At 28.4% G+C, this 57671-nt stretch carries 57 protein-coding genes and 2 tRNA genes (1 of these 59 only partly in view); 31 read left to right on the forward strand and 28 right to left on the reverse strand.

What is annotated here, in order from left to right; genetic code table 11:
* Positions 1 to 89: 89 nt before the first annotated feature.
* The 6 genes from ACMX2D_RS03730 to ACMX2D_RS03755 all read right to left on the reverse strand — a co-directional run bounded on the left by ACMX2D_RS03730 (position 90) and on the right by ACMX2D_RS03755 (position 3484).
* A complete protein-coding gene (locus ACMX2D_RS03730) occupies positions 90 to 1160 on the reverse strand; it encodes a PIN/TRAM domain-containing protein (RefSeq protein ID WP_009448028.1) in 1071 nt (356 codons plus the stop codon).
* 9 nt (positions 1161 to 1169) lie between these two features.
* On the reverse strand, positions 1170 to 1649 hold the full coding sequence (locus ACMX2D_RS03735) for a CarD family transcriptional regulator (protein WP_414972750.1): 480 nt from the start codon (positions 1647 to 1649) through the stop codon (positions 1170 to 1172).
* A 100-nt stretch (positions 1650 to 1749) separates the two neighbouring features.
* On the reverse strand, positions 1750 to 2652 hold the full coding sequence (locus ACMX2D_RS03740; protein WP_414972751.1) for a ribonuclease H-like domain-containing protein: 903 nt from the start codon (positions 2650 to 2652) through the stop codon (positions 1750 to 1752).
* 81 nt (positions 2653 to 2733) lie between these two features.
* A tRNA-Leu gene (locus tag ACMX2D_RS03745) sits at positions 2734 to 2817 on the reverse strand.
* Positions 2818 to 2822: 5 nt separating this feature from the next.
* Positions 2823 to 2899 (reverse strand) — tRNA-His (locus ACMX2D_RS03750).
* An 84-nt stretch (positions 2900 to 2983) separates the two neighbouring features.
* A complete protein-coding gene (locus ACMX2D_RS03755; protein WP_414971401.1) occupies positions 2984 to 3484 on the reverse strand; it encodes a Fur family transcriptional regulator in 501 nt (166 codons plus the stop codon).
* Positions 3485 to 3747: 263 nt separating this feature from the next.
* Between ACMX2D_RS03755 and ACMX2D_RS03760 the strand changes: the two genes are divergently transcribed.
* From ACMX2D_RS03760 to ACMX2D_RS03795, 8 genes are all read left to right on the forward strand, one after another.
* On the forward strand, positions 3748 to 4419 hold the full coding sequence (locus ACMX2D_RS03760) for a metal ABC transporter ATP-binding protein (RefSeq protein WP_414972752.1): 672 nt from the start codon (positions 3748 to 3750) through the stop codon (positions 4417 to 4419).
* Positions 4419 to 5222 carry a metal ABC transporter permease gene (locus ACMX2D_RS03765; RefSeq protein ID WP_414972753.1) on the forward strand — a complete coding sequence of 268 codons (804 nt, stop codon included), beginning with the start codon at positions 4419 to 4421 and terminating at the stop codon, positions 5220 to 5222. The genes ACMX2D_RS03760 and ACMX2D_RS03765 overlap by 1 nt, the downstream gene beginning before the upstream one ends.
* 97 nt (positions 5223 to 5319) lie before the next feature.
* Positions 5320 to 6306 carry a lipoate--protein ligase gene (gene lplA, locus ACMX2D_RS03770; protein ID WP_414972754.1) on the forward strand — a complete coding sequence of 329 codons (987 nt, stop codon included), beginning with the start codon at positions 5320 to 5322 and terminating at the stop codon, positions 6304 to 6306.
* Between the two features lie 10 nt (positions 6307 to 6316).
* Positions 6317 to 7171, forward strand: coding sequence for a lipoyl synthase (gene lipA, locus ACMX2D_RS03775; RefSeq protein WP_414972755.1), 855 nt, complete (start codon positions 6317 to 6319; stop codon positions 7169 to 7171).
* A 193-nt stretch (positions 7172 to 7364) separates the two neighbouring features.
* Positions 7365 to 8294: an alpha/beta hydrolase gene (locus ACMX2D_RS03780; protein ID WP_414972756.1), complete on the forward strand. Its 930-nt coding sequence runs from the start codon at positions 7365 to 7367 to the stop codon at positions 8292 to 8294.
* A 73-nt stretch (positions 8295 to 8367) separates the two neighbouring features.
* Entirely contained in the window at positions 8368 to 8982 is a 615-nt protein-coding gene (locus tag ACMX2D_RS03785; protein WP_414972757.1) for an SAP domain-containing protein, read from the forward strand.
* Positions 8983 to 9325: 343 nt separating this feature from the next.
* A complete protein-coding gene (locus tag ACMX2D_RS03790; RefSeq protein ID WP_414972758.1) occupies positions 9326 to 10636 on the forward strand; it encodes an NCS2 family permease in 1311 nt (436 codons plus the stop codon).
* A 127-nt stretch (positions 10637 to 10763) separates the two neighbouring features.
* Entirely contained in the window at positions 10764 to 12356 is a 1593-nt protein-coding gene (locus tag ACMX2D_RS03795; RefSeq protein ID WP_414972759.1) for an ABC-F family ATP-binding cassette domain-containing protein, read from the forward strand.
* Positions 12357 to 12437: 81 nt separating this feature from the next.
* Here the strand turns inward: ACMX2D_RS03795 and ACMX2D_RS03800 are convergent, their stop codons facing one another.
* The gene (locus tag ACMX2D_RS03800; RefSeq protein ID WP_009448201.1) at positions 12438 to 13811 is read right to left on the reverse strand and encodes an alanine/glycine:cation symporter family protein; all 1374 of its coding nucleotides are present in this window, start codon (positions 13809 to 13811) and stop codon (positions 12438 to 12440) included.
* Between the two features lie 353 nt (positions 13812 to 14164).
* On the opposite strand from ACMX2D_RS03800, the gene ACMX2D_RS03805 reads away from it, so the two are divergent.
* Positions 14165 to 14596 (forward strand): hypothetical protein, encoded by a 432-nt coding sequence (locus ACMX2D_RS03805; protein ID WP_414972761.1) that lies wholly within the window; start codon positions 14165 to 14167, stop codon positions 14594 to 14596.
* A gap of 18 nt (positions 14597 to 14614) precedes the next feature.
* Positions 14615 to 15313, forward strand: a complete 699-nt coding sequence (locus tag ACMX2D_RS03810) for a hypothetical protein (protein WP_414972762.1) — start codon at positions 14615 to 14617, stop codon at positions 15311 to 15313.
* Between the two features lie 64 nt (positions 15314 to 15377).
* On the opposite strand, the gene ACMX2D_RS03815 is transcribed toward ACMX2D_RS03810, so the two are convergent.
* The 4 genes from ACMX2D_RS03815 to gcvT form a co-directional block, all read right to left on the reverse strand.
* The gene (locus ACMX2D_RS03815) at positions 15378 to 16397 is read right to left on the reverse strand and encodes an oxidoreductase (RefSeq protein WP_414972763.1); all 1020 of its coding nucleotides are present in this window, start codon (positions 16395 to 16397) and stop codon (positions 15378 to 15380) included.
* A 141-nt stretch (positions 16398 to 16538) separates the two neighbouring features.
* A complete protein-coding gene (gcvPB, locus tag ACMX2D_RS03820; protein WP_414972764.1) occupies positions 16539 to 17987 on the reverse strand; it encodes an aminomethyl-transferring glycine dehydrogenase subunit GcvPB in 1449 nt (482 codons plus the stop codon).
* A 1-nt stretch (position 17988) separates the two neighbouring features.
* A complete protein-coding gene (gene gcvPA / locus ACMX2D_RS03825; RefSeq protein WP_414972765.1) occupies positions 17989 to 19332 on the reverse strand; it encodes an aminomethyl-transferring glycine dehydrogenase subunit GcvPA in 1344 nt (447 codons plus the stop codon).
* Positions 19333 to 19358: 26 nt separating this feature from the next.
* Positions 19359 to 20462 (reverse strand): glycine cleavage system aminomethyltransferase GcvT, encoded by a 1104-nt coding sequence (gene gcvT / locus ACMX2D_RS03830; RefSeq protein WP_414972766.1) that lies wholly within the window; start codon positions 20460 to 20462, stop codon positions 19359 to 19361.
* A 659-nt stretch (positions 20463 to 21121) separates the two neighbouring features.
* Here gcvT and ACMX2D_RS03835 point away from each other — a divergent pair.
* The 8 genes from ACMX2D_RS03835 (at position 21122) to ACMX2D_RS03870 (ending at position 27306) form a co-directional block, all read left to right on the forward strand.
* The gene (locus ACMX2D_RS03835; RefSeq protein WP_414972767.1) at positions 21122 to 22237 is read left to right on the forward strand and encodes an ATP-NAD kinase family protein; all 1116 of its coding nucleotides are present in this window, start codon (positions 21122 to 21124) and stop codon (positions 22235 to 22237) included.
* Between the two features lie 359 nt (positions 22238 to 22596).
* Positions 22597 to 22965 carry a YtxH domain-containing protein gene (locus tag ACMX2D_RS03840; protein WP_009448345.1) on the forward strand — a complete coding sequence of 123 codons (369 nt, stop codon included), beginning with the start codon at positions 22597 to 22599 and terminating at the stop codon, positions 22963 to 22965.
* Between the two features lie 10 nt (positions 22966 to 22975).
* Positions 22976 to 23446, forward strand: coding sequence for a hypothetical protein (locus tag ACMX2D_RS03845; protein ID WP_414972768.1), 471 nt, complete (start codon positions 22976 to 22978; stop codon positions 23444 to 23446).
* A gap of 57 nt (positions 23447 to 23503) precedes the next feature.
* Positions 23504 to 24256 carry a formate/nitrite transporter family protein gene (locus ACMX2D_RS03850; protein ID WP_414972769.1) on the forward strand — a complete coding sequence of 251 codons (753 nt, stop codon included), beginning with the start codon at positions 23504 to 23506 and terminating at the stop codon, positions 24254 to 24256.
* Between the two features lie 11 nt (positions 24257 to 24267).
* On the forward strand, positions 24268 to 24630 hold the full coding sequence (locus ACMX2D_RS03855) for a winged helix-turn-helix domain-containing protein (protein ID WP_414972770.1): 363 nt from the start codon (positions 24268 to 24270) through the stop codon (positions 24628 to 24630).
* A 317-nt stretch (positions 24631 to 24947) separates the two neighbouring features.
* Positions 24948 to 26096: an AAA family ATPase gene (locus ACMX2D_RS03860; RefSeq protein WP_414972771.1), complete on the forward strand. Its 1149-nt coding sequence runs from the start codon at positions 24948 to 24950 to the stop codon at positions 26094 to 26096.
* 12 nt (positions 26097 to 26108) lie between these two features.
* The gene (locus ACMX2D_RS03865) at positions 26109 to 26639 is read left to right on the forward strand and encodes a hypothetical protein (protein WP_414972772.1); all 531 of its coding nucleotides are present in this window, start codon (positions 26109 to 26111) and stop codon (positions 26637 to 26639) included.
* A 331-nt stretch (positions 26640 to 26970) separates the two neighbouring features.
* Complete coding sequence (locus ACMX2D_RS03870; protein ID WP_414971419.1) at positions 26971 to 27306, forward strand: carboxymuconolactone decarboxylase family protein; 336 nt, start codon at positions 26971 to 26973, stop codon at positions 27304 to 27306.
* A 179-nt stretch (positions 27307 to 27485) separates the two neighbouring features.
* Here ACMX2D_RS03870 and hydF read toward each other — a convergent pair whose 3' ends face one another.
* The 5 genes from hydF to ACMX2D_RS03895 all read right to left on the reverse strand — a co-directional run bounded on the left by hydF (position 27486) and on the right by ACMX2D_RS03895 (position 31424).
* Entirely contained in the window at positions 27486 to 28667 is a 1182-nt protein-coding gene (hydF, locus tag ACMX2D_RS03875) for a [FeFe] hydrogenase H-cluster maturation GTPase HydF (RefSeq protein WP_414972773.1), read from the reverse strand.
* Between the two features lie 17 nt (positions 28668 to 28684).
* Positions 28685 to 29053 carry a hypothetical protein gene (locus ACMX2D_RS03880; protein WP_414972774.1) on the reverse strand — a complete coding sequence of 123 codons (369 nt, stop codon included), beginning with the start codon at positions 29051 to 29053 and terminating at the stop codon, positions 28685 to 28687.
* Between the two features lie 75 nt (positions 29054 to 29128).
* Entirely contained in the window at positions 29129 to 30124 is a 996-nt protein-coding gene (gene hydE / locus ACMX2D_RS03885) for a [FeFe] hydrogenase H-cluster radical SAM maturase HydE (protein WP_414972775.1), read from the reverse strand.
* A 4-nt stretch (positions 30125 to 30128) separates the two neighbouring features.
* On the reverse strand, positions 30129 to 30383 hold the full coding sequence (locus ACMX2D_RS03890; protein ID WP_414972776.1) for a TM1266 family iron-only hydrogenase system putative regulator: 255 nt from the start codon (positions 30381 to 30383) through the stop codon (positions 30129 to 30131).
* Positions 30384 to 30731: 348 nt separating this feature from the next.
* A complete protein-coding gene (locus ACMX2D_RS03895) occupies positions 30732 to 31424 on the reverse strand; it encodes a hypothetical protein (RefSeq protein WP_414972777.1) in 693 nt (230 codons plus the stop codon).
* A 385-nt stretch (positions 31425 to 31809) separates the two neighbouring features.
* On the opposite strand from ACMX2D_RS03895, the gene ACMX2D_RS03900 reads away from it, so the two are divergent.
* The 4 genes from ACMX2D_RS03900 (at position 31810) to ACMX2D_RS03915 (ending at position 34454) form a co-directional block, all read left to right on the forward strand.
* On the forward strand, positions 31810 to 32307 hold the full coding sequence (locus ACMX2D_RS03900; RefSeq protein WP_269755305.1) for a QueT transporter family protein: 498 nt from the start codon (positions 31810 to 31812) through the stop codon (positions 32305 to 32307).
* A gap of 147 nt (positions 32308 to 32454) precedes the next feature.
* Entirely contained in the window at positions 32455 to 33276 is an 822-nt protein-coding gene (locus tag ACMX2D_RS03905; RefSeq protein WP_414972778.1) for an undecaprenyl-diphosphate phosphatase, read from the forward strand.
* Positions 33277 to 33385: 109 nt separating this feature from the next.
* A complete protein-coding gene (locus ACMX2D_RS03910) occupies positions 33386 to 33961 on the forward strand; it encodes a hypothetical protein (protein ID WP_414972779.1) in 576 nt (191 codons plus the stop codon).
* A 55-nt stretch (positions 33962 to 34016) separates the two neighbouring features.
* The gene (locus tag ACMX2D_RS03915) at positions 34017 to 34454 is read left to right on the forward strand and encodes a hypothetical protein (protein WP_414972780.1); all 438 of its coding nucleotides are present in this window, start codon (positions 34017 to 34019) and stop codon (positions 34452 to 34454) included.
* Between the two features lie 604 nt (positions 34455 to 35058).
* On the opposite strand, the gene hpf is transcribed toward ACMX2D_RS03915, so the two are convergent.
* Positions 35059 to 35583: a ribosome hibernation-promoting factor, HPF/YfiA family gene (gene hpf, locus ACMX2D_RS03920; RefSeq protein WP_004832713.1), complete on the reverse strand. Its 525-nt coding sequence runs from the start codon at positions 35581 to 35583 to the stop codon at positions 35059 to 35061.
* A 166-nt stretch (positions 35584 to 35749) separates the two neighbouring features.
* Here hpf and ymfI point away from each other — a divergent pair, with 166 nt between their 5' ends.
* The 3 genes from ymfI (at position 35750) to ACMX2D_RS03935 (ending at position 38205) form a co-directional block, all read left to right on the forward strand.
* Positions 35750 to 36487 (forward strand): elongation factor P 5-aminopentanone reductase, encoded by a 738-nt coding sequence (ymfI, locus tag ACMX2D_RS03925; protein WP_414972781.1) that lies wholly within the window; start codon positions 35750 to 35752, stop codon positions 36485 to 36487.
* Positions 36488 to 36598: 111 nt separating this feature from the next.
* Positions 36599 to 37198: a 30S ribosomal protein S4 gene (gene rpsD / locus ACMX2D_RS03930; RefSeq protein ID WP_150263297.1), complete on the forward strand. Its 600-nt coding sequence runs from the start codon at positions 36599 to 36601 to the stop codon at positions 37196 to 37198.
* Between the two features lie 143 nt (positions 37199 to 37341).
* Positions 37342 to 38205, forward strand: a complete 864-nt coding sequence (locus ACMX2D_RS03935; protein ID WP_414972782.1) for an MBL fold metallo-hydrolase — start codon at positions 37342 to 37344, stop codon at positions 38203 to 38205.
* 74 nt (positions 38206 to 38279) lie between these two features.
* On the opposite strand, the gene brnQ is transcribed toward ACMX2D_RS03935, so the two are convergent.
* Positions 38280 to 39560, reverse strand: coding sequence for a branched-chain amino acid transport system II carrier protein (gene brnQ / locus ACMX2D_RS03940; RefSeq protein WP_414972783.1), 1281 nt, complete (start codon positions 39558 to 39560; stop codon positions 38280 to 38282).
* A 285-nt stretch (positions 39561 to 39845) separates the two neighbouring features.
* On the opposite strand from brnQ, the gene ACMX2D_RS03945 reads away from it, so the two are divergent.
* From ACMX2D_RS03945 to ACMX2D_RS03955, 3 genes are all read left to right on the forward strand, one after another.
* Positions 39846 to 40502 carry a hypothetical protein gene (locus tag ACMX2D_RS03945; protein ID WP_414972784.1) on the forward strand — a complete coding sequence of 219 codons (657 nt, stop codon included), beginning with the start codon at positions 39846 to 39848 and terminating at the stop codon, positions 40500 to 40502.
* A 194-nt stretch (positions 40503 to 40696) separates the two neighbouring features.
* Positions 40697 to 42490: an oligoendopeptidase F gene (gene pepF, locus ACMX2D_RS03950; RefSeq protein ID WP_414972785.1), complete on the forward strand. Its 1794-nt coding sequence runs from the start codon at positions 40697 to 40699 to the stop codon at positions 42488 to 42490.
* A gap of 239 nt (positions 42491 to 42729) precedes the next feature.
* Positions 42730 to 44568: a retron Ec67 family RNA-directed DNA polymerase/endonuclease gene (locus tag ACMX2D_RS03955; RefSeq protein ID WP_414971428.1), complete on the forward strand. Its 1839-nt coding sequence runs from the start codon at positions 42730 to 42732 to the stop codon at positions 44566 to 44568.
* 93 nt (positions 44569 to 44661) lie between these two features.
* Here the strand turns inward: ACMX2D_RS03955 and ACMX2D_RS03960 are convergent, their stop codons facing one another.
* From ACMX2D_RS03960 to ACMX2D_RS03990, 7 genes are all read right to left on the reverse strand, one after another.
* On the reverse strand, positions 44662 to 44979 hold the full coding sequence (locus ACMX2D_RS03960) for an AzlD domain-containing protein (protein WP_414971430.1): 318 nt from the start codon (positions 44977 to 44979) through the stop codon (positions 44662 to 44664).
* Between the two features lie 9 nt (positions 44980 to 44988).
* Positions 44989 to 45705 (reverse strand): AzlC family ABC transporter permease, encoded by a 717-nt coding sequence (locus ACMX2D_RS03965; protein ID WP_414971431.1) that lies wholly within the window; start codon positions 45703 to 45705, stop codon positions 44989 to 44991.
* Positions 45706 to 45730: 25 nt separating this feature from the next.
* Positions 45731 to 46339, reverse strand: coding sequence for a recombination mediator RecR (gene recR, locus ACMX2D_RS03970; protein WP_414972786.1), 609 nt, complete (start codon positions 46337 to 46339; stop codon positions 45731 to 45733).
* A gap of 3 nt (positions 46340 to 46342) precedes the next feature.
* Positions 46343 to 46684 (reverse strand): YbaB/EbfC family nucleoid-associated protein, encoded by a 342-nt coding sequence (locus ACMX2D_RS03975; protein WP_009447965.1) that lies wholly within the window; start codon positions 46682 to 46684, stop codon positions 46343 to 46345.
* A 230-nt stretch (positions 46685 to 46914) separates the two neighbouring features.
* Positions 46915 to 48072, reverse strand: coding sequence for a serpin family protein (locus ACMX2D_RS03980; RefSeq protein ID WP_414972787.1), 1158 nt, complete (start codon positions 48070 to 48072; stop codon positions 46915 to 46917).
* 54 nt (positions 48073 to 48126) lie between these two features.
* Positions 48127 to 49764 (reverse strand): DNA polymerase III subunit gamma/tau, encoded by a 1638-nt coding sequence (gene dnaX, locus ACMX2D_RS03985; RefSeq protein WP_414972788.1) that lies wholly within the window; start codon positions 49762 to 49764, stop codon positions 48127 to 48129.
* A 407-nt stretch (positions 49765 to 50171) separates the two neighbouring features.
* Entirely contained in the window at positions 50172 to 51365 is a 1194-nt protein-coding gene (locus ACMX2D_RS03990) for a serpin family protein (protein ID WP_414972789.1), read from the reverse strand.
* A 316-nt stretch (positions 51366 to 51681) separates the two neighbouring features.
* On the opposite strand from ACMX2D_RS03990, the gene ACMX2D_RS03995 reads away from it, so the two are divergent.
* On the forward strand, positions 51682 to 52362 hold the full coding sequence (locus ACMX2D_RS03995; protein WP_414971436.1) for a YczE/YyaS/YitT family protein: 681 nt from the start codon (positions 51682 to 51684) through the stop codon (positions 52360 to 52362).
* 81 nt (positions 52363 to 52443) lie between these two features.
* A complete protein-coding gene (locus ACMX2D_RS04000) occupies positions 52444 to 53622 on the forward strand; it encodes a M20 metallopeptidase family protein (protein WP_414972790.1) in 1179 nt (392 codons plus the stop codon).
* Between the two features lie 695 nt (positions 53623 to 54317).
* Here the strand turns inward: ACMX2D_RS04000 and ACMX2D_RS04005 are convergent.
* Entirely contained in the window at positions 54318 to 55472 is a 1155-nt protein-coding gene (locus tag ACMX2D_RS04005; protein WP_414971438.1) for an NAD(P)-dependent malic enzyme, read from the reverse strand.
* A gap of 178 nt (positions 55473 to 55650) precedes the next feature.
* Here ACMX2D_RS04005 and radA point away from each other — a divergent pair, with 178 nt between their 5' ends.
* Complete coding sequence (radA, locus tag ACMX2D_RS04010; protein WP_414972791.1) at positions 55651 to 57018, forward strand: DNA repair protein RadA; 1368 nt, start codon at positions 55651 to 55653, stop codon at positions 57016 to 57018.
* Positions 57019 to 57058: 40 nt separating this feature from the next.
* On the opposite strand, the gene ACMX2D_RS04015 is transcribed toward radA, so the two are convergent.
* Together ACMX2D_RS04015 and ACMX2D_RS04020 are read right to left on the reverse strand one after the other, a co-directional pair.
* Positions 57059 to 57604: a DUF6648 family protein gene (locus tag ACMX2D_RS04015; protein WP_414971442.1), complete on the reverse strand. Its 546-nt coding sequence runs from the start codon at positions 57602 to 57604 to the stop codon at positions 57059 to 57061.
* Between the two features lie 36 nt (positions 57605 to 57640).
* Positions 57641 to 57671, reverse strand: the 3' end of a protein-coding gene (locus tag ACMX2D_RS04020; protein ID WP_414971443.1) for a hypothetical protein. It continues 395 nt past the right edge of the window; only the last 31 of its 426 coding nucleotides appear in the window; the start codon falls outside the window, past its right edge; the stop codon is at positions 57641 to 57643.

A 57671-nucleotide genomic window follows, 5' to 3' on the forward strand; every position in this document is an offset into this window, starting at 1 on the left:
CCTTTCAATAAATTTTTTATAATTAACATACTTTGGTTTATGTAAAGTAAAGTATGTTGAAATCAATTCTTTTGAAGTAAATTTATTACTTATTTTAAATTCTTTCTTGTAAATATCATCTTGCCTGCAGGTGTTTGCAATATGCTTGTTACCGTTGTTTCTATTGTCTGTCCGATGTAATCTTTTCCGTCTTCAACTACAATCATAGTTCCGTCAGGAAGATAACCAAGACCTTGTTCAGGCTCTTTACCACGATTAATGACTTCAACAACAAGCTTTTCTCCTTGAATTACAACCGGTTTAACTGCAAGTGCAAGTTCATTTACATTGAGTATAGAAATTTTTTGAAGTGATGCAACTTTATTTAAATTATAGTCATTAGTAATTAACTTACCATTATAATCTTCTGTCAATTTTAAAAGTTTATGATCAACTTCCTTAATATTTTTATAATCTTTATCTACAATTTTTATTTCAATATTCTTTTCGTTTTGTAACAAATCTAAAATATCAAGACCGCGTCTGCCTCTTTGTCTTCTGTTTGGATCTTCAGAATCGGCAATATATTGCAATTCTTTAACCATAAACATCGGAATTATAATTGGTCCTTCTACAAAACCTGTTTTTACTATATCGTAAATTCTTCCGTCAATAATAACAGAAGTATCTAATATTTTAGGGCAAGAATGCCCTTTTTTGTTGGATTTTTCTTTTGAAAAAATTTTGAATTTCAAGATTTCTTCTTTTTTATCTACTGCAATTTTAATTCCTACAAATCCGAGTGCAACATATATAAAAATACTAATTGTTGCGCTCAATAAATTTCCGATAACCGGAAATTTTATATTTGAAATAGGTAATGAAATTAAGAAAGCTATAACAAGACCAACTATAAGTCCCAAGATTGCGATAACAAAATCTGAAGTTGGTGTCTTTTGAGCTTTTTTAATCATAACATCAAAATTACCTGTTAGTTTCTTTAAAATTGCGGGGAATAATAAATAAAAAATAATACCAAAAATAATTGCAAAAACCGAATAAATCGAAACTATAACAGGGTTACTTAAACGTAACTCAAAAACTTGACCAACTCCGTAGGCTAATAAAATCCCAATAAGCCCACCAAAAACAAAGGTCAAGTACCTTAAAACTTTATACATACTTCCCTCCTAATGTTCTATAGAATAATCTATAATTTTATTTATTTTGTTTTTTGGAAAACCACTTACCATTACAAATTCTGAAATCAAAATTCGCTTTGCAAGGTTTAACATGAATAATTCTTTTAGAGAAAGTTTACCCTTTTCGTTTCTAACAGCCAAACCTTTAAAAACATAAGCAATTTCGAAAATATCAGAAGACTTAAGCTTTTGTGTGTTTTCTCTATATCTTTGAATCCAATTGTTTGGCATAGGGCATTTCTCATTATTAATATAATTGTAAACTCTATCAAGGGTGTCTTCGTTTACGAGCTCTCTAAATTCAAATTTATCAATATCTTTTTCTTTAATAAAAATATGTAAATTTTGCTCAAAAGGGAGTTCTATAACATAAAATCTTTCACAATTATCGCCGAAACTTTTGATTTCTATGCTTTTAACCAATCCTGCTCCATGCATAGGATAAAATATTTTGTCTCCAACATCCATAGCAAACTCCTAAAATAAAACCCTAACTACATAACAACCTCCAATACTATTATACACCAAATTATAAAAAAATTAAAGGATTGTTTAGAACTTAACATTATTAGATTAAGTTTAATAAAAGGAGTAAATTTTCTTTTATTATTTTGTTATTTTTTATTATAAGAACAAAGTTTTCATTTAAATTTGAAGATTCTTTAAAGATTTTATTTTCATATTTTGATTTAAAAACTTTAGCTTTTATATTGTTTTCAATTATTCCACTTTCTAATTCCAAAGTGATTTTTATTTCATCTTTATTGCTTGTAATACTGTAATTGCTTTCGTGAAAATTTATATCTATATTTTTTATATTAAAAAGTCTTATTATAAGATAATTTTTTTGAATATAAATTGTTTTTAAAATTCCTTTAAATTTCTTATTATTAATAGTTAAAATTTTGTTTAAAATGCTTTCTTTATACTCATAGATATAACTTAAAACTTTAAGGTCAATATAATTATGGTAAATCAGCTTTGACAGTATCTCTTTATCTTTAAGCTCTTGATACATCTTATAAATTTTAGGCATTTCTTGTTGATTAACATGGTCATGAACGTCAAATCCAAGTCTTTTTCCCAAATTAATAGCCTTTAGACTAGGTTCATCTAGAAAAAAGTTAAGTTTTTGGAATTGTCTATAAATATCTATATTTTGAAAATCAATTTTTAGAATATTGTATTTTTCCATTTTTTTTCTGATAAATGGAAAGTCAAACCTATCTCCATTGTATGAGATGACTTTTTTTGATTTTAAAAGCTCTTTTACTGTTAAAATCAGCTCTTTTTCTTCTGCTTCGTCTTCAATATAGTATTGAGAATAGATTAAATCTTTTCCTTTTTTCTCGCAAATTCCGAACATATACATAAAGTCTTTAGTTCTATTAAGACCTGTTGTTTCTATATCAAATAAAATATAATCTTCAAAATCAGAGTCAGTTTTTTCAATATTTACAACTTTTTTCATAACAACTCCTTTCTTAAATTTAAAAAAGAAAAAAAGTAGAGTCAAAACTCTACTTTTTTAATACTTCTACAGTAATAGAAATGGTGCAGGAAAGAGGACTTGAACCCCCACGTCAATGACACTAGATCCTAAGTCTAGCGCGTCTGCCAGTTCCGCCATTCCTGCATATATGGGGTGGATGATGGGATTCGAACCCATGACCTTCAGAGCCACAATCTGACGCCCTAACCAGCTAGGCCACACCCACCAAACTTTACATTCATTCTGAATGCCTGTATATTATATCAATTTATAAAAAATTTGTCAATACTTTTTTAAAAATTTTTAATATTTATATACAATGTTCATCTTTACATTTGTGATTACTATGTACTTCTTTGCTAGAATCTTTAATACATTCCAGCTCTTTTTCTGTGAGTTTTTCTTGACAATTTTTGCAAATACCTTTTATTTCTAAATGATGACCTGTTACGATAAAATCAGTTTTATGTTCAATATCGTCAATTAAGCTATGTATTGGGCAATGATTTATTGGAATTATTTTTTTGCATTTTTCACAAATTAAACTGTGGATATGTCCGCTATTTAATTGATAATATGTAGTTCCGTCTATTTCTGCAGTTCTTTTTGCAATATTTTTTTCGCAAAATTGATTCAATGCTCTATAGATACTTGAAATGCTAAATTTTTCGCCCTTTGTTGAGATAGCATTATAAATATCTTCAGCAGTTGTAGGAACTTCTCTTTTTTCTAATTCTTTTAGAATTGCTAATCTGTTTTTTGTAATTTTTAAGTCATTATCTTTTAGAATTTTCAAAAAAGCTTTTTTCATAAATACTCTCCTTTGCTTGATTTTTAGATGAAATGGGTATATAATACTGTATGTAAATGAGTGCTATTTGCAAATAAGTGCTCTTAAAAGGAGAAATTACGAAAAAATCATAACTAAAATCATTTCCTTTGCCATTATTATATCACTTTTTTCAGTATGTGGCAAAGCTAATGTAAATAATGAATAGAAAAAAATAAAGAATATATTCAACTTATGGAAAAAAATTTAAAAGCCACAGTTGAAGATACAAATAGGAGAATGATTTGAAAAATATTATTTCAATAAAAAATCTGTCTTTCTCTTACAGTGGAGGTATTAATGTTTTGGAAAATCTTTCTTTTGATATCAAAGAGAAAGATTTTATAGCTATAATCGGAGCAAATGGTAGTGGGAAATCTACTTTACTCAAATTGATTTTAAGGGAGCTTAATCCTTCAAGTGGAGAGATATTTATAGAAGATACGAATATTAAAAATTTTAAAGAATGGAATACAATTGGATATGTTCCACAGATAAATGCAAGCAATATACCTAATTTTCCCATAACTGCTATGGAGATTGTAACTTTAAATCTTTACGAAAAAATGGGCTTTTTTAAGTTTTCTAGAAAAAGCCATATTGAACTAGCAAAGAGGGCATTATCTCAAGTTAATATGCTTGATTTTGCCAATACACCTATAAATAAAATGAGTGGTGGACAACAACAGAGAATTATGATTGCAAAATCTTTGATAAATAATCCAAAGATTTTAATTTTTGATGAACCTACAACGGGAATTGACAAGGAAAGTAAAAATCAACTTTTTAAAATTTTAACTCATCTAAACAGAGTGCATGGAATTACAATTTTACTTGTAACTCACGAGCTTGAGATTATGAAAGATAATTTGACAAAGGTTGTGGAAATAAAAGATAAGAAAGTGGTGGTAAGGTAATGTTTCAACTTGAATTTATGAGAAGAGCTTTTTTAGTTGGAATTATGCTATCCATTGTTATACCTTGCATTGGGGTTGTTATGGTAAATAAGAGAAATTCTATGATAGGAGATGCTCTTTCCCATGTTTCTCTTGCGGGTGTTACAATTGGTCTTATTTTTAGAGTAAATCCGATTATTACTGCGATAATTTCCTGTGCGATTGCAAGTTTTTCCATAGAGATTATGAGAAGATATTTTCCGAAAAATTCGGATATATCAACAGCAATAATGATGAGTTTAGGAATTGGACTTGCTGCAGTTCTTTCTGATTTCGTAAAGGGGGCAGCCAATTTTAACAGTTTTTTATTTGGGAGTATTGTGGCTATAAGTGATTTTGAAGTTATTTTAGTTACATTGGTATTTTTTATTGTAATAACAGTTTTCACAGTGCTTTACAAGGCTTTATTATATGTTTCTTTTGATGAAGTCGGAGCAAGACTTGCAGGAATTAAAGTTCAAACTGTAAATATAATTTTTACATTTTTAATTTCTCTTTCTATTTCTATCGCTTCAAGAACTGTTGGAGTTTTAATGGTTTCTTCTCTTATGGTTGTTCCTGTAGCCTGTGCTTTAAGAGTTTCAAAATCTTATTTTCAAACTGTTATTTACTCTATATTATTTGGAATGACTTTTACAATAGCAGGAATTGTAATTTCATTTTATCAAGGATTAAAACCCGGCGGAACAATGGTATTAACCGGAATTGCCGTGCTTTTTATAATAGTAATTTTTCAAAATTTAAGAAAGCTATTAAAAATTTAAAGAAAATCATATTGGTTTTCTTTTTTCTTGCACTATTTTTATAACTTAATTTGTGGTAAAATATAGTTGTGTTAAAATTAATTTATGGAGAGATAATATGATTTTTGTTGAAAATAAAAATTTTGATCCTGCATTAAATCATGCAATCGAGCTTTATCTAATGGAAAATTATGATGAAGATATTTTTATGCTTTGGAGAAATAGACCTTGTATTTTGATTGGAAGATATCAAAATATTGATTTGGAAGTAAATTTAGATTTTACAAATGCAAATAATATGGATGTAATTAGAAGATTATCCGGTGGTGGTGCAATATATTGTGATACGGAAAATATGCAATATAGTTTTATAACTAAAAAAACCGGAGATGATGTAGATTCTTCTTTTAAAAAATTTGCAAAGCCTGTTGTTAATTTCTTGAAATCTTTGGGACTTAATGCAGAGTTTACAGGAAGAAATGATATTCAAATAGACGGAGCAAAGGTAAGTGGGAATGCTCAATATCAAAATAAAGAAAAGATTTTACATCATGGAACTTTTTTGTTTAAAGCAAATCTGTATAATTTAACTAATTCTTTAAAATCGAGAGATATAAAATTTAAAGGTAAAGCTGTTCAATCGGTAAGATCCAGAGTTGGATTTATAGGCGATATGATTGAATTGAATGTTGAAAATTTTATGGATAAAGCGATAGAATATATAAAAGAAGAATACAAAATTACAGGTACTACGATTTTAACTGAAGAAGAGATGGAAAAAATCTATGAAATTAGAGATTCTCTTTTTGCTACAAAAGATTGGAATTATGGAAATGGCTCTTTAAAAAAGAACAGAAAAGCCGAAAAATATTCCTGTGGAGTTGTAGAAATTGGACTTGATATTGAAAATGGACGGATTAAAGACATTTCAATTGAAGGGGATTTCTTCAGTGAATTGGGTATAGATAAATTGTGTAGTATATTAAGAGGAGTTCAATGTTCTAAAGAGTCAATTGAAGAAGCCCTTAAAGATATTGAGCTTGACAGATATATTAAGTCAATGGATAAAGAAGTCTTTATTGATGATATAATTAAATTGTTTTAAGAGGTGTAATATGCTAAGAAAAAAAGCAGAAATAATGAGAAAACCTGAATGGTTAAAACTAAAAATTCAGGGAGACAAGAATACAACTGATGTTGAAAGTATGGTTGAAGGTTTAAACTTACATACTGTTTGTCATGAAGCAAATTGTCCTAATAAGATGGAATGTTATTCAAGAAGGACTGCGACTTTCATGATTTTAGGGAGAAATTGTACGAGAAATTGTACTTTTTGCAACGTAACAAGACATACTCCGGATCCTGTGGATTTGAATGAACCTGAAAATCTTGCTAAAGCTGTTCAAATTTTAGGATTAAAACATGCTGTAGTAACATCAGTAACAAGAGATGATTTACCGGATGAAGGAGCAAATCAATTTGCAGAAGTTGTAAGACAATGTAGAAAGTATAATCCTGAAACTACAATAGAACTTTTAATTCCGGATATGTCAGGAAGAAAAGAATTAATGGATATTATCTATGAAACAAAACCTGATGTTTTAAACCACAATGTTGAAACAATTCCGGCGTTTTATCCAAAGGTAAGACCTGCTGCAAACTTTCAAAGAAGTTTAGAGGTTTTAAAATATGCAAAGGAATGTGGACTTAAAACAAAATCAGGACTTATGGTAGGTTTTGGAGAAACGGAAGAACAAGTTGTTGAAGTTTTCAAGGCTCTTAGAGATGTAGGATGCGATATGGTAACTGTGGGACAATATTTACAACCTACAAAATTCCATATTGCCGTTAAAGAATATGTACATCCTCAACAATTTGATAGATATAGAGATATAGCTTTTAAGATGGGATTTTTAAGAGTAAATTCAGGTCCGTTGGTAAGAAGTTCATATCACGCAGAAGCACTTTAATTATAGAACTCATTTTTACAATTGTGAAAATGAGTTTTTTAATATAAAAGAACAAGTGTAGTATATACTTTATATATTAAAACGAAGAAAATATCGTGAAATGGTGGGGTTGTTTTTGTAAAACAACCAAGACACTATATTTATTAAATAATTTGTGGTAAAATAAATGTAACTTGTGACTATGAGGTGTTTTATGAAAGAGTTTTATATTAATTCAAGTATTGATGACAAAAGCTTATATTGTGTCGATTTTTCGGAAAATTTAAAAAACCCTAATTTAATTGTGCAAATTTGTCACGGAATGGAAGAACATATAAGAAGATATAAAGACTTTGCTCAATTTTTGGAAAAACAGGGAATTAGAGTCTTTGGAATGGACAATAGAGGACATGGAAAAACTTGTGAAGATGAAGGACTAAAAGGGCATATTGCAGATGAAGATGGATATATCAAATTGGTTGAAGATGTTCATGACCTTAATAAATATATTAAAAAAGAATTTCCGGATAAACAAATTGTAATATTTGGACATAGTATGGGTTCGCTTATCGTTAGAAATTTTTTGAATAAATATTCTGATTGTGTAGATGGAGCGATTATTTGTGGAACTACTGAACTTTGTGGTATAAAACATAGAATAGGAATATTATTAGCTAAAGTTTTGAGTGGAAAAAACGGGACTAAAAAGAGTGCTTTTATAAACAAACTTGCCTTTAAAGGATATAATTCCAGAATAAAAAATAAAAGTACCGATTTCGATTGGCTTACAAGAGATGAAAAAGCGGTTGAAGATTATATTTTAGATAAAGATTGTGGATTTTTATGTACAAATACTTTCTATTTGGATTTGTTAACCTTGATAAAAGAGATGTCTTATAAAAAGAATGTTGAAAATATAAATAAAGATTTACCTATTCTTTTTATTTCCGGAAAAGCTGATCCGGTAGGAGATTATGGTAAAGGTGTTTTAGAAAGTTATAGATTGTACAAAAAAGTTGGAATGAAAAATGTAAAAATAAAACTCTATGCACAAATGAGACATGAAATCTTAAATGAAATTGGAAAAGAGAAGGTATATCTTGATATCTATAAATTTTTAGAAAGTATATATGAAAATAACTAAGAGCGAACAAAGAGGAGTTATATTAAAAGTTACTCCTCTTTGATTTTAACTGCTATTTATTGGAGGTAAATCGTTGAAAAAAAGACCGGAGTTTCAAGAAATTAAAACTTTTGAAGAATTTTGTAAGTATTATTGGTATCGTGAAGAACTTTCTCAAATATGTAAATTACTAGGTTTAGAATATAGAGGAACGAAGCAAGAACTCAATTGTACTATTGAGGAGTATTTTAAAGGAAATTTGATAAAAAAGTTAAAAAGAAAAAAAGAAAATAAACAAGTAGAGAATATCACTTTAGATACGCCATTACTTGAGTGCGGTTTTTCCTTTAATACAAAGTTTAGAGAATACTTTTCTAGCTTAACAGGAATTTCACCATTTAAATTTAATGCTGATATGGCGACATCTTGGAGAAAAGTAAAAAAAGATAAAGATTTGAATTTTACAATTAAGGATATGCTAAATGTGTATTATGGAAAATCTGATTATGCAAAGTATGATAATTCAGTTTGTGAATGGAATCAATTTTTAAAAGACTTTTGCTCAGATAAATCTAGTTTAGACTATTCGAATAAGTTAAAAGTTGCTTCTATTCTTTGGAAAGAGGCTAAAGATTCAAAAAACGAAAAAAAATATTCGAGAGAATTGTTGGATAAGTATTCTCGTAAAGTAAAGGAATATCGAAAATAAATACCTGTTAATCAGACTAATAAAGGAATATTAAATCGTAAAGAATTGTTATTCCTTTTTTAAAATTAAATTGAGAATATTAGCTAATAAATAGATATTGACAAAAGAATTATTTACTGTTATTATATTGATGTGATATTGATAACTCAAAGAGAAAGTGCACATAGGGTTCCGAAGATTTTTCTTGCAGGTCCAAGCTGTGCAGGTGCTATGCACTACACCTAAGGGAGAAAAGCCCAGAAGGTAGGTTTCGCTTGAAGCCTACTTTTTGGGCGTTTATTTTTTGGCTGTTAATTTTTTAAGAGTTATTTTTTTGTTTTTTAAAATTTTTTTAGGAGGAATTATGAGTACATTTTTTGAAAACTTTTTCAAACTCAAAGAACACAAAACATCTGTTAGAACAGAAGTTTTAGCAGGTATTACTACCTTTATGACTATGGCGTACATATTAGTTGTAAACCCTGCGATTTTATCTGAAGCTGGAATGGATAAGGGGGCCGTATTTACAACAACAGCTATTGCATCATTTATAGGAACAGTCATAATGGCACTTCTTGCTAATTATCCTTTTGCATTAGCTCCTGGTATGGGTTTAAATGCATACTTTGCTTATACAATAGTAATTGGTAAAGGATATAGTTGGCAATTTGCATTAACAGCTGTTTTATTAGAAGGTATTGTATTTTTAATTTTAACTTTTACAAAGGTTAGAGAAATGATTGTAAATGCTATGCCATATTCACTTAAACAAGCAGTAAGTGCAGGTATCGGTATCTTTATCGCATTTTTAGGATTATATCAAGCGGGACTTGTTAAACAAGGAAAGGGAATACCTCTTGATCTTGGAACAATTACAAGTGCGACATCATTAATCACAATTTTTGGTATCTTATTTACTATTTTCTTACTTGTAAAAAAAGTTCCGGGAGCAATTCTATTTGGAATGATAGCTACTACAATAGTATCAATAATCTGTGGGGTTTCTGAACTTCCAAAGGCTGTCATAGGAAAGCCTTCAAGTATTGCACCTATATTTATGAAATTTGATTTCAGTAAAATTTTATCCACAGAAATGTTTGTAGCTCTTTTTGCTTTTCTATTCGTTGATTTATTCGACACGGTTGGAACTTTAGTAGGAGTTGCATCAAAGGCTGATATGTTGGATAAAGACGGCAATTTACCTAAAGCAAGACAAGCACTTTTTGCAGATTCAATAGGAACAACAGTAGGAGCAATGCTTGGAACATCAACAGTAACTACATTTGTTGAAAGTGCAGCGGGAGTTGCTGAAGGTGGAAGAACAGGGCTTACAGCGATAGTAACAGCTTGCCTTTTCCTACTAGCTTTAATTTTTCAACCTATTTTTGCGGTTATTCCAACTTATGCGACATCTTCTGCATTAATCGTAGTAGGATTATTTATGATTACAGGGGTTAAGAAAATTAACTTTGACGATTATACAGAAGCACTACCAGCATTTTTGACTATTATTATGATGCCTCTATCATACTCAATAGCAAATGGAATTGTTTTTGGGATAGTTTCTTATGCAATATTAAAATTAATCTCAGGTAGAGGAAAAGAAGTTTCTCCAGTAGTATATATTTTAGCTTTACTATTCATATTAAAATTCGTAGCAGAAGCATTTATGTAATAAAAAAATATTATTATTTAAAAATGGGTCTTTAAGACTCATTTTTTTAGTTGATTATTTAAACAAAATATAGTATAATCTAACTTATGTTTAATTGAATTAACTAATAATATTATGAGGTGAAAGAATGATAAGTGTAATAGATTTAAGTTTGAGTTTTCAAGGGCAAAAACTTTTTGATGATGTAAATTTATCTTTTACTCCGGGAAATTGTTATGGGGTAATTGGTGCAAATGGTGCTGGAAAGTCAACTTTTCTTAAGATTTTAGAGGGAAGACTTGAACCTGATACCGGAAGTGTTTCTATAAAACCGAATACTCGTATGAGTTTTTTGGAACAAGATCACTTTAAGTTTGAAGATGAAAAAGTAATTGATGTTGTAATTATGGGAAATGCTCGTTTAATGGAAATCATTAGAGAAAAAGAAGCAATTTATGCAAAGGAAGATTTTTCAGATGAAGACGGGATTTTAGCTTCCGAACTTGAAGCGGAATTTGCCGATATGGACGGCTGGAGCGCAGAGGCAAATGCTTCTTCTCTTTTACAAGGTCTCGGTATTGGAACTGAATTACACGAGAAAAAGATGAGTGAACTTTCAGGTAAGGAAAAAGTTAAAGTTTTACTTGCAAAGGCCCTTTTTGGAAATCCTGAAATTTTAATCCTTGACGAACCTACAAATGACTTGGATATTAAGAGCATTTTATGGCTTGAAAATTTCCTTATGGACTATGAGGGAACTGTAATTGTAGTTAGCCATGACAGATATTTTTTAAATAATATCTGTACTCATATGGTGGATATTGATTTTAGAAAGATTAAGATTTTTGTTGGTAACTATGATTTCTGGTATGAATCAAGTCAACTTGCAGCACAGATGTTAAAAGACCAAAATAAGAAAAAAGAAGATAAAATTAAAGAATTACAAAACTTTATTGCAAGATTCTCTGCAAATAAGAGTAAGTCAAAACAAGCTACAAGTCGTAAGAAATTACTTGATAAAATTCAAATTGAAGATATTCAACCTTCTACAAGACGTTATCCTTTTGTAGGCTTTGAAATGGAAAGAGAAGTTGGAAATCAAATTTTAGAAGTGAATGAAATTTCAAAGACAGTAGAAGGAAGACTTGTTTTAGACAAAGTTTCATTTATGGTAAATAAAAATGATAAAATTGGGTTTATCGGAGATGAACTTGCAATTACAACTCTTTTTAAAATTTTAGCAGGAGAGATGGAAGCTGATAGTGGTAGTTTTAAATGGGGAGTTACTACTTCAAGATCTTATTTTCCAAAGGACAATACAGAATTTTTCAAAGACACTCCATATAATTTGATTGACTGGTTAAGACAATATTCGACAGAGCAATCCGAAATTTATATTAGAGGATTTTTGGGAAGAATGTTGTTCTCAGGAGATGAGGCTTTAAAACCTGCGCAAAAACTTTCAGGTGGAGAAAAAGTTAGAATGATGTTATCATATATGATGCTTAAGAATTCTAATGTTTTAATCCTTGATCAACCAACAAATCATTTGGATCTTGAAAGTATTATCAGTTTGAATAATGGGCTTAAAGCATTTAAGGGAAATATCTTATTTGCAAGTCACGATACTGAATTTATGAATACAATCGCAAATAGAATTATTCACATTGAAGAAAATATATTTGAAGATAGACTTATGACTTATCAAGAATATATTGACAGATTCGTAGAAGGTCAATAAAAATTTGAAACTAAATAAATTTAAAGAAAAAATCCGAGCGACTAAACTCGGATTTTTCTTTTAAAAAAATTCTATAGAAGGCTATTCAGCTTTATCTTTTAAGTAAAATTTTCCTTCAGTATGGAAGAATTCATCTTTTGCCTTTTTGATTTTTCCACTCATAAGTATTATTCCAATCATATTAGGAATAACTACAAGACCTAATGTTAAGTCTAGGAAAACTCCTGCATGTTCAAATGAAAGAACTGCTGCTAAAACTATCATAATAGTTGCAACAAATCTCATAATTTTTCCTACTTTTGTTCCGAATAGATATTCTGCAAGTTTTTCAACATAGAATACTATTACGATTATTGTTGAAAGAACGAATAAAAACAATGAGATTGAAACTACTGCACTACCGATATTTCCAAAGATTGAGTTGAATGCTCTTTCAACAGCTATAGATTTATATTCAGGATTTTTCCATATTCCTGTTGTTAAAACAATAAGTGCAGACATTGTACAAACTACTATTGTATCTACAAATACTTCAAAAACTCCCCACATTCCTTGTCTTGCAGGATGATCTGTTATTGCAGTTGAATGTGCATAAGGTGCAGAACCCATACCTGATTCGTTTGAGTAAACACCACGAGCAACTCCATTTGTTATTGCCTTTTTCACAGCCCAACCTGTAGCTCCACCGGCTATGGCTGTAGGATTAAAAGCACCGACAAAAATCATTTTAAATGCTTCAGGAACTTTATTTATATTAATTGCAAGAACTATAACTCCAAAGATTAAATAAATTAATGCCATAAATGGAACCAATTTTTCAGTTACTTGTCCAATTCTCTTAATTCCACCATAAACTACCAATATTACTAAGAAGAATATAAATCCTATAGCAATGTATTTGTGAATTCCTAATTGTCCTAAAGGTCCTGCTGCAGCAAGTGTTTGTAATGTAATTGAAGGTAAAATTTCAATCATAAAGAAAAATGCTACAAGTGAACCTAAAATTTTTCCGGCTTTTCCACCAATACCATGTTGTAAGTAGTAACAAGCACCACCAACAAACTCGCCTTCTTCGTTCTTTTGTCTGTAAAGAATACCAAGTACAATTTCACCGAATTTTGTTGCTTGACCTACTATAGCAGTAATCCACATCCAAAGTATAGAACCGGGACCTGCTATAAAAATAATTGAAGGTACAACAACTATATTTGCAGCACCAATAGATGAAGCAAGAGCAGCAGTTGCAGCTTGGAAAGGTGAAACAGTTCCTTCACCGGATTTGTTTTTACTAAACATTTTCCCAAAAGTTTGTTTCATAATATAAGGAAAATAACGAATTTGGAAAAATCCCAATCTAAATGTTAAAAAAATACCGCCACCTACTAATAATATCATTAGAGGAGGTCCCCAAAGCCAATTGGCAAATTTTGATAATACAGAAATCAATGAATCCATAAAAAATCCCCCTTTCAATTTTCGAAAAACACTATATTGTAATAATGTTTTCCTTAAGAATATTATACAACTTTAATTTCAAAAAATAGGGACATAAATAGAATATAGTTTTGTAAATAATGGTAAATTAAATTAGTAAATTTTAATGAAAATTCTAAAAAAATTTTGAAAAACTAAATATATTATATTGAATATTTGAGTTGATTTTACACTAAAATTATATCAAATTTTCCTTTGCTAACAATATAAGATTTATTGAAAATCTATAAGATATAAGTTAAAAGCGGATATTGAATACAATTAGAGCTTATAGTATAATTATTAATGTAATATTAATTTAAAGAGGTTTTAATATGTCTGATTTTTTTAGGTATTTTTGGATAGGATTTAAAGATATGTGGCAATATAGTATTACAAGAAATGCTTTGATATTTCTTTCTGTTGCTTTTTTTATTATAATATTTCGTAGATTTTCAATAGTAGTTCGAAGTGGTGGAAGTGTTTTTAGACCTTATCATATTTCAAATGGAAATTTTTATATACATAATGCACTTTATATTTTTGATAGAGTTATTCCTTTAAAAGAAATAAGATCAATTGATGTGAATAGCCTTAGAGCGGTAAAGCTTAATGGAAGAAGATATATGCTAACAATTCAGTTGAAAAATGGGAAGAGTAGAGGTATTATATTCGGTAAAAATAAAGCTAATAGTGAGTTGGTTAAAAGTTTAAAAAAAGAAACCCAAAAATATAATATCAAAATTCATACTGTTTATTTTGATTAGTTAAGATAAGGAGAGAATATGAAAAAGATAAAATTTCATAGTATCTATTATAGATTTATATTATTTATATTTGCTTTTGCAATTCTCGTTATAAATATGATAATAGCTGATAAAAATGCAATAATACAATTCTTTAATTTTAATTTAAAACTATGGCAATTAAACTATTTTTTCATTGGAATTTTTCTTATAATTATTATAGTTTTTTCTATTGTTGGTTGGAAATTTTATATATGTAAAGAAGGAATATACCTAAGAAAAATAGATTTACTAATTCCTTGGGATGATGTTGATGCTGTTAGTCATGTTTGGATTAATGAATGGAGTATAAGACCTAACGGAAGACAATATTTGTATAATAGAAAATCATTAGTAATTTACAGAAAAGACTATAAACCTATTTGTATTTATAATATATCCATATTAGCTTTATACACGATAAAAGTTTTAAGACCTAGTATTAAAACAAATATTATCATTTCTACATTGGCTACTATTTTTAATATAGCAGTTAATTTTGGGATACTTTATTATATTTTTTATAGAAAATTGGAATTTATAGATATAAAAGTATTTTTAATTTTTATTAGTACTTATGCTATTAAGAGCTTGATAGTACCACTAATAATGGTTATGTACGAAAACAAAATACATGGAAAATACCTATTTCATGATACTGCATATAACAAAAATGAATCAAGAGTAATACATATTTAATTATTACAGCATAGTATTTAAAAAAGTAGCCTACTTCTGTAAGCTACTTTTTCTTTAAATAATTTTAAAATTTTATTGCAGAGTATGAATACAGAGGATATTCTATTTCTTTTCCTTCGTTAAAATATGCTCCGGCTCCATAAACCCAGTTCGGATTTTTTAAAAGTGTTCTTCCTTGGTAAATCATATCACAGGCATCACTTTGAAGTAAATACTCACATAAACCATAGTCTTCTAAAAGACCGACTGTGGAAACTGTAAGGGCTGCTTTTTTAATTTCTCTACTTAATTCTGCTTGATATCCGGGATAAACTAGTGGACTTTTTGGAACAACACCACCGCTTGAAATACTGTTGAAAACTACTCCATCTTCTTTTGCAAGTTTTAGAATTTTTATAATATCTTCTAAAGAATTTCCATTTTCATCATATTCATTAGCAGAAACTCTAATATGAACATCAATGTCAATATTTTTAATTTCTTTTAAAATATCTCCTAAAAATTTATATCTTTTTTCTAAACTACCACCATATTCGTCATTTCTTTGATTTGATAGGGGAGATAAAAATTGATTAATTAAATACCCATGTGCTCCGTGAATTTCTACAAAGTCAAAACCTGCTTGTTTTGCAAGTTTTACAGAATTTACATAATCTTTTTGTAAAGATATAATTTCATCTTTAGTCAATTCTCTTGGAGCTTTTTCGTCTGAAAAAGGAATTGCACTTGGTGCAATAATATCATCATAAGATGAATCTGCTTTTCTTCCGGCATGGCTTAATTGAATTCCGATTTTACAATTATAATTATGAACTCTTTCAACAAGTTCTTTAAAAGCTTTCATTTGAATTTCATTATATAATCCTAAATCTACTTTTCTAATTCCACCTGTAGGATTAACCATTGTTGCTTCAACAATTATTCCTGCAACACCACCTAAAGCTCTTGCCACATAGTGATCAAAATGCTCTTTAGTTAAAACTCCATCAACGGTTTTTGTATGAAACATACACATTGGAGCCATAACAACTCTATTTTTAAATTTATTTCTACCTATTTCCATAGGGCTTAAAAGTTTACTCATAATAACCTCCTATATTTTTCTGAATAATTTATACCCTATTTTTTAGATAATGATTATTTATTAAAATATTTCTTAAAAAATAGTTTAAAAATAGGTAAGAAAAAAGCCGTTATTTTCATAACAGCTTTTTAGAAATCTATACTATTTTGTATATTTTAAGATTAAATCTTTAGCAGCCAATGTTTCATCAGGACGTTTAATTTCTGTGTCATGAGGAGCTTCATGAACAATTTCAGGATTTGTTTCAGCTTCTTTTGCAATCTTAATCATAGATTCTGCAAATCCGTCAAGAGTTTCTTTTGATTCACTTTCAGTAGGTTCAATCATCAACGCTTCATGAACAATTAATGGGAAATATACAGTTGGTGGGTGATATCCCATATCCATTAATCTCTTAGCAACATCAAGAGTTACTAATCCATTAGGATTTTTCAATCCGCCAAGTACAAATTCATGTTTGAATTTTACATTTTCAGGAAGATTGTAGTAATCTCTTAGTTGATTTGCTAAGTAATTAGAGTTCAATACTGCATAATCACTTACTTTCTTCAATCCATCAGATCCCATTGATAAAACATAAGCATATGTTCTTACTAATACACCAAAGTGTCCATAGAAATCTTTCATCTTACCTAATGTCTTTGGAACATCATAAGATAAGCTATATCTTTCTCCGTTTTTAACTACAATAGGAACCGGTAAGAAGTCTTTTAAGAAATCTTTACATCCAACATATCCTGCACCAGGACCTCCACCACCGTGAGGAGTAGAGAATGTCTTATGAAGATTATAGTGAATTGCATCAAATCCCATATCTCCAGGTCTAACATGTCCTAATATTGCATTGGCATTTGCTCCATCATAATATACTAAACCGCCAGCATCGTGAACGATTTTTGTAATTTCTTGAATTTCTTTTTCGAATAATCCTAATGTATTTGGGTTAGTAAGCATAAGTCCTGCAGTATCGTCGCCAACTGCTGCTTTTAATGCTTCAATATCAACTAATCCATTTTCACAAGATTTAATTTCGATAATTTTATATCCTGCCATTGTAGCTGTTGCAGGGTTAGTTCCATGAGCTGAATCAGGAATTATAATTTTATCTCTTTGGAAATCTTTGTTGTCTTCATGATATGCTTTAAATAACATAATACCTGTTATTTCACCATGAGCTCCAGCTGCAGGTTGTAATGTGCAAGCATCCATACCTGAAGTTTCATTTAAAGCTTCTCCAAGTTCATACATTAATTGTAAAGCACCTTGAGCTCCACATTCAGGAATATTTGGATGAAGTGTTGCAAAACCCGGAAGAGCACACATAGCTTCATTGATTTTTGGATTGTATTTCATTGTACAAGATCCTAGTGGATAAAATCCTGTATCAACACCAAAGTTTTTATTTGAAAGATTTACAAAATGTCTAACAACTTCCGGTTCGGAAACTTCCGGTAAATCAATTTCGCCATCATTTAAAAGTTCAGCAGGAATTAGCTCTTTAATACATACATCTTCAACATCCAATTCTGGTAATTTATGACCAATTTTACCAGGTTTTGATAGTTCAAATATTAATTTATCGTATTTCATATTATGCTTCCTCCAATACCTTACATAGTTTGTCTATTTCTTCCTTAGTACGTTTTTCTGTAACTGCAAACATAATAACATTTTCTAATTCAGGATAGTGCTTTCCAAGATCGAAACCACCGATTATTCCGTTTTCAAATAATTTCTTATTTAATTCGCAAACCGGTTTTTTAGCTTTTAATGCAAATTCTTTATAGAAAGGAGCATCAAAAACTTTTTCGAATTTACCTGTTTCTAAAAGTTTCTTGTAAAGATAATGAGCTTTCTTTATACATTGTTTTGAAAGTTCTTTAAGACCTTCTTTACCTAGAAGATCCATATAAATTGCTGCAGTCAAAACATTAAGACCTTGGTTAGAACAGATATTTGAAGTAGCTTTCTCTCTCTTAATATGTTGTTCTCTGGCTGATAAAGTAAGAACCCAACATCTCTTTCCATCTCTGTCAACAGTTTGTCCAACTATTCTTCCAGGAACTTTTCTTAAGAATTCTTTATTTACAGCCATAAATCCTAGATATGGTCCACCATATGAAATAGGGAGACCTAGTGATTGAGCTTCACCTACAACTACGTCAACATTACAATCAGACGGTTTCTTTAAAGTTCCCAAAGAAGATGGGTCAATAGAAACTACTGAGTAACATTTTTTAAATCCATGTGCAAGTTCTGAAATCTTAGTTACATCTTCAATATTACCGAAGAAGTTTGGATTTTGAACTAGAACAGCTCCAATTTCATCATTTAATTTTGCTTTTAAATCATCAATACAAGTTACACCGTTACAAGTTTTAACAACTTCCATTTCAATATGTTGAGCATGAAGGTAAGTTTTTAAAACTTCTCTTGACCAAGGTGCAATAGCTTCAGAAACTAAAACTTTTTTCTTTTTAGCATGATGAGCAGTCATAATTGCTGCTTCAGCCAAACTTGTTCCTTGATCATAAAGTGATGCATTCGCATATTCCATACCAGTTAGATTTGAAATCATAGTTTGGAATTCAAAAATATATTGTAAAGTTCCTTGACTGATTTCCGGTTGGTATGGAGTATAAGAAGTCAAAAATTCACTTCTGCTAATAATTGTTGGAATAACAGCAGGAATATAATGATCATAAGCACCTGCACCTAAAAATGTTGGATATTCACTTGAAGATGCATTTTTACTTGCTAACTTAGTTAGATAGTTATAAACTTCCAACTCACTTTTTGCTTTTGGAATATTTAATTCTCTCTTTAATTTTAATTCTTCAGGAATATCTGAGAATAAATCTTCAACAGAATTAACACCAAGGCTATCTAACATATCTTTAACATCTTGTTCTGTTAGAGAAATATAAGGATACATATAGAATTTACCTCCTAATAATTTAATTATTTTTTAAGAAATTTCTTACTGATTAAAACAGCAGGAACTCTTTTATTTCTGATTTCAACTTGAACTTCATTTCCTACTTCAGCTTGATCAGCGTCAACAATTACATTCGCAATAGTTTTGCCTAATGTAGGTGACATATAACCAGTTGTTACAAATCCGATTTCTTTATCATTTTTAAATATTTTTGCTCCGTGTCTTGCAATACCTTTACCGGTTAATTCAAGACCAATTAATTTTCTTGGAACTCCGGCTTCTTTAAGTTTTGTTAAAGCAGCTTTACCAATAAAATCAGCTTCTTGTTTTAATTTTACGAAATATCCAAGACCTGCTTCAAGTGGAGTAATAACGTCGTCCATTTCATTTCCGTAAAGTGGAAGAGATGCTTCAAATCTTAGAGTATCTCTACAACCTAAACCACAAGGAACAACTCCATCTTCCTTGCCGATTTTAAGTATTTCATCCCATAATTTATTAATATCTTCGCCTGAACCGTAAACTTCAAATCCGTCTTCACCTGTATATCCTGTACGTGAAACTAGGAATTTTCCACAATCTCCAAGTTCAACATTTTCTTTAAAAGTAAAGAACTTTATTTCATTTGCTAAATCAACATTTTTAGCTAATTTTTGTAATACTTTTTCAGCCTTAGGGCCTTGTAATGCAATTTGTGCAGTTTCTGATGAAATATTTTTAATTTCTACATCATAGTTTCCTTTTTGTTTTAGGAACCAATCAAAGTCTTTATCAGTATTTGCAGCATTTACTACGATATACATATCTTCTTGACCTTTTCTGTAAACTAATAAATCATCAACAACTCCACCGTTTTCATTACATAATAAAGAGTAAATAACTTGTCCGTCACCAATAGTTCCTAAATCATTAGTGATTAAATGATTTACATAGTCAAAAGCATCTTTACCTTTAACAGTAACTTCTCCCATATGTGAAACGTCGAATAAACCAGCGTTATTTCTAACCGCATGATGTTCAGGAGCTAATCCTTCGTATTTAACAGGTAATAACCAACCTGCATAATCAACAACTTCTCCTCCATATGAAACGTGTTTGTCGTACAATGGTGTTTTTTGTGCAGCCATATCAAATTCCTCCTTAAATTTTAATAGAAATCAATTACCTCTCATAAGATAACTCTTTTCCTTTAATGTAATTATATTATAAAAAAATAAAAAACACAATAGTCTTTATATAAAAATATAAAAAGTTTTTTATTAAGGTAAAACTATTATTTATAAAATTAACAAAAAAGAACAATTGAAAAATAAAAATGTTTTTATTTTAACTTATAGATTAGTAATATACAAAAATTATACCCTAAATAATTACAAAATAATATAAAAATATAAAACTTTTTTTAAAAATATTTAAAATATTTTATCTACAAACTAAATATTGATAAGATTTACTATAACTATTGATAAAATAATAAAAAAATTTAATTTTTTAAATATATTTAAAAAAATATAATTAAAAATAAAATTTTTTTATAAAAATTTTTTAATTATACAAAGATTATGTTACAAAAGTTAAAATATACAGAAAAAAATGACTTTTTGTCAAAAACTTTTTTTAGAAATTTATATCTTGTTAAAAATATTTTTTTAAAAGTTTAATCAAATTTTTTTATCTAAAAACAAAATATCGTTATTCAAATATTTTTAAAATTTATATTTTGGGTATAAAATTTTTGTGATATAATTATAAAAGAATAATACAAATTATTATCGAGGAGGTTATTATGAAAAAAATTGGACTTTTAGTAAATCCTATTGCCGGAATGGGTGGTAGAGTAGGACTTAAAGGAACTGATGGAGAAGGTATTTTAGAAAAAGCAATAGCACTTGGTGCTGTTCAAGAAGCTCCTGAAAAAGCTAAAAAGGCATTGAGGAAAGTTGTTGAGTTAAAAGACAAATTTAAAGTCTTTACTGCAAGTGGACTTATGGGAGAAGAAGAATGTAAAGAGCTTGGCTTAGATTATGAAATTGTTTATAATGCCTCTGAAAAATCATCAGTTACTGATTCAAGAGAACTTTTAAAATATTTTTTAGAAAATGGCATTGAATTGATTTTCTTTGTAGGTGGAGACGGAACAGCAAGAGATGTTTATTCAGTTATAGAAGATAAGATTCCGGTAATTGGAGTACCTGCGGGAGTAAAAATTCACTCACCTGTTTATGGAAACACTCCTGAACAAGCAGGAAGTCTTCTTTTTGAAGTTATAAATGGAGTGGAGCTTCCGGTAATTGAAAAAGATGTCGTTGATATTGACGAAGACGCTTTTAGGGATGATAGAGTAGAAGTTAGACTTTATGGTTATCTAAAAGTTCCTTTTGATCAAAGATATTTACAAAATAAAAAATCACAAACTCCTCAATCAGATAGCGACGCTCAAGTTTCAATTGCCTGTGATGTAATAGATGGTATGAAAGATGATATTTTCTATATAATTGGATCCGGAACAACTCCTATGTATATCATGAAAGAATTGGATTTACCTTATACTGTATTAGGTGTTGATATAATAAAAAATAAAAAACTTGTAAAAAAAGATTGTAGTGAAAAAGATATACTTGAAGTAATTGGAGATGAAAGAGCTATTTTGATTGTAACTCCGATGGGTGGACAAGGTTATGTATTTGGACGTGGAAATCAACAATTAAGTGCAAATGTTTTAAGAAAAATCGACAAAAAAGATATTATAATAATTGCAACAAACGGGAAACTTGAGAGTATAACATCAGGTCATCTCGTAGCTTATACAATGGACGAAGAAATAGATAAGAAATTAAAAGGCTACTATAGGGTTAAAATCGGATATGAAAGAGAAAAAATGATGTTAGTAGATAATGAATAATAAATTAGGCGATAGAAATATCGTCTTTTTTGTATAATATTTGAATAATATGATTTTATAACTTAAGCATATTAATTTAATTAGTTATTGTTTTAAACTTTGTATAAAATTTCTATATATTTTTATTTAGTACTACCTTTTTGGGCTAAAGTATGTTATAATAATATTGTCTAAGGTTCCTGTTTAATTATACCTACATTTTTTATAAGGGATTACGGAGTTCTTACTTTGATGGCAGCCTTTTTTAAGGAAACCGTGAGATTTAAGACAGTTTGCCCACCTTCAATTGCGAAGGTCTATAAAATGACAGGAACCGAAAGACTTTTTAATAAGATAATAAATGATTAGGGGGTTTTTTTATGAGCTTAGCAAAGTATATTGAACAAAGACGTTTAGAAAGAGAAAGAGAAGTTAGAAGAAAAATAAGAAAAGAAAAATTATCCAATGCTGCAAAGATTACAGTTGGAGCTGCTGTTGGAGCTGGAATTGGTATCTTATTTGCTCCTAAGTCAGGAAAAGAAACAAGAGAAGATATTGTCAAAGCAACTAAAGACGGTGTTGAATATGTAAGTGAAAATGTAAATAATGCTGTTAAAGTTGTTGCTGATAAAGCTAAAGAAGTTAAAGAAGCTGTTGAAGAAAAATATGATGATTTCACTAATAGAAATATGACTGAAATTTCTCCGGAAGTTGAAGAAATGGATATAACAGAATCAACAGAAGAATAGTGAGGGAAAAATGGTAACAATAGATTTAGATTTAACTTTAAGAGTTATTCTTTATTTAGTTGCAATAGTTTGCTTGTTAGCTTGTATTTGTTTCTTCACTAAGTTAATAAAATTTTTCGGAAGAATGAATACCATTTTGGAAAAGAGCGAAGAAAGTTTGGTTTCAGTTTCTGAAAAATTGCCAAGCCTGGTTGAAAATGCTGACAAAGCTGTCACTAATGCAAATGAAATTCTTGAAAAGACTGATGAAATTTTAGTTAATACAAAGGATGATGTAATTGACAGTGTTGAAAACGTAAGTTCAACACTTGAAAATGTAAGAGATATTACTGAAGATATTAATATATCTACAAGATTTGTGGCAGAACAAGTTGTGGATACTACAATGGATATTAGAGAAAATGTTGACATTGTCATTGATAAGGTTGATATGATTATGAATATTGTAGAAGCTATAAGATCTTTTTTTAGAAAAAAATAATTTTTATAATATCGACTTTTTCTAATTTCTATTTTTTTATAAAGATGGGAGGACATCATGGGAGTTATAGGAAAATCGGAATTGTTAGAATCGTTGTATAAAATTGGAGAGGGCAAGGCTAACTATAGGCTTCATAAAATGCTAATTTTAGCTTTTTTAGCCGGTATGTTTATTGCCTTGAGTGGACTTTCTTATATAGTTGTTAATACGGGAATGGCGAGTTTAAATGCCACTTATGGAAAATTTATCTCTGGAGTTTGTTTCTCTTTTGGGCTTTTTGCCGTAGTTATTGCCGGTGCTGACTTATTTACAGGAAATGTTTTGATGTTAGCTCCTGCATTGGGAAAGAGAATTACATTTCTGAAGATGTTTAGAAATTGGGTATCTGTTTACCTATTTAATTTTATCGGTGCGATTTTTGTATCACTACTTGTTTATTTTGCAAGTGTCTTGTCACCACAAATGCTAGCTTTTTTGCATAAGATTACCGTTGCAAAAACTACAGAAAGCTTTATAGTTCTTTTATTTAAAGGTATAGGATGTAATATTTTCGTTTGTTTGGGAGTTTGGATGTCCTATGCTTGCAAAGATGGAGTTTCAAAATTCTTTGCCTGTGCTATTTCTGTTATATTATTTTTAATATGCGGTTTTGAGCACAGTGTTGCAAATATGTTCTATCTTTCACTATCCGTTATATTATCAGATATAGGCGTGGGAGCGGTTATATATGATTTAATCCCTGTTACAATAGGAAATATAATTGGTGGAAGTATAGTAGCTATTTGTTATTATTTCGCTTATAGAGATTAGGGGATGTATTAATGTTGGAGTTTCCAAAAAATTTTAATGTAAAATTGACTTTGTATAATGAAGATTATTCATTTGGAAATGGATTATATAGATTACTCTTATTGATTGACGAATATAAATCAGTCAATAGAACTTGTAAAGAAATGAAAATGGCATATTCCAAAGCCTATAAAATGATAATTCGTTCTGAAAAGGATTTGAATTGTAAACTTCTGGTTGGTAAAATCGGAGGAAAAGGTGGTGGAGGTTCAACACTAACTGAAGAGGCTAGAAAACTAATGTCATTTTATGAACAAATTAATAAAAATACAAAAGAATTTGTTGAAAAAGAAATTGCAAATTTTAAAAATGAAATTAATAAAGCGGAGAAGTAAAAACTCTCCGTTTTTTTGTTTAAATGTAAATATTTAATTCACTTAATATCGTTACAAAAGTTTCGCATAAGTATCCAAAACTTTATAAACTATAAAAACTTTCTAATAATTTATACTAAAGTTTTTAATTATTAATATAAATAATTAAACATTAATATAATACATATAACGACAGAAATTTTGAGTAAATACAAAGGAAAATATAATAAAAGCATAATTATTGCATAAAACAACGAAAAAAACGTATAAAGGTGTTGTATTGTAATTTCAATTATGTTATAATAAGAGTGAATTTAAATTTGAAATGGAGGTAGAAAATGAAATTATTAAAATTATCTGTTGAAGGCTTGATGCTTTTTAAAGGAAAGGTTGAAATTGATTTTTTTACTGAACAAAAAGTTATGTCAGGTAATAAGGATATGCTTTCTAATCCTTTTGGAAATATTTATACAAATAATGTGTTATCTATTGTTGGGATTAATGCTTCTGGAAAGACAACTTTATTAAAATTAATATCATTTTCTTTAAACCTGTTAAATGGAGAACCAATAAATAATATTGAAACTAAAGATATACTAATGGAATGTAAAAATGTAATATTTGATATAGTTTTCTATGATGACAATAAACATATTTGTAAGCTTAACACAAAAATTTCTATAGAACAGGAAAGTGATTTAGAAGAACGATATGTAATAGATGATGAGATTTTGTATAGAAAGAAAGTGTCACAAATTAGATCAAAGAAAGATATGTTTGTTTTTGATGAATGTGATTCTAAGACGATACGTGACAAATCAGCAGAATTTCTTAAAGACGATATTAGTATTGCTATTTCTATAAATAAAAATAATGGATTTAAAGTTCGTAATCTTATGGAATTAACTAATATTAACTCATTACGAATACTTGGCAATTTTCCAAGGGAGTTAATACAATTTTTGGATTCTAGTATAAATCAAATTAGATTTGATCCAAAAACTAATGAAATTAGGGTAGAATTTTATGGTAGAGATGTTATTGTTGTAAACCATCCATTACAATTAGAAAAATACCTATCTTCAGGAACAATAAAAGGAATTAATATTTTTTTAACTGCTATGTTTGCTTTTGAATTTGGAGGATATTTGATAGTAGACGAATTAGAAAATCATTTTAATAGAGAGATTGTTGCAACTTTAGTTAGGTTTTTTATGAATAAATTTGTTAATAAAACAGGAGCAACATTAATTTTTTCAACTCATTATGCAGAATTATTGGATGAATTCGAAAGAAATGATAATATCTATATAGTAAGAAACAGAGGAGGAATAACTGTCCAAAAATTATCTAATTTTATTAATAGAAATGATATAAAGAGGAGTGAGGTCTTTAAAAGTGATTTTCTTGATGGAACTGTTCCTTCTTATGAATCTTATATAAAATTAAAAAATGCTATTATTCAAGGAAAAATGAGTGAGGAGTAAGATTATTTTACTATGGATAAATTAGTTGCTTGTATTGTTGAGGGAACTGCAGAAAGAGTTATAATAACAAAATTATTGGATAATGATAAGTTAAAATTTTCTAGAAATGAACTGTTGGATGAAGAATTATTAAGAAGTAGGACTGCAAGAAAGTTTGAGGAAAAATATTTAGGAAAGAGTTTTAAATCCAAAATTAGTGTGTATAGAATATTAGATTCTAAAAATGAAGGATTTAAGTTACGTAAGACATATGCGAGTAAAGTGGATGTAATCAATGTTATTACAGCACCGGAAATTGAGATTCTTGTAATATTAAAAGAAGGAAAGTTTGATGATTATTGTAAATATAAAAGTAAGCTTAAACCAAGTGAGTATTGCAGTCAAGAGTTAAAATTTCATAAAGTAAAAAATGAGAATTTTTTAGAGGAATATTTTTCTGATGTAGAAGAGTTGGAAAATGTAATAAAAGAGTATAAGAGTAAGCATAAATTTTTAAAAGGAGAATTATGTTTAGCAGATATACTTAAGGATAATAGTGTATAGACAAAAATTATAAATTTAATATTTGACTTAGAGAAGAAATTTTAAATTTATTAAAAAAGTATTCTTATTAAAGATAAAGTTGAAATAATAGATTGTTACTATTTATGAAGGATTAGGTTTAAAAACAAAAGAATTTGTTGAAAAAGAAATTGCAAATTTTAAAAATGAAATTAATAAAGCGGAGAAGTAAAAACTCTCCGTTTTTTTGTTAAAAAAATGAAATATCACGTTCTGCTGATGAAAAATGTTGTGAAAAATTCAATAATTATGAGATTAAAATAAAAAATGGGTATATAATAAATGTAAAAATAAAAAAAGGAGGTCTTTTAAGATGGATCATGTAAAAGGATTAGAAAATGTTGTAGAAAACTCAAAAAATTTAGGTGGAGCTCTACCTAACGAAATGAAAGCTTTTAGCGATCTTTTTGGAGCAGTTTTTAAGGATGGAGCATTAACTGTAAAAGAAAAAGAATATATTGCACTTGGAATTGCAGTAGCTGTTCGTTGTGAAGGTTGTATCGAAGCTCATGTAAGAAATCTTATTAATCTAAAAGTTACAAGAGAAGAAATTGCAGGAATTATTTCCGTTGCAGTTCTTATGGGCGGAGGACCTTCAACTATTTATGGAGGAAAGGCATTAGAAGCTTTTGACCAATTATCTAAATAATAAAAATAACTTTAAAAAGTAGTGATTTTTTACTGCACCCCAAATTTTAATAGGAAATGGGTGCAGTTTTTATGTCTAAATTTATGATAAAGGATGATAATTAAATTTTCATCCATAATGTTTAGAAATAGTTGGTTTCTACAGAAAAAACTCCTAATAATGAAGGAGTTTTTCTAAATTTAATAGTCAATATATTCTAAAATGCCATTTAGTTTTGCGATTGCAATACCATAATTAGTAATTGGAATTTTCTGATTGATTGCCTGTTCAACACGATTCATCACATGTTTTTTGTTAAACATACAAGCACCACAATGAATAATTACATCGTAGTGACTTAAATCTTTTGGAAAGTCGTTTCCGGAAACAATGTCGATTTTTAAATCCGGATGAATTTTTTTGCGTAATAATCTGGGCAATTTTACTCTTCCTATGTCTTCTTTAAGTGGTTTATGAGCACAGGCTTCCGCAATTAAAACTTTTGAGTTTTCATCCAAAGAATCCAATTTTTGTGAGCAACGAATAAATTCCTCAATATCTCCTTTGTACTTTGAAAAAAGAACAGAAAAAGAAGTCAATAAACTATTCTTTGGTTTTTTTGGAAATACTTTTGCAAATAATTGAGAATCCGTAATAATTAAGTTTGGAGCTTTTGTTAAAGATTCAAGAGCTTTATCAAACTGCTCAAAAGTTGTGGAAATTACAATGCATTTATTATCCAGCAAATCGCGAATTGTCTGTACCTGTGGTAAAATCAATCTCCCTTTTGGAGCTTGAATATCTTGAGGCATTACCAAAAGAACTGTATCAAGCGGTTTGACAAGATGAGCGCAGATTGACTCTTCTTTTTCTAAGTCTTTACTTATATTTTGAAATTCTTTTAACAAGATGTCAAGATTTTCTTTATTCAATGCACTGACACAAATAGGCTTCTTTTTGAATTCCTTTTCTATTTCAATTGTTATCTTTTTGCTATCAACAATATCTGATTTATTAATTACAAAAATAATTGGTATATTTTTTTCTTCTAAATAATTAATCCATTCTCTCTCTTTTTCAAAGGAATTATCGCCAAATAATAATACGGCAATATCTGTCTGTTCAATAACTTGTTTTGTAAGTTCAATTCTTTCATTTCCAAGAATACTATCATCGTCAAATCCTGCTGTATCAATTAAAAGACAAGGACCTATCGGATGAATTTCAATTGCTTTTTTAACAGGATCTGTCGTTGTTCCCTTTTGCTTAGATACAAGAGATATAGTTTGATTTGCAATTGCATTAATAAGGGAAGATTTACCGACATTAGTTTTTCCAAAAAAGGCAATATGAATTCTATTTGCATTTGGAGTTGTTTGCAATTTGTTTCCTCCTTATCTTAAAATCTAAAGTCACGAGAACCATGTTCCATCTGATGAATATAGTCTTCTGAACGTTTTTTAATCTTTGGGCTAAAAATATTTTCCAACTCTCTTTTTACAAGCTGTTCTCCGAGTTTTTTCGTTTGAGGAGATGCATAGTCAATAAGATATTCAGTCAATGTCATAAGCGAATTAGGCTGACATACATTTCCAATTTGGCCTGATTTTGCTAGAGACATAAAGCGATCTCCGGTACGACCTGCTCTGTAACAAGCTGTACAGAAACTAGGAATATAACCTGATTCCATTAACCAATACATTATTTCATCAAGGGTACGTTTATCACTTGTATCAAAATGACTGGATGCAGGATTATATTTTGCCATATTTATCCTCCTTTAGTCGGTATGAGCCTTGTTGTTATATTTAATTTTATGATTTAATTAAATTATTATGTACAATTATCTTGGTATTTTTCCGAGATTTCGAATTGCTAACTCTAATTCTTTTCTTTCTTCTTCAATGTTTTTTACATTGATATCAGTTGGATAAATTTCATAAAGTTTTACATATTCAGGTGGGGTAACTTTTCGCATAATTACATTTGCACCACAGGAGAATAAATTATTATTTTCTTTACTATCCAATACACCAAGTGAAGTTGTTGCAGGTAGATTTGCCTTTGGCAAGATGATTCTAGTAATGGCAACAGCTTTTTTTGTAAGTTCCGTACTACCGGCAGAATAATTTTTGAGTTCTGTCTGTGGATGTGGAATAAAAGGACCAATTCCTGCCATATCACATTTCAAATCGTAAAGAAGAAAAATATCCTTTGCGATTGTTTCCAAATTTTGAGTAGGTAGTCCAATCATAAAACCGCCACCGCTTTCATATCCGAGTTTTTTGAGATTTCTCAGACATTCTGTACGATTTACAAGAGTTCCACAAGGGTGAAGTCTATCATAGAGCAAGTCATCTGCCGTTTCGTGCTTTAGTAAATATCTATCCGCTCCGCACTCTTTTAAATATGTAAGTTCTTCAAAAGTTTTTTCTCCACAGCTTAATGTAATAAACATATCCACTTGTTTCTTTATTTCCTTTATGATAAATCCCAATTTTTCTACTGTAAAATACGAATCTTCTCCCGATTGAAGTACAGCGGTTAAATATCCCGCTTTTCTTGCTTCTATAGCTGTATGTATTATCTCTTTTTCTGTCATTCGATAACGCTTGGCAGAAGAATTGGTAGAATTTAATCCACAGTATTTACATTTTCTTTTGCAGTAATTTGAAAATTCTACAATAGCTCTAATATCAATATATTTTCCGTGATTAAGATAATTTATTTTATCTGCATATTCAAACACCGAAGAAAAATCATCTAATTCAAGTAGGGATAGAATATTCTTTACAGAAATATCGTCTAGGAGTTTTTGAATTTTCGGATGTATATTCAATGAATTACTCCTTTGATTTTGTATAGGATGTTTTTACATTAAAACCCTCTAACATTCCCAATTTTCCGGATAAGCTGTTAATAACATTTGTAGGTGCATCGATGATAATGCTTATTAGAGAAACACCTCTTGTCTTGTAGGGAATTCCCATTCTACCTACAATATAAGAACCATATTCGTGCAAAATATCATTAATAGTATTTGCTTTTGTTAGGTCTTCTACAATAATTCCGATTAAAGCTAAGCGATTTTCTTGCATTTTTACCTCCTTTATTCCATAAAAAAACCGTATGAAAGAAGATATTCTCTAAATTCATACGGTATCGTGTTTTTTTGAAATTGTTCTAAAAATTATAGCAATACAAAATAAGCTTGTGTTAATTTATATAAATAAAAAACACCGCCTTGATATTATGGATTAAATCCATTTTATTGAGTACGATATGTAATATGTAAAGTAGAATATCTTTCTTTCAGAAAAAAATTAAAATCTTAATCTTTCAGTTAGACATTTTTTATGTTTATATTACATTCTAGTATAACATAATAAATTAAGACTTATATAAAAAAAGTTCAGTAACTAAATTTAATTACTGAACCTTTAAAATTATTTTTTGCTAAGATTTTTAAGACCGAATTCATAACCTGTTTTAGTGTCTAAAATGACATTATCATTGATAATTTCAAGTCTTTGTTCTTCTAAATTTTCTGCTCTTATATATCTTTTATCTCCAATTTTTACAATGCTTGGATTATCATAAAATCCACCCATGATTTTTGGACCTTCTCCTTTATATTCAAATTCCTCATTCATAGGTAATTCAAAGCTTATGAAAGAATAATCTTCAGTCTTCTTAACTATTTCAACAGTTCCGCCCTTAGGTCCTTCATATACATTACCATAATACTTTTCCATTTCTTTATCTGGAACTCTATCATAATGAGTAAATTCGAATCCAGTATAGTTATCTACAATTACATTCTCTGAAACTATTTCAAATCTATCATCTGGTAAGCCTTCGGCAGTTAAAAATTCTTTACCACCTTTTCTTACTACTTTAGGATAATCAAAATCTCCACCTGATATACGTTCTGCTACATTATCTTTAAAAACTGCATTTTCAGATAATCTAAAGGATAAAACGGAATATAATTTACTCTTTTTAAGTACAGTAATTCCTGAATCAACAGCTCCATATCTTTTCCCATAAAGTTGATCTACTTTATTGCTCTTTGAACCGCAAGACGATAACAACAAAGTTGATACCAAAAACATGAACAAAATTTTTATTTTTTTCATAAAATCACTCCTTTTTTGCTTTTTAAAATAATTATAGTTGTAGAAAATCTATAAAAATAACAACTGTATTTGTTCTATCCATATTAGCAATCTATATAATAAGATTTTAATATAATTTTTAACCAAATCAAACACATTCGCTATACACTATAAATATATCACTTTACTCAAATTAAGTCAAGTATTTTATGAAAAAAAACACTTTTTATCATATTTTTATTTTTGTTGAAAAAATAATATTTTTATGTTAAAATATTATGGTAATTTTTACAAAGAATTAAATTTAGAAGAAAAGTGTTTTGCTTGGCACCCACTTTAAAAATCAAGTGCTGGGGCACATTTGCCCTTTTTTTGTTGAACAAAGCACTCCAAAAAAGGAGGAAATATGAACGTTAAAAAAATTACAAGACAGGGAATGGTAGCGGCAATTTATGTTGTATTGACTATTCTTTCAGAAACTTTTGGATTGGGCTATGGAAGTTTACAATTTAGACTTTCAGAAACTTTAGCAATTTTACCATTTTTTAATCCGGAATACACAATTGGTGTAACATTAGGTTGCTTTTTGGCAAATATTGCTAGTACAGTAGGAATTATTGATATGGTGGTTGGAACTTTGGCAACTTTTGTAGTTGCATTGATTATGACTAAAATCAAAAACTTCTACATAGCTTGTTTAGTACCAGTTGTAGTAGGTATGCTTCCAATAGCATTGGAAATATATTTTATGATGCCAAATCCTGTAGGTTTTTGGGCTATATTAGGAGAACTTATGTTATCTGAAGCTTTAGTTATCTATGCAGTAGGAGTACCTGTTTTTTATATTTTATGTAAAAACAAAGCTTTTACAAAAGCTCTTGAATTTAAAAGAGATATAAAATAAATGTAAAAATTGGTGTGTTTATTCATACCAATTTTTTTGTTGCTTTTTAGATAATCAAATAATAAATAAAATATTTACACCCCTTTTCAAATTTATTAAAATGTGGTAAACTTTGACTATAATTTTATTTTAAGAAGGAGAAATATTATGTGGTTATTAGATATAATCAAAGTTATAATTTTAGGTATTGTTGAAGGAATTACCGAATGGCTACCTGTTAGCAGTACAGGTCATATGATTTTGGTTGATGAATTTTTACAATTAAATCAGTCAGCTGAATTTAAGGAGATGTTTTTAGTTGTTATACAACTTGGAGCTATTCTTGCAGTAGTAATTATGTTTTTTAATAAGTTAAATCCTTTTTCAAAAAAGAAAACTAAGGAACAACAAAAAGATACGATTAATATGTGGTTAAAGGTTATTGTCGGAGTTATTCCTGCAGGAGTTTTGGGAGTGCTTTTTGATAAGACTTTGGAAAAATATTTTTATAATTTTCCAACAGTTGCATTTACCTTAGTTTTATATGGTATTTTATTTATAGTTGTTGAAAATAATCCGAAATTTAAAAAACAAAATATAAAAAGATTTGAAGATTTAAGTTACACATTGGCTTTCTATGTAGGATGTTTTCAAGTTTTAAGTTTAATTCCGGGGACTTCTAGATCCGGAGCTACTATAATTGGAGCTTTAATTCTTGGACTTTCAAGAAGTTTAGCGGCAGAATTTTCATTCTTTATGTCAATTCCGGTTATGTTTGGTGCAAGTTTATTAAAACTTAGAAAATTTGGGTTTGCATTTAGTTTTTTCCAATTTTTCATTTTAATACTTGGAATGTTTGTAGCATTTGTAGTTTCTATTTTAGCAATAAAAATGTTGATGAGATATATTAAAAAGCATGACTTCAAAGTTTTCGGATACTACAGAATCGTTCTTGGTGTAATTTTAATTTTATATTATATTTTACATTAAAAATATCTTTAAATAAAAAAATTAAAAAGTTAAATAGAAAAATTAATCTATTTGACTTTTTTTGTTATATTTGATAAACTGAATTAACATAATAAAGGAGATGATATCTATGAAAAAAAGATTTCTAATTATGGCTCTTACAATCTGTCTTTGTACTACTTTTGTTTCTTGCAAGAAAAGACCGATACCGGAAGAAAAACCAAAAGATAATACTCAAATAGATGTTAAAGAGAAAAAGATTAAAGAAAACATTGAAGAGGACGAAAAAGATAAAAAGCCTGATGAAAATAAAGATGAAAAAAAAGAAAAAGGTTTGAAATTTACAGTTAAGGATACTGGAGGAAATGGGGTTAAAAAAGTTTCAGAGAAAAATTCTAAAGTGCCATTTGATATCTATACTGTTGGTATGGAATTTACAATAGAATTAGATGGTACTTCATACAATATTAAAGATGCTATCTCAAAAGGAATTTTGGATGAAGATAAATTAATTCAAAAGCTAAAAAATGATAGGGAAAATGGAAACTCTACCAGTGAAATGTACAAAGATGGGGGGACAATAATATATAGATATAAAGATTATTCAATAGTTAAGTACAATTCAATTGATGGTGATGAAGATATGTATATCACTAGAGAAAAAGATTTAGATTCATTAGAAAATGTATTAAATAATAATAGATAAAATATAAATGCCAACAGATTAAAATTTGTTGGCTTTTTTAAGGATGTGAATAATAATGTGTAAAGAATGTTATGTAAATAAAAATAGGGTAACTCCACTATTAAATCCTATAGATTGTTTGGAAAATCATACTCAATATATCTGTGGAACTTGTGGAAGATGTATTTGTATTGAACACGATAAAAAGAGAGGATTACAACGTTGGAATTTTCCTTTTAAATCTTTGGAAATTGCAAAATTATATTTGAGAACAGCTGATTATACGACAAAAAAACCATGTGGTATTTATGAGATTTTAAGTGAAAATGGAAGACTTTCTTATAAGATTTTTGAAGATGAAAAGTGTTTAAAAGATTATTTAAAAAGAAATAAAGGAAAAACTTGTGAAAGTTTGAAGCCTGTTTTTATGGTTGAAGAATACCAAGAATATGAAAATACAGAGGTTAGAAAATTAACACTTGATGAAATGAAAAGATATATGTCGGAAAGATAAAGTTTTAAGTCATAAGACTTTGAAAAAATAGACTCAACATATCCGTCTACATTAAATGTATCTATGATACATTTAGTTTTGCTTGTAAACAAGCAAAACTATGAGATCTCCACAGTCGATTGTATCCAAATCAAAGATTTGGACAATCTTTGCGTCAGACCTACTTTTGTTTACAAGTAAACAAAGTTAGGGCTAGATTCGTTTTGCTTCGCTCCGGTCGAGATGACGTATAAGGGGAAAAACTACTTTTAATAGTTTAACGTGAAAGGTAAAATGTAAAAAGTAGTAAAAAAATTGTCTAAAAAGTAAAAAAGTTTCACGTCATAGTAATTTGTAAAGCAATGCTCCTAACACGTCATTTCGACCGAAACGAAGCTTTGCTGAGTGTAGTGGAGAAATCTCATTTGATTATTTATTTGTAAACAATCAAAATAAGGTCTGACGGAGTAATTGTATTATTTGATACAATTTTGTTAGAAATCTTCTAAAGCTCCTATAGTATTAAAAAAATCTTTATATTGAAAAATGCTCTTTAAGACTGAAATTTATACAAAAAAATCGCAGATTTTCGTCTGCGATCTTATTTAAAAACATTTTTTATTACTTAATCAGCTATTATTAAACCGTAATTTCCATCTTTTCTCTTATATAATACATTTGTTTTATAATCTTTTGCATTTTTAAAAATGAAAAAGTCATGGTTTAAAAGTTCTATCTGTAAAATAGCTTCTTCTTCAGACATCGTAGCTACATCGAATTTTTTAACTCTAACAATTTTTGATTCTTCTTCTTCCAAAGGTTCAGCAATTTTTTCAAATCTTATAGTTTCTAAAGCTTGATATTTCTTTTGTAGTTTAGTTTTGTTTTTTCTTATTTGTCTTTCAAGATTATCCAAAACGATGTCTATTGAAGTATACATATCGTTTGTGCTTTCTTCTGCTCTAAGTATTGTGCTATTTGGTAAATAAATTGTAGCTTCAAAAATCTTATCGTTTTTAACTGCACTGTAAGTAACTTTACCTTCAATGTCTTTAGAGAAAAATTTATCCAATTTTTCAAACTTTTTAGCAGTGATTTCTTTTAAAGCATTTGTAACTTCAATGTTTTTACCTATAAATTGTAATTTCATACCAATACCTCCCTAACATTTTTTATATTTGCATTAAAAATGCAAATATAATGTTACTTATATTATACCATATTTTTCCGTTAAATACCTAAATTGAAACTAAAATTTTTATTTTTATATTATTTTATGTTATACTTAATTAGTATTTATTTTAAAAGGAGATATTATGAAAAGAGATACTGTACTTATAACTGGCTCATCAAGGGGCATTGGTTCTGCAATTGCAAAGGCTTTGGCAAAAGAAAATTATAATATAGTTATAAATTATAAAGAAAACGAAATAGAGGCAAAAAAAGTTTTTGAAGAAATAAAAACATATAATCCGAATGTCTTAATGATAAAAGCGGATATAAGAAAGACTACCGAAGTTGAAAATATGTTTAATGAAATAGAAAAAAATTTTGAAAATGTAGATATTCTAATAAATAATGCAGGGATTGCAAGTGTGAGATTTTTTCAAGATATTATAGAAGAGGAATGGGAAGATATTTTTAATGTAAATGTGCATGGATCATATCGTTGCATAAAAAGGGCGATTCCTTCAATGATTAATAATAGATATGGGAAAATAATTGGAATAAGTTCAATATGGGGAGTTACAGGGGGAGCGCTTGAGGCACATTATTCAGCTACTAAAGGAGCGATTATTTCTATGAATAAGGCTCTTGCAAAGGAGTTAGGGTATTCTGGAATAACTGTAAATACAGTTGCACCCGGTGGAGTTGATACTGATATGTTAAAGGATGTTCCAAAGGAAAGTATTGAGGCTTATTGCTCTGAATTTCCTTTACAAAGACTTGCAAAACCTGAAGAGATTGCAGATGTGGTAAAATTTTTGATTTCCAAAGAAGCCTCTTATATAACAGGACATGTTTTAAATGTAAATGGGGGAGCTTTTATTTAAAAAATACTGAAAAAAACATAAAAAAGCTATTTACAAAAGTTTAAAAAAGTTGTATAATCTATGCGTGGCTATAAATTATCGCGGCAAATAATTTATGGGGAGTATGAAAATATGGCAAAAATGATGGGACCTAGATTTAAACAATCAAGAAGACTAGGCTTAAATGTATGCGGACACCCAAAAGCTAACAAAAGAATGGGTAAAGGTCTTGCAAGAAACGACAAAAAATTAACAGAATATGGTTTACAATTACTTGAAAAGCAAAGATTAAGAGCTTACTATGGAGTAATGGAAAAACAATTCAGAACTTATGTAGAAAAAGCACTTAGACAAAAAGAACATATAACAGGGGATGCTCTTGTTATGATGTTAGAAACAAGATTAGATAACCTTGTTTACAGAATGGGATTTGCTTCTTCAATCAGACAAGCTAGACAAATGGTAGTTCATGGACATATGCTTGTTAATGGTAAAAAAGTTGATATACCTTCATACGCAGTACAAGTTGGAGATGAAATCACTTTAAGAGAAAAATCACAAAAAGTTGAAATGTTCAAAGAAAACTTTGAATCTACATTCTTAGGAGTTGTTCCTTACATTGAAAAGAAAGAAGGACTAAAAGCAACTTTATTAAGAATGCCTGAAAGAAACGAAGTTCCTATTGAAATTCAAGACTCATTAGTAGTAGAATTCTACTCAAGATTAATTTAGCAAAACAAAGCACGATTTATCGTGCTTTTTTGTGTTGTTTATTTAATTATGGCTAGATTGAAATATAAAATTTCTCTATTAAGTTGTAGTTGATGGTTTAATGATTAGTATAGATTTTTTGAAAAGGAATAAAGGTGAAATATATGTCAAAAAAAGATTCAGAATTTCAAGTAAAAATTATGTCTTTTCTGTTTCGAGGAAAAGAAATATTTAAACCTTTAAATACGGGTTTTATTGATGAAAGAGTAAGCTGTATTAGAGAATATGTAGCTAATATTTACTTTTATACAAAAGATGGTTATACTATTATGATTGATGCGGGATATAATTATGATAGACTTGAGGAAAAGATGAGTTGGCTTGATATCAGTCCGAAAGATATAAAAGAGATTTTAATTACTCATCAAGATACAGACCATGTTGGAGCTGTTGAAAGAGGTAGTGATGGATTATTTAGTGAATCAACAATATATATCGGAAGAATTGAAAATGAGTATTTAGAGGGTCGTAAAAGTCGTAAAGTCTTTTGGGGGTTACATAAATTACCTCAAGTGCATATTGATAACAAAAAAGTTTTGATTGATGATGGTGAAGTTTTTTATATCGGAAATATTAAGATAGAAGCTTTTCTTGTACCGGGGCATACTTGGGGACATCTTGTATATTTGATTGATGATGCTTATTTATTTACCGGAGATACGATTTGGTTTGGAGCAGATGGCGGTTATGCATTTTTAAATACTCTTGCAGAAGATAGAAAGTTGCAAACAAAATCATTGAAAAGATTGGAAGAAATTCTTAGAAAAAGAAATCTTAAGTTAAAAATTATTACAGGACATACCGGTTGGACTGATGATATAGACTTTACTTTTGCTCATACGGATGAGATTTGTAATTCATTAAGGAGAAAACCGAAAGTTCATGATCCTAAAGCACCTTATGACGGCTTTGATGAAAGTTGGGATACAGAAGAAAATTCAAAAAAGGGATTCCTAGATAAATGTTAAAATTTAAAATTTTTTATAAAAAAGGTGATGTTATATTTTAACATCACCTTTTGTCTTAAATTATTAATTTTTTATTATTTCTTTTTAATAAATAATGCTATTACAAATGCTATAAAACTTGGAATTATCCAGTTAAAACCTATATCACTTAATGGTAAAATAGTTATAAATTTTAAAATTCCCAATTGTTCATAAAGCACTTGAATAAAACTTATTGTAACTGCTGTAAAAGCAGGTAATTTAAAGATTAAATCATTTTTAATTTTATCTTTAAAGAATGCAAGTATAATTAAAACTATTGTTGGTGGATAAACAACGGCAAGTATTGGAGCACCGATTTTTACTATTCCACTAACTCCGATTATTGCAGCTGCAGTTCCAAATAGACAAATACAAAGTATAAAAGTAGAATATTTAATTTTTCCTTTTGTAATATTTACCAAATATTCTCCTGATGCTGATGTAAGTCCTATTGAAGTTGTTAAACAAGCAAGGAATGATGCTAAACCTAGAGCCACCTTTCCGGCATTTCCTAAAAGATTTTGTGTTACATTTACAATTATTTGAGATTGTTCAACATCTAGTCCATATTTTGCAGAAACAGTTGCTCCAAGATATGTAAGACCGCCATAGATTAATCCTAAAGTAGTACAAGCGATAAGACCTGATTTAAACAACATTTTTACTTGTTGTTTTGGTTCGCTGTAACCTTTATTTTTTAATGTCAATAATAAAACTGATCCTACTGCTAAAGATACAAAACAGTCCATTGTTTGATAACCGTCAATTAATCCTTTTCCTAATACACTATTTATTTTAGCGGTTTCTGCAGGAGCTCCAAGTGGAGAAATTATTCCTTTAACAATTATTACAACTAATGCAAGAATTAAAAAAGGAGTTAAAAATTTTCCGATAATATCTACAACCTTTGATGGTCTTACAGTTAAAAAGTAAGTTAGCGAATAGAATATTATAGCTACTGCTGTTATAGTAAAAGTATTATGAAATCCCAATATAGGTTTGATTCCCATTTCATAAGCTGTTGCACCCGTTCTTGGAATTACAAGAAGCGGTCCAACACACATAATAACCATAAAACTCAAAACTAAAGCAGGTTTCTTTCCTATAGGGCTAAAAAATTTCATTATATCACATTCATAATATGTAACAGCCATTAAAGCTACAAGAGCAAGACCGACAGCGGTAACTGTAAAACCTAAAAATGTGATAAACCAAGAGCTACCTGAAAGAACTCCCAAATATGGGGGAAAAATCAAATTTCCTGCTCCAAAAAACATTGCAAAAAGTGCAAAACCAAATGTTAACATATCAATTGTGCTATTCTTTTTGTTCATTACATTCCCTCTCCTTAAAAATAAAAAAATCAAAATATCAAAACTAAGAAAAATTGTATTTTGTCTAAACATATTTTACAAGAAATTCATAAAAAACTCAATAGTAAAAACGGTTTTTTATAAAGAAATTTTATGTATATTATATATTTTTTATAAAAATTAAAGAAAAATATTATATTTTACAGCATAACAGTTTAATACAATATCACTAGACAAACAAAAAAAGTATGGTATAATTAAATTGGTAGGGCTGTTTTATGTAAATAATTTTGTAGGAGGATTATTATGAAAATAAAAAGATTTATAATATTTAGCTTTTTCTCCATATTGGTATTATGGTCTTTTAGTATAAATAAATCCGTAGCTAAAGATGTTCAAGATGAAATTCAGGATAAAGAGAATACATTTTCCAAAGAAGTGGATTTTGCTTCAGACGCCATTTACAAATTTTATAAAAATCAAGATTTGGGTGAAAAGAATAATTTAGAGTTCTATTTTTCAAAAGATGTCCTAAAACTTATGAATTATAAAATTAAGTATAATGATTTAAAGAATAAAGAATTGGATAATTATTACTATAGATACGAAGTTACGGTAAAACCTGTAGATGTTGAAAAGTGGAAGCAAGATGGAAATATCTTTAACTTTAATTTGCAGGTTATAACTGAATTTGCTTATTCTAAATCTGATGAAATTAGCGGAAATTCTGTAGTACTTGAGCTTACTGTTACCAGAGATAAAAAAGGTAATTTAAAAATTACAAGATGCTATCAAAGCATTCATTCCGAAGTTGATGAAGCAAAATTTTATGATATGCTTTCCAAAAACGAAGATGTTGACAAATGGCTTGATGAAAATTTTGAAGAAGCAAAGGAGTATATAAAAAAATCAAGAAATAGTTGGGAAGCGGATTTTTATAGAATTATAGCTATTTGTGATTAATAAAGATTTAATTTGTAATAAATTTTTAAGGTAAATTTAAGATATTTGTATTAAAATCGGGATTAAGATGATTCATTATCATTTTATCTCGATTTTTTGATAATTTAATTAATATTTTTTATTAATTTAGTGAAAAATTTTTTAAAATATGGTAGAATAAATATTGTAGGAGAAAACATTTTTGGAGGTATGATATGAAAAGAAATGAAGTTGATAAAAGTTTAACTTGGAATTTGAGTGATCTTTTTAAAACAGAAGAAGATTACAAAAAGGCTCTTAAGGAAATTGTTGAAAAAACAGATGAACTTGTAAAGATTTATGAAGGAAAACTTGACTGTTATTGTACTATTAACAGTTGTTTGGAAGATTTAAAACCTATTTATGTATTGATTGATTTAACTGCAAATTATGCAAGTTTGGATTATGAAACAGATTTAGGTGGAAAAGAACAATTTGAAAGAATGGTAGATTTTGAAAATACCATTGCTCCGGTTTATGCCAAACTTAGCTTTGTAGAAACTGAAATCTTAGCAAATGATAAAAGAATTATAGAAAAGGCTATGAAAGAAAATTCTGAAAATAGAAGATTTTTAGAAAAACTTTTAGACAGAAAAGATCATACTTTATCAAAAGAAGTTGAAAGCACACTCTCAGCTTTATCAGGAAGTTTTGAAACCCCTTATAGAGTATATCAACAATCAAAAATGCAAGATTTATCTTTTGAAGATGTTGAAGTAAATGGTGTAAAAACTCCAATGACTTACAATATTTTTGAAGGATGTTTTGAAGTTGATTCAAATACTGAATTTAGAAGAGAGGCTTTTAAAAAATTCTACAAGACTTTAGCAAAATATGAAAATACATTTGCAAGTGCATATTATAGCAATGTTCAACAAGATAAGGCAATGTCTAAAGTTAGAAAATACGACAGTGTTTTTGATTATCTTTTAGCTTCACAAGAAGTTACAATGGATATGTATAATAGACAATGTGATGTTATTATGGAAAAACTTGCACCACATATTAGAAAATATGCAAGACTTTTAAAGAGAGTAAATAAATTAGATAAAATGACTTTTTCAGATATGAAAATGCCTTTAGATTCTGAATTCCAAAAAGTTTACAGTATTGATGAATGTAAAAATATGGTAATTGATGGATTATCAGTTTTAGGAAATGATTACAAATCTTATTTGGAAAAAGCTTTTGATAATAGATATATAGACTATGTTGATAATGAAGGAAAGGCCTCAGGTGCTTTCTGTGCAAGTCCATATAAAGTGCATCCTTATGTACTTTTAACTTGGTCAGGAAATATGTCCGACATCCTTACAGTTGCTCATGAACTTGGACATGGTGGACATTTCTCACTTTGTCACCAAAATCAAAATATTTTAAATGTTGATTGTTCAACTTATTTTGTAGAAGCACCTTCAACAACAAATGAATTGATTATGGCTCATTATTTACTTGAAAATGCAAAGACTGATAGGGAAAGAAGATGGATTATTTCAGAAATAATTTCAAAAACATATTATCATAATTTCGTAACACATTTCTTAGAAGCATATTATCAAAGAGAAGTTTATAAAATTATAGATAAAGGTGGAGCTGTTGATGCCGAAACTTTAAATACACTTTTTAAAGAAACTATGGAAAAATTCTTTGGTGAAGATGTTGAACTTGCAGATGGAGTTGAAAGAACATGGATGAGACAACCTCATTACTATATGGGACTTTATTCATATACTTACAGTGCAGGTTTAACAATCGGAACACAAATGTGTCTAAATATTTTAAAGGATAATTCAAAGGCTGCACAATGGATTGAAGTATTAAAAGCCGGTGGAAGTAAAAATCCGGTAGATCTTGCAAAAATGGCAGATGTTGATGTTACGACAGATGCACCGCTTCTTAATACAATTGAGTATATCGGAAGTCTAATTGACGAAATGGAAAGATTAACTGATAAGATAGAACAAGAATAAAAATGTATTTTAAATTTAATATATATTTGTATTTGTTAATAATTAATTGATAAGTATTGAAAAAAATATATAAAGGAGATATAATATAATTGCGTATGGTTAGATTTTGTGCTTGAGTTTTAGCAAGCATTGATATAAATGTTGCCAAGAAGTGACATTTCTTTAAAATTATTTATTAAAAGGCGTTTAAAATATTTATTACGTCATAATGAGTAACCATACGCATTTTTTGTTTTGATATGAATAATTATAAAGAAGAGAGAAAAAATTTATCTAAATTAATACATATTAGAAATAAAGTATTAAGTAATATTCTCTATAATCAAAAAATAGAAAATTCTTATAAAGAATTTAGAATTCTTAAAAAGAATGGTAAATATAGAATAATACAAGCACCAGAAAAAAATTTAAAGTATATTCAGAGAAAATTAGGAAAATTTTTGAATGAAACTCATAATAAGTACATAGAAGATAAGGGAATAAAACTAAATATTTCTCATGGATTTGTAAAAGGGAAAAATATATTTTCTAATGCAAAAATACATAGAAATAAAAGGTATGTATTAAATGTTGATATATTAGATTTTTTTCCATCTTTCCATTTCGGAAGGGTAAGAGGATATTTTGAAAAAAATAAAGAATTTAAATTTTCAAACGAAATGGCTACATTAACAGCTCAATTGACATGTTATAATGGCAAATTGCCACAAGGAGCACCAACTTCTCCAATTATTTCAAATTTAATATTTAATATTGTTGATATTAGAATATTGAATTTAGCAAAAAAATATAAATTAGATTATACAAGATATGTAGATGATATGAGTTTTTCAACTAATGAAAAAAATTTTATATTTACATATAAGGAATTTATAGAAAAGCTTATAGATATTTTAGAAAAAAGTGGATTTAAAATTAATCAAAATAAGACAAGACTTGAGTACTTTTCTTCGCGTCAAGAAGTTACAGGATTAACGGTAAATAAAAAATTAAATGCAAATAAATCTTTTATAAAAAAAACAAGAGCAATGGCAAATGAATTATATAAAACAGGAGAGTTTTCTATTAATGGAAAAAAGGGAACTTTAAATCAGTTAGAAGGACGATTTGCTTTTATAAATCAAATAGACAAAGAAAATAATAAGATAGTATATGAGTTGGAAAATTTAAAAAAAGGCAAAGACAAAGAAAACTATAAAGATAAAGATAAAGACAAAAACAAATACAAAAATGCACATAAAAACAAAGATAAAGAGGAAGAAAAAGATAAAGATAAAGAAAAATTAAAGTCTAATAAAAAATATATTTCTGGACTTAATACTAGAGAAAAACAGTATCAAAAATTTTTATTCTATAAGTATTTTTTTAATCCTTCAAAGCCTACTATTGTAACTGAAGGAAAAACAGATATAGTTCATATTAAAGCGGCATTAAAGAAATACTATAAAGATTATCCAAAGCTTATTTCACTAAAAGAAGATGGAAGTTTTGATTTTAAAATTAGATTTTTAAGAAAGACTAAAAGATTAAAGTATTTTTTGGGAATAGTTGAAGATGGAGCAGATGCTATGAAAAATATTTATAATTTCTACACAGGAAATTGTCAGTGTAGAAATTTTTGTGAATTTTTTGAAAATGTTACAATGGATAGAGAATCACTAAATAAAAAACCTGTATTTCTTTTGTTTGATAACGAACAGAATAATAGTGATTATCCGTTGAGAAAATTTCTAAATCACATTAATTCTCAAAAACAAAAAAAGAATAACAAAACTAAAGTTGTTAATCAAAATCTCATTAATTTAAAGAATGAAATAATAAAAAATATAATATCTAATTTATATATACAGAGTGTACCACTTATAGATGGAATGAAACAATGTGAAATAGAAGATTTATATGATTCAAAAGTAAGAAGTGTTGTTATAGGTGGAAAAACATTTAATAAAAATGATAAATATAATACAAAAACTGAATATGGGAAACATGAGTTTTCTTTATATATTATTAGAAACTATGAAAAAATAGATTTCAGTAATTTCAAACCTATATTGGATAGCATAAATAATATTTGTTAAATTATAATAAATTAATAATGATTTACAAAAGATACTGATTTTATTCAGTATCTTTTTTTGCACAAAAATAGGAGCTTAAAGCTCCTTAAATACTTATATAAGAAAATTTATATATAAAAATGTTGTAAGTATTGATGCAAAAACAGTAAGTACCATATTTCTAGTTATATACGAAACTACTGAAGCAACTGCAATTGTAACCGTAAACATTAATTTGTTGGCTGACTCTGCAACCAAGACTTCTCTTAAAATTAGTACCGACATGGAAGTATAGGGTACAATTTTAAAGAAAGTCATTAGTTTCTTATTAAAAGTTTTTCCCTTAAGAAAGAATAGTGGAAGAACTTTTGGAATTATTGTTACAGCTGCGGCGATTAATGTGCCGACTATATAATAGTAATATTTGTCCATAATTTCTCCTTATTCTTTTATTTCTTCTTTATCTTCTAAAGTTTCATCTCCAATTAAGAATATACCTACTATTGAAGAAAGTATTATTGAAAAAACTATATCCCAACCTAGAGGAAACATTTTTGTATAATAGATAATAGAGTATATTATTGCTGTCACGATGACAACTCTTACAGTTACTAAATGTTTTTTCACATTCGGTACTAATAGTGCTACGAAAAGTCCAAGAAGACCGACACTGAAAGCAACCTTTAAATTTTGTGGTAAAAAATCTCCCAAAAAGTAACCCACTATTGTGAAAATTCCCCAAATAAAATAAGGTGGAATTTGCACACCAAGTGTAAAAGCTGTATTTACTTTGTCTTTATTAAATGAAAGTATAGAAAAACTTTCATCTGTTAGTAACCATCCTACAATAGGGAACGCTTTATGATTTACCTTATCTACTGTTGCTCCAAGAGTAGCAGACATAAGGAATAGTCTTGTGTTTAATAAAAATACGGAAACTGCAATTCCGAAAAGCGGAACACTTGATGTCAAAAAACCTACCAACATAAATTGGGCAGCACCCGAATATAAAACAAAAGAACTTAAAAAAGCATGTAACAAACCTAGTGAATTAGTATTACATAGAATTCCCAAAGTAATTGCTGATGGGATATAACCTATCCATATAGGTATTGAATGTCGAACACCTGAAATAAAATTGTTCTTTGTCGATTTCATATTTTCCCCCATAAACATTAGAAACCTAATATTCTATCTCTCTTCTGTCCTCTAATGCCTTTAAAAATGTTAATTCATCATAATTGTCTATGCTTCTACCTATAGGAATTCCATTAGCAATCTTTGAAATTTTTAAGTTTTTGAAATTTTTTAGTAAATCTACAATATAAATTTCAGTTAATTCGCCGTCAATTGTTTGACTTATGGCGAAAATAACTTCCTTTACATTATCTTTTTCAATTCTATCTAAAAGTGAATCTACATTTAAGTCGTCTAAAGTTATTCCTTCTCTTGGAGTAACAAGACCATTTAAAATATGATAAGTTCCTTTATATACTTTAGTTTTTTCAAGGCTTATTACACCTTGCATATCTTCTACAATAGTAATAATTGACTTATCTCTTTTTTCATCAGCACAAATATTGCAGATTTCATCTTCTGTTAAATTTCCACAAATTTTACAATGATGAGTATTCTTTTTCATATTAATAAGACTTTTTGCAAACTCAATAGTAAAATCATCATCCATTTCTAAAATTTTCAAAGCCATTTTAGTTGCAGATTTTCTTCCGATAGATGGAAGTTTTGACAAATAGTGAATAACTTCATCTATAGATTTAGTGTAATTGTTCATTTTTTATAATCCCGGAATATTAATTCCACCTGTTATTTTATTAATTTCTGAATCGTGTTTTTCTTGAGCTTTTCTATTAGCTTCATTTATAGCTGTCATAATTAAATCTTGTAACATTTCTATATCATCAGGATCAACAACTTCAGGATCAAGTTTGATACTTAAAACTTCTTTTTTTCCATTAACAGTTACTTCAACTGCTCCACCACCTGATGTTGCAGAAACTTCTTCTTCATCTAAAAGTTTTTGCGTATTTTCAAGTTCTCTTTGCATTTTTTGCATTTGTTTCATCATATTGCCCATATTCATGCCACCGCCGAATTTAGGGAAACCGCCTTTAGCCATAATTACCTCCTAAAAAAAAATTAAATAATCAAATTATTTAATCTCAAATTTGTTTTTAATAAAATTTTTTTGTTAATCAAATAACATAAAACTTCAAAATTTATACTTTATAATAGCATTTTTTTAAGGATAAATCAATAATTTACAATAATAAGATAAAGTATATATAATTTTGTAAAGACTAAAAAAAGCAATATCGGATTAAATCCGATACTGCCTTTAAACTAAATTTATTTTTTACTTGGATCTACAATATATGCTGTGAAAGTTATCAAATCTGCCTTGCTGTTTTCGTCATGGTCTTCTATAATGATATAGAAAGGTCTATCCATTTTAATATCAATATTTTTGTTTTCCACAGGCATACTTGTTTCTTTAACATCTATTTTTGTTACTGCTTTTGCTTTTGCACCTTTTTCATTAATTTTTAATGTAGAAGTTTGTTTAGCCTTACAAACCTTAACATTCATATCAGGCAATAATTTTTCTATTTTGAATTCATTTAGCAATTTGCCAAGTCCAATCTTTGGAAATAGATTCATAAAATCAACCTGTGATTTAATATCTATTTTTGGCAAATAGAAATTTACTTCATATCTTTCCTTACTTTCTTTAAAAGTATTTATAAGATCTTGTAATTGTTCTGCAGAAAAATTATGTTCTTCTTTAGGCTTTATAAAATAAATATTTGAATCATTTGACCTAATAGAAAATATTTCCATTACATCATTAGATATAGCTGTTACATTTTCAAAATGATTATACATTGTATCAACTTGTATTTTTGTGCCGTCAGATTTTGTAAAATCTCTTTTTTCAGTCTTTTTTTCGTCAAATGGTTGTTTCCATTTTACCTCATAATTTATCGCGTCAATAAAACTGGCTACAACATCATCAGATATTTTTTCTTTATCCAAAATTTCATCTAAGTTGGATTTTTGAAAATCTTGATAAACTTTTGTTCCTTCAGTTGCTGATTTAACTGTTTTAATATTGTCGTAATTAAGATTTTTAGTTTCACCTTTGATATTTTGTAAGTTTATTAAAATCAAATTTGCCAACTTAGTATTTTTAAATTTTAAATTTTGAAGATGTGATTGATCGTAAAATTTAAAAAGGGGTAAATTTTCTCTGTCATCAGTACAAAGAGAGATTAAATCTAAACATCTTTGTATTGAAATAGGGGATAAAACTAAATTTTCGTCATTTTTTTTATTTTTTAATAAAGCTGTAAAAATATCTAAATTGACCTTATTTGCATTACCGGTTTGGGATGCATCAAATACCAGTTTTTCTCTGTTTTCAGGAAATAATTTCTCCGCCTTAGTGCAAGATACTAAAGAAATTGAAATGAACATCAAAAAAATTGTTTTTAATAGTTTTTTCATAGCATACCTCCATTCTAGACAATATAATAGGCTAAAAATCAACAACAGTCTGAACTAATCTATAAAATTTGCATAAACAGTCAAAGAATTTTGAACCGGCATATTAACCTTTGTAAAAAATTCATTTAAAACAACAGTTTCCTTTAAAATGAAAGAATTATTTTCATCTAATTTATAACTTCCAAACTTAAATAAATATTCTTTACAGTCAATATGTAAGAAATTTTCTTTTGGAAAATAGTAAATTTCTTTTACACTCTCATCAAAAAGTTTGGATACTGTTTTTTTGAAAATAGTTTCTTTTAAAACATCCTTAAAAGGAGTTAAGTCAATCTTTTCATAAATATCTTCATTATTTTCTTTGGAGTGTTCTGTATCTTCAACATTTTCAACATTGTCAATAGCTTCAATATTTTCTGAATCTTCTGATTCTATTTCATTTTCAATATATTTAAAATATTCTAAATCTTCTGTATTTTTAGCGGATTCAATATTTTTTTCTTTTTCTACTTCTATTGTAGAATCTACATTTTCTACAATATCAACTTTTAAATTTCCACTTTTAATGATTTTTTCAAGAGTTTCAATTCTCTTTTCCATTTCCGACTTTTCTTTTTTAAATGAACAGATTTTTATAATTAAAAGTTCAGCTAGAGCATTTTGCATATCACTTTTTTTCATCTTATCTTCGACATCTAAAAGATTTTCTAAAATGTAAATAAGCTCAGCTATTTCAAATTTATTTGAATGTTCAAAATATCTCTTATACTCAACATCGTTTAGAGTCGTAAGTTCTTTTTTTACACTCTTTACTAAAATTATATTTCTGAAATGTTTTATTAAATCAATAATAATATTATGTGGAGTCTTTCCGTTTTCAACTAAATTTCTAAAAGTTTCTATTGTCTCATTTTTTGAAGAATTTAAAATTGACTTTGAAAGCTCGAATAACATATTCAGGTTCACAAGTCCCAAACATTCATTTATATCTTCAATGGTAATTTTTTCTTTTCCCGTAGCAACGACTTGATCCAAAAGACTTAATGCATCTCTCATCGCCCCGGAAGAAAGTTCTGAAATCAAATTAATTCCATCTTCTTCCACTTCGACATTTAGATTATTTAAAACATAATTTATATTTTTAACTATATCTGAATTATTAATTCTTTTAAATTCAAATCTTTGACATCTTGAAATGATAGTATCAGGAAGTTTGTCAATTTCAGTTGTCGCAAGTATGAAAATTAAATGTTTAGGTGGTTCTTCTAAAATTTTTAAAAGAGCATTAAAGCCTTCATTTGTAATCATATGGGCTTCATCTATTATATAGACCTTGTATTTTACGATTTGTGGGGGATAGATTACTTTTTCCTTTAATTCCCTTATATCGTCAATACGTCTATTACTTGCAGCATCCATTTCGACTACTTCAAGTGCCTTGTCATTTAAAATCATCTTACAATTTTCACATTCATTACAAGGATTTCCGTCAATCGGATTTAAGCAATTCACCGCACGAGCGAAAATTTTGGCACAACTCGTCTTTCCTGTTCCTCTGATTCCTGAAAATAGATAAGCATGACCTAAATTTCCTGTTCTTATTTGATTTTTTAAAATTTCGACTATATGTTCTTGACCAACAACTCTTGTAAAATCCTTTGGCCTAAATTCTCTATATATGGCTTGTTTCAAAATTTCACCTCTAATATTTTGATTAATGTATTATATATATATTATATCATAGTTTCCTTTTTAAAACTAAATTAATGTAACTATGATGAAATATTAATAGCTTTACCATTAGGCATAAAGCCATTAATATTATAACATAGTTTCCTTTTTAAAACTAAATTAATGTAACTATGATGAAATATTAATAACTTTATCAAAAGGCATAAATATATACTTATTATATCATAATTCCTTTTTAATAAATAAATTGATGTAATTATGATGAAATATTAATAACTTTATCATAAGGCATAAAGTTATTAATATTATATCATAAAAAGAGAAATTGAAAAAATCAATTTCTCTAATTTTTTAATTATTAATATTTTTCTAATTGTATTTACTATTATAATTAAGACCGGCAATCTCTATTTGTTACTACTTGGGTCAGCTATATATGATGAAAAAGTTATCATTTCAGTATTAGTGTTTTCTTCAATGTCTTCAATAACAATATAAAAAGGTCCATCCATTTTTACTGTTAATTCACCGTTTTTTGCGACACCATTTGATTCTTTTGATGCTTTTTCTGCATCTTTAACATTTATACCATTTTCATCAATTTTTAAAATCGAATTTTGCTTAGCTTCAGTTATTTTAATTTCAGCATCTCCCAATAATTTTTCAAGTTTAAAAGAATTAAATAGTTTTTCTGAAACAAATTTTTTGTAAGAACTTTTACAGTCAACACTAGATTTTATATCTATTTTTGGTAAATAGAAATTTACGTCATAAGTTTCAGTGCTTTCTTTTAAACCTAAAATATAAAATAACAAGTCTCCGGTTCCTAACATATCGTTATTTTTCTTTCTTATGAAATAAATATTTGAACCATTTGCTTTAATCGCAAACATATCTATATTATTATCTGATATACCTTTTACATTTTTAAATGTATTAAGCATTGTATCTACTTGTATTTTTGTGCCGTCAAGTTTTGTGAAATCTCGTTTTTCAGTTTTTTCTTTGCTAAATGCTTGATCCCATTTTGCTTCAAAATGTACTGCACTAAAAAAACCGGCTATAGAAGTATTGTCTAATTCTTTATCATCCAAAACTTCTTTTAATATAGAATATTGAAAATCTTGATAGTATTCACTTGCTTCTTTTGAGTTTTTAACTGTTCTAATATTATCATATTTAATTTCTTTTGTTTCACCTTTGATATTTTCTAAATTTAATGTAATTAAGTTTGATAGGGATGAATTTTTTAATTTCAAATTTAGAATATGACCACTAATGATAGAAGTTAAACCGCTTAGATCTTCTCTATCATCTGTGGCTAGAGAAATCATATAAATAGATTGTTGTATTGACATAGGTGATAAAAATATATTTTTATCATTTCCATTTTCTTTCACCAAATTTTTAAAAATGTCACAATTAACTTTGTTCAAAGTACCTACTCTTCTTTTGTCAAATACTAATTTATCTTTGTTTTCCGGGAATAACTTTCCTGATTTTTCAACTTTCTTTGGCGCTTTTGGATTTTCTGTCTTTGAACAAGATACCAAAGAAATAGAAACAAATAAAATTAGGATAGTTTTTAATAGTTTTTTCATAGCACACCTCCGCTTTTATACTAGAATAACTAAATATTAAAAATATGTAATAATGAATGGTAATCCCACTCTTCCACGATGCTTGACATCGGATGGTATCAGGGAATCTTATCTTTTCAAATAAAAAATAATTTACCACAATACCATAGTAACACTTTTGTAAAAACATGTCAACTATTTTTTTAGATAAAGTATAATTTTAAATAAATTAACAAAATTCTTTAAATACAGAATACTTTATAAATTCATTTTTAAATATTGACAAATTTTTTTATTTTTTATAAAATGATTGTATGTGCGTTTAGGAGATAAAAATATGAAAAAAGATAAATTATTTATTAGGACTGCTATGACTATAATCGGAATGATTATATTGGGAATAGGTGTATTTTTAACAATAAAAGTAAATTTGGGATTTGATCCTGCAAGTACAGTTCAGCTTGGAATGTCCAAACATTTAGGATTAAGCTATGGAAATTGTGCAGTAATTTTTAACTTAGTTTTTTTAAGTATAATATTCTTTGTGGATAAAAAATATATAAATATATCATCAATTTTGGCTATTTTTACAGTAGGTTATACAGTTGAAACTATGAATTTTCTTTTTGGATGGATTAATTTACAAGATATACATTTAGTTTATAGAGTTATAATTTGTTTAATAGGAACATTTATCATATCTATCGGAGTTGCAGTTTACATCTTTGCGGGGTTAGGTGTTGGAGCAGCTGATGGAATCTCTGAATTGATAAGTGATAAAATAAAATTTCCTTACAGAACTGTAAGAGTTGTTTCAGATTTTATACTTGTTATAATAGGCTTTTCATTGGGAAGTACTGTCGGAATTGGAACATTAATTATAACATTTTTTACAGGACCTTTTATACAACTTATCAGAAAATTTCTTACTCCTGTTCTTAATGGAATATTGGACGAGGGATTGGCTGATAGTGTAAATAGTGATGAAGAAAAATTTCAAAAAGAAGTTATTGCTTAAAATAGGGGGAACTCTATTTTTTTGTTGTAAAAAGTGGTATTATATAGCTATATTAATTCAATTAAAAACAAGGAGTTTTTCATGGATATTATAAAATTAGTTAAAGAAAAAGAAGAGAAAGTTATAAAAATAAGACGAGATTTACATCAAATTCCGGAATTGGAGTTGGAACTGCCAAAGACAATGGAATATATTTCAAAAGTTTTAGATGAAATAGGTGTAAACTACAAAAAATTGTTAAATGGAAATGCAATTGTTGTTCAAATTGACGGAGAACAAGCGGGAAAATGTATAGCGATAAGAGCGGATAGTGATGCACTTCCGGTTGTTGAAGAAACAGGACTTCCTTTTGCATCTACAAATGGAAATATGCATGCTTGTGGACATGATGGACATACTGCTATGGCCCTTGGAGCTTGTATGATATTAAACGAAAATAGAGATAAACTTAAAGGAACAGTAAAAATATTTTTCCAACCCGGAGAAGAAACGCCGGGAGGGGCTTTACCTATGATTGAAGAGGGCTGTATGGAAAATCCGAAAGTTGATGCGGTAATAGGACTTCACGAAGGCTGTTTAATTCCTATTGAATATGGGAAAATAGGAGTAAAAACAGGAGCCATAATGGCATCTGCTGATATTTTTGAAATAACTGTAAAAGGAAAATCATCGCATGCTGCAACACCTCATCTGTCAGCAGATCCGATTGTAGTTTCATCAGAAATTGTGCTTGGACTTCAAAAGATAATTTCAAGAGAAATAAATCCAATTTCAAATGCAGTTTTGACTATCGGAATAATTAGAGGAGGAACTGCTCATAATGTAATTCCGGAATCTGTTTACATCAAGGGAACAGTTAGAACTTTAGACGAAAAAGTTAGAGAATTTATTGCAAAGAGAATTGAAGAAATCGCAGATGGGATTGCAAAAACTTATAATTGTGAAGCTGAAACAATTTATCACTTTATGTATCCGGTAGTAATGAATGATGAAAAATTTACTGAATTTTTTATAGAAAACACAAAAGAAGTTTTAGGAGAGGATTCAGTTGAAATAATAAAAAATCCAAGTATGGGTGGAGAAGATGTTGCTTACTTCTTACAAAGAGCAAAAGGAACTTACTTTATGCTTTCAAACCCTAAGCTTCACGAGGGTGATAAAATTTATCCTCATCATCATAGCAAATTTGATGTTGAAGAAAGTTTGTTTTACAAGGGAATGTGTGCAGTTTTAGGAACTGTTTTTAAATATTTGAGTTAATAAAATGGATTGTCGATAAACGACAATCCATTTTGTATTCTCAAATTTATTTTTTATGTATCTCCGATACATTCATTTTTATTGTGAAACAACAAGGTTCCCGGGAACCCACCCGATGCAAAGCATCGTGGAAGGGTGGGGTTCTTATTTGCAACAAAAATGTGAGATTTCTCCGCTATGGTCGAAATGACGTGCAAGGAAAAATCTTCGTTCAATAGCTTAACGTGAACAGTAAATAATCTTTAAAAAAATCGTTAAGTAAACAAAAAGTTTCGCGTCATAACAATTACTAAAGAAATGTGCCTAATACGTCATCTTGAGCGGAGTATAACGGAGTCAATCTAGCCCTAACTTTGTTTCTTGTAAACAGCAAAAGTTAGGGCTAGAATCAGTTTCGCTAACGTGTCAGCCAAGATGACGTATAAGGAAAAATCTTCGTATAATAGTTTAACGTGAACAGTAAATAATCTTTTAAAAAAATCGTTAAGTAAACAAAAAGTTTCACGTCATAACAACTGGTAAAGAAATTCCCCTAATACGTCATCTCGACCGTAATGAGCGAAGCGAATAAAGTCGAGAGATCTCATAGTTTTACTTGTTTACAAGTAAAACTAAATGTATCTTCGATACATCAAAAAAACATTATAAACAAAAAATCCCCAACATTTGTTGAGGATTTTAATACTAAATATTTACTATTTAACTTTTTCTGAAACTGCTTTCGCAACAGTATCAGCAACATTTTCTTCAAAAGCGGAAACAATAATATAATCTTCTCTAATTTTGTCATCAGGAATCATACTTGCAAGTCCGTATGCTGCAGCTAATTTCATTTCATCAGTAATTTTCTTAGCCTTTGCTTCTAAAGCACCTTTAAAAATTCCAGGGAAAGCAACTACATTGTTAATTTGATTAGGCATATCTGATCTTCCTGTTGCAGCAACTCTTGCTCCGGCTTCTTTTGCATCTGCATAAAGAATTTCAGGTTGAGGATTTGCCATTGCAAATACAATCGCATCTTTATTCATTGAAGCTACCATTTCTTTAGTAACTAAATCTTTTTGACTTACTCCTATGAATACGTCAGCGCCTACAAATGCTTCTTTCATAGTCATATCTTTTTGTTCTTTATTTGTTATTTCAGCTAATTCTTTCTTTACAAAATTATAATTTTCTGAATGTTTTTTATTGATTGCACCTTTTGAGTCGAATGCTATTACATTTTCAACACCCAACATCATAATTAATTTTATGATTGAATATCCTGCAGCACCGGCTCCTGAAACAACAACTTTAACATCTTTAGCTTCTTTTTTAACTAATTTTAATGCATTGATTAAAGCCGCTGTAACAACTATTGCAGTACCATGTTGGTCATCGTGGAATACCGGAATATCAAGTTCATCTATTAATGTTCTTTCAATTTCAACACATCTTGGAGAAGAAATATCTTCAAGATTAATTCCACCAAATGTAGGAGCAAGAGCTTTTACAATTGAAATAATTTCCTTAGGGTCTTTTGTATTTAAAACTAGAGGAACAGCATTAACTCCACCGAATTTTTTAAATAAACAACACTTTCCTTCCATAACAGGCATAGCCGCTTCAGGACCTATATCTCCAAGACCTAAAACAGCAGTTCCATCAGAAATAACAGCAATAGTATTAGCTTTGCTTGTATATTTATAAGCTAAAGAAGGGTCCTTACTTATTTCCATACAAGGTCTTGCAACACCCGGAGTATATGCATAAGTTAAATCCTCAGCATTATTCAATTCTGCTTTTAATTCTGTTGATAGTTTTCCTTGCCATTGTTCATGAAGCAACAAGGCTTTTTCGTAAACATCCATTTTTTTATCTCCTTTATATAAAAATATTCATTCAAATTTAATATACTACAAAGAATTCCAAAAGTCAATACAAAAAGCGAAAGTGAATTTCATTAAATTTTTTTAATAGACACGATAGGTTAAATTCTTCCTATTGCTTTTTAAAAATTTTTACATTAAAATATAGTTGGTGATTAAAATGAAGATAAAGAAAAAATATATATGTTCAAATTGCAAAAAAGAGTCATTGGGTTGGCAAGGAAAATGTAGTTTTTGCGGTAGTTGGGGAACGATAGAAGAGATTGAAGTTTCCGATGTAAAAAGCTCTAGCGATAAAATTGTTGCAAAGGGAAAAGTTGAGAAGTTAAAAAATGTAAATGTAAATGAAAATGATAGATTTATAACCGGAATAGATGAGTTAAATCGTGTTTTAGGTGGTGGAATTGTAAGGGATAGTGTAAATATTTTAACTGCAAGACCCGGTTGTGGGAAAAGTACATTGCTTTTACAACTTGCACTAGACTTTGCGAGTAAAAATGTAAAAACTATATATATTTCTGCAGAGGAAAGTTCATCACAGATAAAGTCGAGGGCAAATAGAATTGTAAAGGAAATTCCTGAAAATATTTGGATTCAATCTACACAAAGTATGGATGAGGCTTTAAATTCAATTGAAGAGGTTGACGCTGAAATTGTAATTTTAGACAGTATTCAAACTGTTATGTTAAGTTCAATTCCTTCAAGAGCAGGTTCTCCGACACAGACTGTCGAATGTATAAATGAATTGGTTAGAATTGCAAAAAATAATAAAAAGCCAAGAGCAGTCTTTATAGTTTGCCATATGACAAAACAAGATGAAATGGCAGGACTTAGGACTTTGGAGCATATGGTGGATTCAGTTTTACTACTAGAGGGAGAGTCTGATGAAAGTTTAAGAACTCTTACAAGTACAAAAAACAGATTTGGAAGAACGGGAGAAATCGGACTTTTTAAAATGGAAGAGTACGGACTTTTGGAAATTAAAAATCCATCAGAATTTTTTGTAACTCAAAGAGAGAAAGATATTTGTGGAAGTGTGTTGTCCGTTGTAAAAGAGGGAAGCAGAATGTTAGTTGTTGAAGTTGAAAGTTTGGTTTCACAGTCTTTTACAAGTTATCCTGCAAGAATCGGGGACAGTCTTAAAAAAGATCAATTAAATACATTGCTTTCAATTTTAGAAGAAAGAGCCGGATTTAATTTATATAATAAAAATGTAATTTTAAAGACTACGGGAGGACTAAAAATATCAGAGCAATCTGTAAATTTGGCTGTAATTATTTCTGTTGCGTCTTCGATTTTAAATAAAGCGGTTCCAAGATATAATGTCTTTATCGCAGAAGTTGGACTTACAGGAGAATTAAAGAAAGTTCCGAATTTAAGTGAAAGATTAATAGAACTTGACAGAATGGGCTACAAAAAGGTATATATTTCAAATGAAGTTGTGGATATAAAGAATTTAAAAACATTAAAAGTTGAAAAATCTAAAACACTAAAAGAAGTTATTGACAAAGTTTTTAGAAATGTTTAATTATTAAGAAAAGAAGGTTGTGTATGTGCTACACAACCTTTTAAATATTAGTATTAACATAGTCATTTATTTTTGAAATTCTAATTTCATTTATAAATATATTTTTTTCTTTCAATTTTTCTAAAATCTTATCATTCATAGAGTGAAAAATTGCATATTCAACATCCTTTACTACAATTTCATAAAGAGAATTATTAAGTCTTTTTGAATTCATATCTATGAAATATGCCTCTGTGGAATTTTCATCCAAAAAGTCAATCATCTTAAAAAGATATTTATCTTTTTCTGCATAATAATTATTAGATTTCATAAGATTTTCATTATACTTTTTTTGCTTTTTTCTATTATTTGAATACAAAATTGATTTTTGTTTAAAAAACTTTGCTAGAATATTGTAATATTGGTAATTATACATTCCTTCTTCCAGCGAGGATATATTTAAAAGTGGTTTCATACTTAAATTTTGTATCAATTCATAATTTTTTTCTAAAAAAGAAATTTTATCTATTTTTCCAATTGAAAGGTCAGTAATTAATTCATTTCTCTTTTTGAAAAATTTTTCAAGTTGTACTGTAGGTATATTCATATCACAAAAAAAGCATCCCAACGATGCTTTTTAAATCTAGTCTAATTTTAATTCTACACAACTTGCT

This window comes from Parvimonas oralis (genome assembly GCF_047608425.1).
Taxonomy (GTDB): domain Bacteria; phylum Bacillota; class Clostridia; order Tissierellales; family Peptoniphilaceae; genus Parvimonas.

Excerpts from the sequence above, each read along its gene's own strand:
- ACMX2D_RS04015 (WP_414971442.1), bottom strand. The coding sequence starts at position 57,604 with ATGAATATACCTACAGTACAACTTGAAAAATTTTTCAAAAAGAGAAAT.
- ACMX2D_RS03880 (WP_414972774.1), bottom strand. The coding sequence starts at position 29,053 with ATGGCAAAATATAATCCTGCATCCAGTCATTTTGATACAAGTGATAAA.
- lplA (WP_414972754.1), top strand. The coding sequence starts at position 5,320 with ATGATTTTTGTTGAAAATAAAAATTTTGATCCTGCATTAAATCATGCA.
- ACMX2D_RS03915 (WP_414972780.1), top strand. The coding sequence starts at position 34,017 with ATGTGTAAAGAATGTTATGTAAATAAAAATAGGGTAACTCCACTATTA.
- ACMX2D_RS03765 (WP_414972753.1), top strand. The coding sequence starts at position 4,419 with ATGTTTCAACTTGAATTTATGAGAAGAGCTTTTTTAGTTGGAATTATG.
- ACMX2D_RS03900 (WP_269755305.1), top strand. The coding sequence starts at position 31,810 with ATGAACGTTAAAAAAATTACAAGACAGGGAATGGTAGCGGCAATTTAT.
- rpsD (WP_150263297.1), top strand. The coding sequence starts at position 36,599 with ATGGCAAAAATGATGGGACCTAGATTTAAACAATCAAGAAGACTAGGC.
- gcvPA (WP_414972765.1), bottom strand. The coding sequence starts at position 19,332 with ATGTATCCTTATATTTCTCTAACAGAACAAGATGTTAAAGATATGTTA.
- ACMX2D_RS03850 (WP_414972769.1), top strand. The coding sequence starts at position 23,504 with ATGGGAGTTATAGGAAAATCGGAATTGTTAGAATCGTTGTATAAAATT.
- ACMX2D_RS03945 (WP_414972784.1), top strand. The coding sequence starts at position 39,846 with ATGAAAATAAAAAGATTTATAATATTTAGCTTTTTCTCCATATTGGTA.
- ACMX2D_RS03870 (WP_414971419.1), top strand. The coding sequence starts at position 26,971 with ATGGATCATGTAAAAGGATTAGAAAATGTTGTAGAAAACTCAAAAAAT.
- ACMX2D_RS03805 (WP_414972761.1), top strand. The coding sequence starts at position 14,165 with ATGTCTGATTTTTTTAGGTATTTTTGGATAGGATTTAAAGATATGTGG.
- ACMX2D_RS03980 (WP_414972787.1), bottom strand. The coding sequence starts at position 48,072 with ATGAAAAAACTATTAAAAACAATTTTTTTGATGTTCATTTCAATTTCT.
- hpf (WP_004832713.1), bottom strand. The coding sequence starts at position 35,583 with ATGAAATTACAATTTATAGGTAAAAACATTGAAGTTACAAATGCTTTA.
- ACMX2D_RS03975 (WP_009447965.1), bottom strand. The coding sequence starts at position 46,684 with ATGGCTAAAGGCGGTTTCCCTAAATTCGGCGGTGGCATGAATATGGGC.
- radA (WP_414972791.1), top strand. The coding sequence starts at position 55,651 with ATGAAGATAAAGAAAAAATATATATGTTCAAATTGCAAAAAAGAGTCA.
- ACMX2D_RS03865 (WP_414972772.1), top strand. The coding sequence starts at position 26,109 with ATGGATAAATTAGTTGCTTGTATTGTTGAGGGAACTGCAGAAAGAGTT.
- ACMX2D_RS03895 (WP_414972777.1), bottom strand. The coding sequence starts at position 31,424 with ATGAAAAAAATAAAAATTTTGTTCATGTTTTTGGTATCAACTTTGTTG.
- ACMX2D_RS03910 (WP_414972779.1), top strand. The coding sequence starts at position 33,386 with ATGAAAAAAAGATTTCTAATTATGGCTCTTACAATCTGTCTTTGTACT.
- ACMX2D_RS03990 (WP_414972789.1), bottom strand. The coding sequence starts at position 51,365 with ATGAAAAAACTATTAAAAACTATCCTAATTTTATTTGTTTCTATTTCT.
- ACMX2D_RS03995 (WP_414971436.1), top strand. The coding sequence starts at position 51,682 with ATGAAAAAAGATAAATTATTTATTAGGACTGCTATGACTATAATCGGA.
- ACMX2D_RS03780 (WP_414972756.1), top strand. The coding sequence starts at position 7,365 with ATGAAAGAGTTTTATATTAATTCAAGTATTGATGACAAAAGCTTATAT.
- ACMX2D_RS03790 (WP_414972758.1), top strand. The coding sequence starts at position 9,326 with ATGAGTACATTTTTTGAAAACTTTTTCAAACTCAAAGAACACAAAACA.
- ACMX2D_RS03965 (WP_414971431.1), bottom strand. The coding sequence starts at position 45,705 with ATGAAATCGACAAAGAACAATTTTATTTCAGGTGTTCGACATTCAATA.
- ACMX2D_RS04000 (WP_414972790.1), top strand. The coding sequence starts at position 52,444 with ATGGATATTATAAAATTAGTTAAAGAAAAAGAAGAGAAAGTTATAAAA.
- ACMX2D_RS03735 (WP_414972750.1), bottom strand. The coding sequence starts at position 1,649 with ATGGATGTTGGAGACAAAATATTTTATCCTATGCATGGAGCAGGATTG.
- ACMX2D_RS03755 (WP_414971401.1), bottom strand. The coding sequence starts at position 3,484 with ATGAAAAAAGCTTTTTTGAAAATTCTAAAAGATAATGACTTAAAAATT.
- ACMX2D_RS03795 (WP_414972759.1), top strand. The coding sequence starts at position 10,764 with ATGATAAGTGTAATAGATTTAAGTTTGAGTTTTCAAGGGCAAAAACTT.
- gcvT (WP_414972766.1), bottom strand. The coding sequence starts at position 20,462 with ATGGCTGCACAAAAAACACCATTGTACGACAAACACGTTTCATATGGA.
- ACMX2D_RS03935 (WP_414972782.1), top strand. The coding sequence starts at position 37,342 with ATGTCAAAAAAAGATTCAGAATTTCAAGTAAAAATTATGTCTTTTCTG.
- ACMX2D_RS03840 (WP_009448345.1), top strand. The coding sequence starts at position 22,597 with ATGAGCTTAGCAAAGTATATTGAACAAAGACGTTTAGAAAGAGAAAGA.
- brnQ (WP_414972783.1), bottom strand. The coding sequence starts at position 39,560 with ATGAACAAAAAGAATAGCACAATTGATATGTTAACATTTGGTTTTGCA.
- ACMX2D_RS03905 (WP_414972778.1), top strand. The coding sequence starts at position 32,455 with ATGTGGTTATTAGATATAATCAAAGTTATAATTTTAGGTATTGTTGAA.
- lipA (WP_414972755.1), top strand. The coding sequence starts at position 6,317 with ATGCTAAGAAAAAAAGCAGAAATAATGAGAAAACCTGAATGGTTAAAA.
- ACMX2D_RS04005 (WP_414971438.1), bottom strand. The coding sequence starts at position 55,472 with ATGGATGTTTACGAAAAAGCCTTGTTGCTTCATGAACAATGGCAAGGA.
- ACMX2D_RS03835 (WP_414972767.1), top strand. The coding sequence starts at position 21,122 with ATGAAAAAAATTGGACTTTTAGTAAATCCTATTGCCGGAATGGGTGGT.
- ACMX2D_RS03800 (WP_009448201.1), bottom strand. The coding sequence starts at position 13,811 with ATGGATTCATTGATTTCTGTATTATCAAAATTTGCCAATTGGCTTTGG.
- ACMX2D_RS03855 (WP_414972770.1), top strand. The coding sequence starts at position 24,268 with ATGTTGGAGTTTCCAAAAAATTTTAATGTAAAATTGACTTTGTATAAT.
- ACMX2D_RS03955 (WP_414971428.1), top strand. The coding sequence starts at position 42,730 with ATGAATAATTATAAAGAAGAGAGAAAAAATTTATCTAAATTAATACAT.
- ACMX2D_RS03810 (WP_414972762.1), top strand. The coding sequence starts at position 14,615 with ATGAAAAAGATAAAATTTCATAGTATCTATTATAGATTTATATTATTT.
- ACMX2D_RS03890 (WP_414972776.1), bottom strand. The coding sequence starts at position 30,383 with ATGCAAGAAAATCGCTTAGCTTTAATCGGAATTATTGTAGAAGACCTA.
- ACMX2D_RS03730 (WP_009448028.1), bottom strand. The coding sequence starts at position 1,160 with ATGTATAAAGTTTTAAGGTACTTGACCTTTGTTTTTGGTGGGCTTATT.
- ACMX2D_RS03960 (WP_414971430.1), bottom strand. The coding sequence starts at position 44,979 with ATGGACAAATATTACTATTATATAGTCGGCACATTAATCGCCGCAGCT.
- ACMX2D_RS03740 (WP_414972751.1), bottom strand. The coding sequence starts at position 2,652 with ATGAAAAAAGTTGTAAATATTGAAAAAACTGACTCTGATTTTGAAGAT.
- pepF (WP_414972785.1), top strand. The coding sequence starts at position 40,697 with ATGAAAAGAAATGAAGTTGATAAAAGTTTAACTTGGAATTTGAGTGAT.
- recR (WP_414972786.1), bottom strand. The coding sequence starts at position 46,339 with ATGAACAATTACACTAAATCTATAGATGAAGTTATTCACTATTTGTCA.
- ACMX2D_RS03860 (WP_414972771.1), top strand. The coding sequence starts at position 24,948 with ATGAAATTATTAAAATTATCTGTTGAAGGCTTGATGCTTTTTAAAGGA.
- ACMX2D_RS03815 (WP_414972763.1), bottom strand. The coding sequence starts at position 16,397 with ATGAGTAAACTTTTAAGCCCTATGGAAATAGGTAGAAATAAATTTAAA.
- gcvPB (WP_414972764.1), bottom strand. The coding sequence starts at position 17,987 with ATGAAATACGATAAATTAATATTTGAACTATCAAAACCTGGTAAAATT.
- ACMX2D_RS03845 (WP_414972768.1), top strand. The coding sequence starts at position 22,976 with ATGGTAACAATAGATTTAGATTTAACTTTAAGAGTTATTCTTTATTTA.
- ymfI (WP_414972781.1), top strand. The coding sequence starts at position 35,750 with ATGAAAAGAGATACTGTACTTATAACTGGCTCATCAAGGGGCATTGGT.